Annotated in this window: 52 protein-coding genes (1 of these 52 running past the window's edge); 31 read left to right on the forward strand and 21 right to left on the reverse strand. The window is 71.1% G+C overall.

Features of this window, described 5'->3' with window-relative positions; translation table 11 throughout:
- Positions 1-26: 26 nt before the first annotated feature.
- The 3 genes from ACN6LB_RS10065 to ACN6LB_RS10075 are packed head-to-tail and all read right to left on the reverse strand — an operon-like array spanning position 27 to position 3,696.
- Positions 27-839, reverse strand: a complete 813-nt coding sequence (locus ACN6LB_RS10065; protein ID WP_445025508.1) for a hypothetical protein — start codon at positions 837-839, stop codon at positions 27-29.
- Complete coding sequence (locus ACN6LB_RS10070; protein ID WP_445025509.1) at positions 839-2,113, reverse strand: VWA domain-containing protein; 1,275 nt, start codon at positions 2,111-2,113, stop codon at positions 839-841. Before ACN6LB_RS10070 ends, ACN6LB_RS10065 begins: the two co-directional genes overlap by 1 nt.
- A gap of 32 nt (positions 2,114-2,145) precedes the next feature.
- Positions 2,146-3,696: an IucA/IucC family protein gene (locus ACN6LB_RS10075; protein ID WP_445025510.1), complete on the reverse strand. Its 1,551-nt coding sequence runs from the start codon at positions 3,694-3,696 to the stop codon at positions 2,146-2,148.
- 107 nt (positions 3,697-3,803) lie between these two features.
- Between ACN6LB_RS10075 and ACN6LB_RS10080 the strand changes: the two genes are divergently transcribed.
- Both ACN6LB_RS10080 and ACN6LB_RS10085 read left to right on the forward strand, forming a co-directional pair.
- On the forward strand, positions 3,804-5,297 hold the full coding sequence (locus ACN6LB_RS10080) for an IucA/IucC family protein (protein ID WP_445025511.1): 1,494 nt from the start codon (positions 3,804-3,806) through the stop codon (positions 5,295-5,297).
- 41 nt (positions 5,298-5,338) lie between these two features.
- Complete coding sequence (locus ACN6LB_RS10085; protein WP_445025512.1) at positions 5,339-6,253, forward strand: HipA family kinase; 915 nt, start codon at positions 5,339-5,341, stop codon at positions 6,251-6,253.
- A 55-nt stretch (positions 6,254-6,308) separates the two neighbouring features.
- Here ACN6LB_RS10085 and aceB read toward each other — a convergent pair whose 3' ends face one another.
- Together aceB and ACN6LB_RS10095 are read right to left on the reverse strand one after the other, a co-directional pair.
- Positions 6,309-7,943, reverse strand: a complete 1,635-nt coding sequence (gene aceB, locus ACN6LB_RS10090; protein WP_445025513.1) for a malate synthase A — start codon at positions 7,941-7,943, stop codon at positions 6,309-6,311.
- Between the two features lie 198 nt (positions 7,944-8,141).
- Positions 8,142-8,741 (reverse strand): nucleotidyltransferase family protein, encoded by a 600-nt coding sequence (locus ACN6LB_RS10095; protein ID WP_445025514.1) that lies wholly within the window; start codon positions 8,739-8,741, stop codon positions 8,142-8,144.
- A gap of 219 nt (positions 8,742-8,960) precedes the next feature.
- On the opposite strand from ACN6LB_RS10095, the gene ACN6LB_RS10100 reads away from it, so the two are divergent.
- Positions 8,961-9,248, forward strand: a complete 288-nt coding sequence (locus tag ACN6LB_RS10100) for a DUF5955 family protein (protein WP_356139956.1) — start codon at positions 8,961-8,963, stop codon at positions 9,246-9,248.
- A gap of 41 nt (positions 9,249-9,289) precedes the next feature.
- Here ACN6LB_RS10100 and ACN6LB_RS10105 read toward each other — a convergent pair whose 3' ends face one another.
- Entirely contained in the window at positions 9,290-9,652 is a 363-nt protein-coding gene (locus ACN6LB_RS10105; protein WP_445025515.1) for a winged helix-turn-helix transcriptional regulator, read from the reverse strand.
- Positions 9,653-9,749: 97 nt separating this feature from the next.
- On the opposite strand from ACN6LB_RS10105, the gene ACN6LB_RS10110 reads away from it, so the two are divergent.
- Positions 9,750-10,631 (forward strand): NAD(P)-dependent oxidoreductase, encoded by an 882-nt coding sequence (locus ACN6LB_RS10110; protein WP_445025516.1) that lies wholly within the window; start codon positions 9,750-9,752, stop codon positions 10,629-10,631.
- A 49-nt stretch (positions 10,632-10,680) separates the two neighbouring features.
- On the opposite strand, the gene ACN6LB_RS10115 is transcribed toward ACN6LB_RS10110, so the two are convergent.
- Positions 10,681-11,484: an IclR family transcriptional regulator gene (locus ACN6LB_RS10115; RefSeq protein ID WP_445025517.1), complete on the reverse strand. Its 804-nt coding sequence runs from the start codon at positions 11,482-11,484 to the stop codon at positions 10,681-10,683.
- A 292-nt stretch (positions 11,485-11,776) separates the two neighbouring features.
- On the opposite strand from ACN6LB_RS10115, the gene allB reads away from it, so the two are divergent.
- Both allB and alc read left to right on the forward strand, forming a co-directional pair.
- Positions 11,777-13,111, forward strand: coding sequence for an allantoinase AllB (gene allB, locus ACN6LB_RS10120; RefSeq protein ID WP_445025623.1), 1,335 nt, complete (start codon positions 11,777-11,779; stop codon positions 13,109-13,111).
- A gap of 5 nt (positions 13,112-13,116) precedes the next feature.
- Positions 13,117-14,250, forward strand: coding sequence for an allantoicase (gene alc / locus ACN6LB_RS10125; protein WP_445025518.1), 1,134 nt, complete (start codon positions 13,117-13,119; stop codon positions 14,248-14,250).
- Between the two features lie 73 nt (positions 14,251-14,323).
- On the opposite strand, the gene ACN6LB_RS10130 is transcribed toward alc, so the two are convergent.
- The gene (locus ACN6LB_RS10130) at positions 14,324-15,073 is read right to left on the reverse strand and encodes an SDR family oxidoreductase (protein ID WP_356140109.1); all 750 of its coding nucleotides are present in this window, start codon (positions 15,071-15,073) and stop codon (positions 14,324-14,326) included.
- Between the two features lie 154 nt (positions 15,074-15,227).
- On the opposite strand from ACN6LB_RS10130, the gene ACN6LB_RS10135 reads away from it, so the two are divergent.
- On the forward strand, positions 15,228-16,049 hold the full coding sequence (locus tag ACN6LB_RS10135) for an AIM24 family protein (RefSeq protein ID WP_445025519.1): 822 nt from the start codon (positions 15,228-15,230) through the stop codon (positions 16,047-16,049).
- A gap of 112 nt (positions 16,050-16,161) precedes the next feature.
- A complete protein-coding gene (locus ACN6LB_RS10140; protein WP_445025520.1) occupies positions 16,162-16,770 on the forward strand; it encodes a dihydrofolate reductase family protein in 609 nt (202 codons plus the stop codon).
- A 28-nt stretch (positions 16,771-16,798) separates the two neighbouring features.
- Here ACN6LB_RS10140 and ACN6LB_RS10145 read toward each other — a convergent pair whose 3' ends face one another.
- The 5 genes from ACN6LB_RS10145 to ACN6LB_RS10165 all read right to left on the reverse strand — a co-directional run bounded on the left by ACN6LB_RS10145 (position 16,799) and on the right by ACN6LB_RS10165 (position 19,930).
- Entirely contained in the window at positions 16,799-17,221 is a 423-nt protein-coding gene (locus ACN6LB_RS10145) for a hypothetical protein (protein WP_356140107.1), read from the reverse strand.
- Between the two features lie 33 nt (positions 17,222-17,254).
- Entirely contained in the window at positions 17,255-18,451 is a 1,197-nt protein-coding gene (locus ACN6LB_RS10150) for a globin domain-containing protein (protein ID WP_445025521.1), read from the reverse strand.
- 140 nt (positions 18,452-18,591) lie between these two features.
- Positions 18,592-19,035: a nitric oxide-sensing transcriptional repressor NsrR gene (nsrR, locus tag ACN6LB_RS10155; protein WP_445025522.1), complete on the reverse strand. Its 444-nt coding sequence runs from the start codon at positions 19,033-19,035 to the stop codon at positions 18,592-18,594.
- 177 nt (positions 19,036-19,212) lie between these two features.
- Positions 19,213-19,599, reverse strand: coding sequence for a ribonuclease domain-containing protein (locus ACN6LB_RS10160; protein ID WP_356140104.1), 387 nt, complete (start codon positions 19,597-19,599; stop codon positions 19,213-19,215).
- 124 nt (positions 19,600-19,723) lie between these two features.
- Positions 19,724-19,930 carry a hypothetical protein gene (locus tag ACN6LB_RS10165; protein WP_356140103.1) on the reverse strand — a complete coding sequence of 69 codons (207 nt, stop codon included), beginning with the start codon at positions 19,928-19,930 and terminating at the stop codon, positions 19,724-19,726.
- Positions 19,931-20,162: 232 nt separating this feature from the next.
- On the opposite strand from ACN6LB_RS10165, the gene ACN6LB_RS10170 reads away from it, so the two are divergent.
- From ACN6LB_RS10170 to ACN6LB_RS10185, 4 genes are all read left to right on the forward strand, one after another.
- Entirely contained in the window at positions 20,163-21,425 is a 1,263-nt protein-coding gene (locus tag ACN6LB_RS10170) for a sensor histidine kinase (RefSeq protein ID WP_445025523.1), read from the forward strand.
- An 82-nt stretch (positions 21,426-21,507) separates the two neighbouring features.
- Complete coding sequence (locus ACN6LB_RS10175) at positions 21,508-22,188, forward strand: response regulator (RefSeq protein ID WP_445025524.1); 681 nt, start codon at positions 21,508-21,510, stop codon at positions 22,186-22,188.
- Positions 22,189-22,229: 41 nt separating this feature from the next.
- Positions 22,230-23,414, forward strand: coding sequence for a cytochrome P450 family protein (locus tag ACN6LB_RS10180; RefSeq protein ID WP_445025525.1), 1,185 nt, complete (start codon positions 22,230-22,232; stop codon positions 23,412-23,414).
- 68 nt (positions 23,415-23,482) lie between these two features.
- Positions 23,483-23,986: a hypothetical protein gene (locus ACN6LB_RS10185; RefSeq protein ID WP_445025526.1), complete on the forward strand. Its 504-nt coding sequence runs from the start codon at positions 23,483-23,485 to the stop codon at positions 23,984-23,986.
- Between the two features lie 15 nt (positions 23,987-24,001).
- On the opposite strand, the gene ACN6LB_RS10190 is transcribed toward ACN6LB_RS10185, so the two are convergent.
- Positions 24,002-25,015 carry a Gfo/Idh/MocA family protein gene (locus ACN6LB_RS10190; RefSeq protein ID WP_356140098.1) on the reverse strand — a complete coding sequence of 338 codons (1,014 nt, stop codon included), beginning with the start codon at positions 25,013-25,015 and terminating at the stop codon, positions 24,002-24,004.
- Between the two features lie 129 nt (positions 25,016-25,144).
- On the opposite strand from ACN6LB_RS10190, the gene ACN6LB_RS10195 reads away from it, so the two are divergent.
- The 10 genes from ACN6LB_RS10195 to ACN6LB_RS10240 all read left to right on the forward strand — a co-directional run bounded on the left by ACN6LB_RS10195 (position 25,145) and on the right by ACN6LB_RS10240 (position 38,384).
- The gene (locus tag ACN6LB_RS10195; protein ID WP_445025624.1) at positions 25,145-25,882 is read left to right on the forward strand and encodes a GntR family transcriptional regulator; all 738 of its coding nucleotides are present in this window, start codon (positions 25,145-25,147) and stop codon (positions 25,880-25,882) included.
- A gap of 171 nt (positions 25,883-26,053) precedes the next feature.
- Positions 26,054-27,043 carry a sugar ABC transporter substrate-binding protein gene (locus ACN6LB_RS10200; RefSeq protein ID WP_445025527.1) on the forward strand — a complete coding sequence of 330 codons (990 nt, stop codon included), beginning with the start codon at positions 26,054-26,056 and terminating at the stop codon, positions 27,041-27,043.
- A 233-nt stretch (positions 27,044-27,276) separates the two neighbouring features.
- Complete coding sequence (locus ACN6LB_RS10205; protein ID WP_445025528.1) at positions 27,277-28,281, forward strand: sugar ABC transporter substrate-binding protein; 1,005 nt, start codon at positions 27,277-27,279, stop codon at positions 28,279-28,281.
- Positions 28,278-29,333 carry an ABC transporter permease gene (locus ACN6LB_RS10210; RefSeq protein ID WP_356140095.1) on the forward strand — a complete coding sequence of 352 codons (1,056 nt, stop codon included), beginning with the start codon at positions 28,278-28,280 and terminating at the stop codon, positions 29,331-29,333. The genes ACN6LB_RS10205 and ACN6LB_RS10210 overlap by 4 nt, the downstream gene beginning before the upstream one ends.
- Positions 29,330-30,196 carry an ATP-binding cassette domain-containing protein gene (locus ACN6LB_RS10215; RefSeq protein ID WP_356140094.1) on the forward strand — a complete coding sequence of 289 codons (867 nt, stop codon included), beginning with the start codon at positions 29,330-29,332 and terminating at the stop codon, positions 30,194-30,196. Before ACN6LB_RS10210 ends, ACN6LB_RS10215 begins: the two co-directional genes overlap by 4 nt.
- A gap of 59 nt (positions 30,197-30,255) precedes the next feature.
- Positions 30,256-31,401 (forward strand): ROK family glucokinase, encoded by a 1,146-nt coding sequence (locus ACN6LB_RS10220; protein ID WP_356140093.1) that lies wholly within the window; start codon positions 30,256-30,258, stop codon positions 31,399-31,401.
- Positions 31,398-31,982 (forward strand): sugar kinase, encoded by a 585-nt coding sequence (locus ACN6LB_RS10225; protein WP_356140092.1) that lies wholly within the window; start codon positions 31,398-31,400, stop codon positions 31,980-31,982. The genes ACN6LB_RS10220 and ACN6LB_RS10225 overlap by 4 nt, the downstream gene beginning before the upstream one ends.
- Positions 31,983-32,088: 106 nt before the next feature.
- A complete protein-coding gene (locus ACN6LB_RS10230) occupies positions 32,089-35,001 on the forward strand; it encodes an SNF2-related protein (protein WP_445025529.1) in 2,913 nt (970 codons plus the stop codon).
- Positions 34,998-37,247 (forward strand): SWIM zinc finger family protein, encoded by a 2,250-nt coding sequence (locus ACN6LB_RS10235; RefSeq protein ID WP_445025530.1) that lies wholly within the window; start codon positions 34,998-35,000, stop codon positions 37,245-37,247. The genes ACN6LB_RS10230 and ACN6LB_RS10235 overlap by 4 nt, the downstream gene beginning before the upstream one ends.
- Before the next feature lie 69 nt (positions 37,248-37,316).
- Positions 37,317-38,384 (forward strand): DNA polymerase III subunit beta family protein, encoded by a 1,068-nt coding sequence (locus tag ACN6LB_RS10240; RefSeq protein ID WP_445025531.1) that lies wholly within the window; start codon positions 37,317-37,319, stop codon positions 38,382-38,384.
- A gap of 44 nt (positions 38,385-38,428) precedes the next feature.
- Here ACN6LB_RS10240 and ACN6LB_RS10245 read toward each other — a convergent pair whose 3' ends face one another.
- The 4 genes from ACN6LB_RS10245 to ACN6LB_RS10260 form a co-directional block, all read right to left on the reverse strand.
- Positions 38,429-39,445, reverse strand: coding sequence for a LacI family DNA-binding transcriptional regulator (locus ACN6LB_RS10245; protein ID WP_356140088.1), 1,017 nt, complete (start codon positions 39,443-39,445; stop codon positions 38,429-38,431).
- A 76-nt stretch (positions 39,446-39,521) separates the two neighbouring features.
- Positions 39,522-40,361, reverse strand: coding sequence for an ATP-binding cassette domain-containing protein (locus tag ACN6LB_RS10250; protein ID WP_445025532.1), 840 nt, complete (start codon positions 40,359-40,361; stop codon positions 39,522-39,524).
- A complete protein-coding gene (locus ACN6LB_RS10255) occupies positions 40,358-41,353 on the reverse strand; it encodes an ABC transporter permease (protein WP_445025533.1) in 996 nt (331 codons plus the stop codon). Before ACN6LB_RS10255 ends, ACN6LB_RS10250 begins: the two co-directional genes overlap by 4 nt.
- 165 nt (positions 41,354-41,518) lie before the next feature.
- Positions 41,519-42,535, reverse strand: a complete 1,017-nt coding sequence (locus ACN6LB_RS10260) for a sugar ABC transporter substrate-binding protein (RefSeq protein ID WP_445025534.1) — start codon at positions 42,533-42,535, stop codon at positions 41,519-41,521.
- Between the two features lie 247 nt (positions 42,536-42,782).
- On the opposite strand from ACN6LB_RS10260, the gene ACN6LB_RS10265 reads away from it, so the two are divergent.
- The 6 genes from ACN6LB_RS10265 to ACN6LB_RS10290 all read left to right on the forward strand — a co-directional run bounded on the left by ACN6LB_RS10265 (position 42,783) and on the right by ACN6LB_RS10290 (position 49,874).
- Positions 42,783-43,745, forward strand: coding sequence for a carbohydrate kinase family protein (locus ACN6LB_RS10265; RefSeq protein WP_356140084.1), 963 nt, complete (start codon positions 42,783-42,785; stop codon positions 43,743-43,745).
- 218 nt (positions 43,746-43,963) lie between these two features.
- Positions 43,964-46,522: a GH32 C-terminal domain-containing protein gene (locus ACN6LB_RS10270; protein WP_445025535.1), complete on the forward strand. Its 2,559-nt coding sequence runs from the start codon at positions 43,964-43,966 to the stop codon at positions 46,520-46,522.
- A 15-nt stretch (positions 46,523-46,537) separates the two neighbouring features.
- The gene (locus tag ACN6LB_RS10275) at positions 46,538-46,831 is read left to right on the forward strand and encodes a putative quinol monooxygenase (protein ID WP_356140110.1); all 294 of its coding nucleotides are present in this window, start codon (positions 46,538-46,540) and stop codon (positions 46,829-46,831) included.
- 174 nt (positions 46,832-47,005) lie between these two features.
- The gene (gene pcaDC / locus ACN6LB_RS10280; RefSeq protein ID WP_445025536.1) at positions 47,006-48,304 is read left to right on the forward strand and encodes a bifunctional 3-oxoadipate enol-lactonase/4-carboxymuconolactone decarboxylase PcaDC; all 1,299 of its coding nucleotides are present in this window, start codon (positions 47,006-47,008) and stop codon (positions 48,302-48,304) included.
- Positions 48,305-48,388: 84 nt separating this feature from the next.
- The gene (locus tag ACN6LB_RS10285; protein WP_356140081.1) at positions 48,389-49,024 is read left to right on the forward strand and encodes an MBL fold metallo-hydrolase; all 636 of its coding nucleotides are present in this window, start codon (positions 48,389-48,391) and stop codon (positions 49,022-49,024) included.
- 70 nt (positions 49,025-49,094) lie between these two features.
- Positions 49,095-49,874: an exodeoxyribonuclease III gene (locus ACN6LB_RS10290; protein ID WP_445025537.1), complete on the forward strand. Its 780-nt coding sequence runs from the start codon at positions 49,095-49,097 to the stop codon at positions 49,872-49,874.
- A 21-nt stretch (positions 49,875-49,895) separates the two neighbouring features.
- On the opposite strand, the gene ACN6LB_RS10295 is transcribed toward ACN6LB_RS10290, so the two are convergent.
- The gene (locus ACN6LB_RS10295) at positions 49,896-51,659 is read right to left on the reverse strand and encodes an SGNH/GDSL hydrolase family protein (protein WP_445025538.1); all 1,764 of its coding nucleotides are present in this window, start codon (positions 51,657-51,659) and stop codon (positions 49,896-49,898) included.
- 189 nt (positions 51,660-51,848) lie between these two features.
- On the opposite strand from ACN6LB_RS10295, the gene ACN6LB_RS10300 reads away from it, so the two are divergent.
- The 3 genes from ACN6LB_RS10300 (at position 51,849) to ACN6LB_RS10310 (ending at position 54,167) form a co-directional block, all read left to right on the forward strand.
- Positions 51,849-52,289 carry a DUF6278 family protein gene (locus tag ACN6LB_RS10300; RefSeq protein WP_445025539.1) on the forward strand — a complete coding sequence of 147 codons (441 nt, stop codon included), beginning with the start codon at positions 51,849-51,851 and terminating at the stop codon, positions 52,287-52,289.
- Between the two features lie 149 nt (positions 52,290-52,438).
- On the forward strand, positions 52,439-53,182 hold the full coding sequence (locus ACN6LB_RS10305) for an amino acid ABC transporter ATP-binding protein (protein WP_356140077.1): 744 nt from the start codon (positions 52,439-52,441) through the stop codon (positions 53,180-53,182).
- Positions 53,183-53,267: 85 nt separating this feature from the next.
- Positions 53,268-54,167: an amino acid ABC transporter permease gene (locus ACN6LB_RS10310; RefSeq protein ID WP_445025540.1), complete on the forward strand. Its 900-nt coding sequence runs from the start codon at positions 53,268-53,270 to the stop codon at positions 54,165-54,167.
- Between the two features lie 35 nt (positions 54,168-54,202).
- Here ACN6LB_RS10310 and ACN6LB_RS10315 read toward each other — a convergent pair whose 3' ends face one another.
- Together ACN6LB_RS10315 and ACN6LB_RS10320 are read right to left on the reverse strand one after the other, a co-directional pair.
- Positions 54,203-55,771, reverse strand: a complete 1,569-nt coding sequence (locus ACN6LB_RS10315) for an alpha/beta fold hydrolase (RefSeq protein ID WP_445025541.1) — start codon at positions 55,769-55,771, stop codon at positions 54,203-54,205.
- A 232-nt stretch (positions 55,772-56,003) separates the two neighbouring features.
- Positions 56,004-56,366, reverse strand: partial view of a hypothetical protein gene (locus ACN6LB_RS10320; RefSeq protein ID WP_356140074.1) — the end only. Its footprint extends 399 nt past the window's final position; the window shows 363 of its 762 coding nt (coding positions 400-762); the start codon falls outside the window, past its right edge — the gene reads right to left on this strand; the stop codon is at positions 56,004-56,006.

A 56,366-nucleotide genomic window follows, 5' to 3' on the forward strand; every position in this document is an offset into this window, starting at 1 on the left:
GCGGGCCTCCGCCTTTCATGGGTGCGTCACATACCCGACGGCGCCCGTGCGGGCCGTCCCGAGCCGCGCGTGAGCGCGTAGCCGCCGATGCCCGCGAGCGCGGCCAGGATGCCGCCGATCCCCGTCCACACCCATCGGTCGGACCACCAGCCGGAGGCCCAGCCGCCGTCGGGTTCGATCGAGGACAGCGCGGCCTGCGCGCGGCCGGAGTCCTCGTCCGAGTCCGACTTCTCGGAGGTCGTCGCGATCCCCGGGACCAGCGGCTTCGCGAGCGAGCCGTCGACCGCGGCCGCGCCGCCGATGTCCTTGGAGTCGACCTGGACCGACGCGTCGACCGGCTGCCCGAGGTCGGACGACTGCAGTCCGGTGACGGTCAGCCGGATGTAGTACGTGCCCGGCAGCGGGTCGTTCGCCCAGGTCTCCGACCAGGCGCGGACCGTGCGCATGGTGCAGGCCAGGTCCACGGAGGCGGTGCTCTGCGCCGCCGTCCGGGTCTGCGCCCCGTACTGGCACGCCTGTCGGCGCCGCAGTCCGTCGTACACATCGATCTGCCAGGTCTCGCCGGCGTGCGTGTCGGGCAGCTTGACCGTCGCCTTCACGGTGGGCCGCTGCCCGGCGTCCGCGGGGAACGACCAGTACAGGTAGTCGCCCGTGGACGCACCGGCGGTGGCCTGCTGACCCTGGTCGATCTCGGTCGCCGTACGGAAGGAGGTGCCCGCCTCGGTGGGGGCGCCGCTGTCGTCCGAAGGGCTCGGGGAGGGCGAGGAGGCGGCCGCGGCGGGGGCCACGGCGAGCCCGAGCGTCAGAAGCGCCGCGCTCAACACACGGGTGATACGCATCAGTTGGTCCTCCAGACCGCGACACGCCAGCGTGAGATCCAGCCCCACAGCAGACCGGCGACGAAGCCGGTGAGCACCAGGGCGCCCAGCAGCCACCAGCCGCGCCCGAGGCCGAAGGAGGCCACGTCGCCCGCCTGGTCGGGGGCGTCCACCACGTCCACCGTCAGCTCCAACGGCATGCCGGGCGTGGTCTTCACGCCCGCCGTCGCCGAGAAGGAGTTGGTGACCTGCAGGCACACGACCTCGGCCGCGGGCTTGTCGCTGTCGTCGTCGTCCCGCTCGGGCTTCGGATACCGCAGACCCGTCGACACCACGTCCGTACGGCCGTTGCCCGTCGCCTCACCGCGCACGATCTCGCGGCCGTGCACGGTGACCGCCCGCAGCAGCACCCCGTAGTCGGGGTTCACGGCACGGTCCGCCGCGACGCTCACCGACGTGCGCAGCTCCTGACCGGGCAGCACCTCGACGCGGTACCAGCGCTGCTGGCCGAACTCCTCGCGGTCGGTGAAAAGCCCCGACTTGAGGGTGGGCGCCTTCGCGCACGCCGCGGCGCCGTCCACGGCGACCGGTGTCACCACCGGATCGGCCGCTCGTTCCACCAACTGCCCGACGCGGTCGGTGAGTTCTTCCTTGTGCTGAACGGAGGTGTACGTCCCGCCGGTAGCATCCGCGATGCAGCTGAGCTGGTCGCGGGTCTTCGCGTCGGGGACGAGCCCCAGGGTGTCGATCGTGAGGCCGATCCCCTTGGCGGCGATGTCGCGGGCGACCTCGCACGGGTCGAGCGGCTGACAGGTGTCCTCGCCGTCGCTGATGAGGACGATGCGGCGCGAACCCTCGCCGCCGTTCAGGTCGTCGGCCGCCTTCAGTAGCGCGGGTCCGATCGGCGTCCAGCCGGTGGGTGCGAGCGTCGCGACCGCCGTCTTCGCCTCGGTCCGGTCGAGCGGTCCGACCGGGTAGAGCTGCTCGGTGTCCTTGCAGCCCGTCTTGCGGTCGTTGCCGCGGTAGTTGGCGCCCAGGGTGCGTATGCCGAGCTGGACCTCCTCGGGCGTCGCGTCCAGCACCTCGTTGAACGCCTGCTTCGCCGCGGCCATCCGCGAGCCGCCGTCGATGTCCCGGGCCCGCATCGAACCGCTGACGTCCAGCACGAGTTCGACCTTGGGAGCGGCCTGCTCCGCCGTTTCGTCGGCGACCGCTCCGGCCGGGAAGGCGATGCCGGCCGTCAGGGCGGCGAGCAGGGCGCAGACCCCTGCCGCCAGCCGTTGTCTTGTGATCATCGCCGGATCCTATGGAGCAAAGGGGTCCGGCTTCAAAACGAGGGTGAGATGAGGGGGTTCGGGAGCCGTGCCCACTGGTCGCCGGGCGTCTGCGGGGTCAGTCGCATGAGGGTCAGCGCCTTGGCCGGGAGCGGTTCGTCGAGGAGCGCCGCGAGGTCCGCGGTGCGCGGAAGATCCCGTACGGCGGTGGTGAGGGCCTCGCGCAGGGCGGGCGCCGAGCCCGCTGTCGCCGCCAGCGCACCGGCGACAAGGGAGCCGAAGAGCTTGCGGCGCAGGGTGACTTCGTCGTCTGTGACGATGCGTCCGGACAGGTTCGGGACCGCGATGCCGTGCCGGGCAAGCCGGGCCGGGCTGACGCGGATGTCGGCGAGGTCGCGGTAGACGAGCCGTAGTGGCGCGTCCGTGGCGGAGAGCACGACGAGCAGGTTCTGTCCGTGCGCCTCCAGGGCCACGCCCAGATCCAGCAGCCGCAGACCGACCGTGAGGGTCAGCCGGGTGAACTCGGCCATCCAGGAAGGGGATTGCGAAAGGCCCGTCGCGGGCAGGGCCGCCACGGGGACGACGCGCTCGCCGGCCTCCGCCGACACGTACACCTCCGGCGGTTCGCGCAACACGGCGGCGAGGTCGGGGGTGTGCGCGGTGACCGCTCCCAGGGTGCGTGTCACGTGCAGCAGACCGCCCGTGCGTCCGGCCACGCTCTCCACGAACGCCGAGACGGCCTCCGAGATCGCGACCGAGTGCACCGAGATGTCCCGCACGGACGAGGTCAGCCGCGCACTCAGTGCCGTCTTCACATGCGGCCCGTCGGGGAGCGCGAGCGTGCGCAGCGACATCAACGGGTGGGCGGGAAGCCCCTTTTGAGCTGCCGGACCGAGCGCGTCGAGTCCGGCCAGTACGTCGCTCGCGCCGAGTACGTGATCCGCCTGCCAGGGGTGCACCGGGATCAGCACCCGGTCCCCGTCGCGCAGCCACTTCGGCCAGTCGCCCGCGACCAGGCATGCGTCGGACGGCACGGCGGCGAGGCCCAGCTCCACGAGGGGCCGGTGCTCCGGGCCGTACGCGAGCTGCTCCGCCACCGAGAAGCCGGGCCGGGAACGGCAGTTGGGGTGGTACGGGTGCCCGTCGACCACCCGCTGCTCCCACTCCCGGCTCGTCCCCGGTTCGGGTCCCGGCCCGGGCTGACCGGCGCGGGAGAGCGCCAACGAGGCGACGCTGTGATCGAGCTCGGCGGCGAAGGCCGGCCCGTGCGGGACGGTGAGCGCCGTCATCAGCCGGGCCGGGCGGTCGTACGACCTGCCGTCGAGCCGTACCTCGGTGACATACGCGGCGGTCGCGTACGGGTCCGCGGGCGGACCGGACAACCGGCGCCCGTCGGCCAACTGCAGCGTCAGACCGCCGGGCCCCGGTTCGCGGCGCGCGATCCAGGGCATCGGCTCATGGGCCAGCGCACGCCACAGGCGCGACAGCACGGCTGCCCTGGCACCGGGAAGTCCGGCCGCGTACGACGCCGACAGGTCGGGCCGTACGACGCTCAGCTCGGCGGCGATCACGCCCTCGGCGTCGGGCGTGAGGGGACGGTGCACGGTCGGGCTCCTTGGCTACGGGGACCGCGTCGCGGCGGCCCACGACGACAGACATACTGATCACCAGTGCACCGTATGGAACGAACCGTATGGACCGTTGGGAACGAATGGATCGCGTGGACGACCTGGAGACCGCCGCCGACGCCTACGCGGCAGCCCCCCTCCTCAACTGCCTGCTGCGGGAGGCCGCGCAGCCCACGGAGGAACCGGGCGTGCACCGACTGCGGGCCGGCGGCCGGCTGATCAGGGTGCACGGAACGCGGCGCCCGGCCCGGCCCGAACTGCACGCGGACGGTGCCTGGCACCGCCTCGGCCACGCCGAGTTGGTCAAACTCACCGCCGAGGAACTGCGCCGGCTCACCGGTCTGTCCAACTCCGAACTGCCCGCCGAGATGATCGACAGCCGGGAGGCGGTGGCAGCACTGCTCGGCGCACGCGCCCGGGCGACCCCGCCCGACGACCTCTACCGGTTGTCCGAGCAGTCACTGATCACCGGCCACCCCTACCATCCCGCGCCCAAGGCCCGCGGAGGCGGCCCGGTCGCGGGCTGGCTGTCGTACGCACCCGAGGCGTACGCCCGCTTCCCGCTGGAACTGCTCGGCGTGCGCGAGGACTCGGTCGTGGGGGAGGGCGACACGGGCGCGCTCGACGCCCTGGGCACCGCCCCGCCCGGCTACCGGCTGCTCCCCGCCCACCCCTGGCAGCTCGACCTCGTCGCCGGACGCCCGGAGATCCGCGCCGCCCTCGCCGACGGCCGGCTCGTGCGCCTCGGCCGCACCGGGCGTTCTGTCTGGCCGACCGCCGCGGTCCGTACGCTGTACGTTCCCGGCGACGACCTGTTCGTGAAGTTCAGCCTCGATGTGCGCATCACCAATGACATCCGTCGGCTGTGGCGCCACGACCTGCTGAAGCTGCGCCGCACGGACGAGGCGGTCGTCCGGGCCTTCGCCGCCCTGCCCGGCCGGGCAGGCTGGCTGAGCGACCGCGGCTACCGCACCGCGGACTTCGCCTTCGAGGAACTCGCCGTCCTCGTCCGCGACGGACTGGCCGACCACGTCCTGCCGGGCGCGACCCCGCTGCTGTCCGCCGCCCTCGTGGAGGGCTTCGACGGCAGCCCGCTCGACCGGCTCACCGATCCGGCGGCCTGGTGGGCGGCGTACCTGCGCCAGGTGGTGCCCCCCGCCCTGCACGCGTTCGCCCGCCACGGCGTCGTCCTGGAGGCGCACCTGCAGAACACCCTGGTCGCCGTCGACGCCGACGGCCTGCCCGTCCAGGCGCTGTTCCGGGACGCGGAGGGCGTGAAGCTGCTGCCGGAGGTCACGCGCGCGGCCGGCTGGGAACGGCTCGTGTACTGCCTGGTCGTCAACCACCTCGCCGAACTGGCCGCCCTGCTCGCCGAACGCCACCCCGAGCAGGACCTGTGGGCCGCCGTACGCCGCGAGCTGATCCGCTACGACACCGAGCACGGCCTTCCCGAGATCGCGGGCCTGCTGGCCTCGCCCACGCTGCCCGGCAAGACGAACCTGCTGCTGCGCTGGACGGGCGCGGACGGCGCGGACGCCCGCTATCTGCCCCTGCCGAACCCGCTGGCCGGTCATTAATGCCAGGCACCCCGGTGAGCGGCTGATTTAAAGTGGCCGGTGTGCTCCGCGACGTGACTGCTGTGCGATACGTGACCCCGCTGACGGCGGGCGGCTCCGTGCCCGGAGTCGTCGAGGCCGACGACCTGGGGACCTACGTCGTGAAGTTCACCGGCTCCGCCCAGGGCCGCAAGGCGCTGGTCGCCGAGGTGATCGTCGGCGAGCTGGCCCGCGCCCTCGGCCTGCGCTTCCCCGAACTGGTGCTCGTGCACTTCGACCCGGCGGTCGCCGCCGACGAACCGCATCAGGAGGTCCAGGACCTGCTGCACGCCAGTGCCGGGCTCAACCTCGGCATGGACTATCTTCCGGGCGCCAAGGACTTCACCCCGGAGGTCGCCGAGCGGTGCACGGTCGACCCGCTGGAGGCGGGCAAGGTGATCTGGCTCGACGCCCTCACCGTCAACGTGGACCGCACGGTGCACAGCTCGAACCTGATGATCTGGCCCACCTTCGGCATCGCGCCGCCGCGGCTGTGGCTCATCGACCACGGCGCGGCCCTGGTCTTCCACCACCGCTGGGACGCCTCGGACCCCGAGAAGGCCTACGACTTCCGCCACCACGCCCTCGGGGGCTACGCGCCCGACGTGCGGACCGCCGACGCGCAGCTGGCGCCCCGGGTGACGCTCGATCTGCTGCGCGAGGTCACGGCGGCCGTACCTGACGCCTGGCTGGCCGAGGAGGGGGGCTTCTCGACGCCGGACGCGGTCCGCGAGGCGTACGTCCAGTACCTCCACGCGCGCGTGGAGAGCTCCGCAGCCTGGCTGCCCACCGACTTCCCCACCCGGGAGGAACTGGCCGCCGAGGAGGCCCAGCGCGCGGCGAGGACCCGGCGGGGCCGCCCGAACTGGCTCAAGCGGGTCCCCGACCTGCACGGCAAACCCGCGGCGGAACAGGACTGGTCGGTGCATCTGGGATGACCGGGTAGCCCCGGGAATGTCCCGGAGCCACCCGGACAGGCCGGTGCCGTGAGCCTCAGCCGGCCAGCTGCTCGTACGCAGGCAGCGTGAGGAAGTCCGCGTAGTCCTCGTCCAGCGAGACCTGCAGGAGCAGGTCGTGCGCCTGCTGCCAGTTGCCGGCCGCGAAGGCCTCCTCGCCGATCTCGGCGCGGATGTTCGCGAGTTCCCGGGCGGCGACCTCGCGCGCCAGCTCGGGCGTGGCCTTCACCGTGTTCCCGGCGTGCTCGAACTCGACGCCCGCGTTGATCCACTGCCAGATCTGCGAGCGGGAGATCTCGGCGGTGGCCGCGTCCTCCATCAGGTTGAAGATGGCGACCGCGCCGAGACCGCGCAGCCACGCCTCGATGTAACGGATGCCGACCTGGACGGCGTTGACCAGACCGTCGTACGTGGGGTGCGCCTTCAGCGAGTCGATCGCGATCAGGTCACCCGGCTTGACGTCGACGTCCTCGCGCAGCCGGTCCTTCTGGTTCGGCTTTTCGCCGAGCACGGCGTCGAAGGAGGCCATGGCGATCGGAACGAGGTCGGGGTGGGCCACCCAGGACCCGTCGAAGCCGTCGCCCGCCTCGCGGTCCTTGTCGGCCTTGACCTTCTCGAAGGCGACCTTGTTGACCTCTTCGTCCCGGCGCGAGGGGATGAACGCGGCCATGCCGCCGATCGCGTGGGCGCCGCGCTTGTGGCAGGTGCGGACGAGGAGTTCGGTGTACGCGCGCATGAACGGGGCCGTCATCGTCACCGCGTTGCGGTCCGGCAGGACGAACCTGGCGCCGCCGTCACGGAAGTTCTTGACGATGGAGAAGAGGTAGTCCCAGCGGCCCGCGTTCAACCCGGCGGCGTGGTCACGGAGTTCGTAGAGGATCTCCTCCATCTCGTACGCCGCGGTGATCGTCTCGATCAGGACGGTCGCGCGGACGGTGCCCTGCGGGATGCCGACGTAGTCCTGCGCGAACACGAAGACGTCGTTCCACAGGCGCGCCTCAAGGTGCGACTCCGTCTTCGGCAGGTAGAAATACGGGCCTTTGCCGAGGTCGATCAGGCGCTGCGCGTTGTGGAAGAAGTAGAGGCCGAAGTCGACGAGTGCGCCGGGGACCTGGGTGCCGTCGGGGGCGACGAGATGGCGCTCGCTCAGGTGCCAGCCGCGGGGCCGCATCACGACGGTGGCGAGCTGGTCGTTGTCCTTGAGGGCGTACGTCTTGCCGGTGCGCTCGTCCGTGAAGTCGATGTTCCGGCTGTAGGCGTCGATCAGGTTCACCTGGCCGAGGACCACGTTCTCCCAGGTGGGCGCGGAGGCGTCCTCGAAGTCCGCGAGCCAGACCTTCGCGCCCGAGTTCAGGGCGTTGATGGTCATCTTGCGGTCGGTGGGGCCGGTGATCTCGACGCGGCGGTCGTTCAGCGCGGCCGGAGCGGGCGCGACCTTCCAGGAGTCGTCCGCGCGGACGGCGGCGGTCTCCGGAAGGAAGTCGAGCGAGGAGGTGCGGGCGATCTCGGCGCGGCGCTCCGCCCGGCGGGCGAGGAGCTCGTCACGCCGGGGCGTGAACAGCCGGTGCAGCTCGGCCACGAAGGCGAGGGCCGCGTCGGTGAGGACCTCTTCCTGCCGGGGCAGGGGCTCGGCGTCGACGATGGCCAGCGGGGACGGCGCTGGTGCGGACATGAGCTGTCACTTCCTTCAGCGAGCGTGGCACCGGGTGCCAATCGACCCGGGTACGGCGGTGAGCGCCCGCGGAGCAGTAGGACGCTTCTGAGCAGTGGATAGTAGTTTCCTCATGGTGGAAGTTCAATGATTTGTTGATGTCGAGATTCTCAGGGTCGACAGAAGGTGGCGCTCAGTGCCACCTCCTTCACTCAAGGTTCATTCGAGATGGACGAGATCGCCCTCCGTGTCGATGTCGTACGGCTGCGCCACATCACCGCACTCGACGAGCCTGACCGTGTCCGCGTGGGCCTTCAGGTAGGCGCGCGCTCCCCGGTCGCCCGTGGCGGTCGCCGCGATCCCGGCCCAGTGGTCGGCGCCGAAGAGCACCGGATGGCCGCGCTCCCCGTCGTAGGCGGCCGCGACGAGCGACGCCGGGGACTCGTACGCGGCCAGGACGCGGGCCACCGCCTCGGCGCCGATGCCCGGCTGGTCGACGAGTGACACCAGCGCGGCCCGCGCACCCGTGCCCGCGAGCGAGGCGAGCCCCGCCCGCAGCGAGGAGCCCATGCCCTCCTCCCACCCCGGGTTGTCCACGAGAACGCAGCCGGGCAGCTCGGCCCGCTCCCGTACGGCCTCGGCCCGGGCGCCGAGCACCACATGAATCCGGCTACAGCCGCCCTCGCGCATCACCAGAGCCGCGTGCTCGACCAGGGGGCGCCCCCGATGGTCCAGCAGCGCCTTGGGCCGCCCTCCGAGGCGCCGGCCGCCGCCGGCCGCCAGCAGCACTCCGGCCACCTGGTCTCCGTTGTCCGTCATGGTTCCTGCATACCTGAACGGGCCGCTGTGTGCCCCCGCGGTGTCCGGGGACTGAATTTCGGTCCTCGGAGTGGCGCCCGGCGCATCGGGTGGCGTTTACTGGCCCGCGTCCCCCGGCGCCTGACCAACGCCACGGGGAGTTGGGCGGATCGACGAAGGACTTGCGCACAAAGACGTGCGAGGGGGAGAGCTGTGTTGCGGAGCTTGGGGCAGAGGCCAGTGACCGGCAGCGACGAGGATCCGAGGGTGGCGGAACTGAAGTCCGCCGTGTCCCGGCTGCGCCGTGAACTCGCCGCGCACCCCGCCGAGTTCCCGGACCGCGGCATCGCCGAGGACGAACTCGCCGCTCTCGCCGCGATGACCGTCAGCGGCATCCCCGAGATCCCGCGCCTGCGCCGCTCCCTGCTGCTGATCGCGGGCGCGATCGGCTCGGTCAGCGCCCTCGCCAAAGGCCTCTCGGCCGTACGCAGCGCGGTGGAACTGTTCGGCGAACCGCCGCGGCGCTGAGGCGAGTCGAAGCGCCGCGGGCCCGCCTGAGCGGACGCCGCTCAGACCGCTCTTTCCGCCCGCCCTTGAGCGGTCGGCCGCTCGCGTCCCCAGGCGGCCAGCGGCTGGAGCGCGTCGTTGAGGCGTGCGCCGTTTTCGGTCAGCGAGTACTCGACGCGAGGCGGCACCTCGTCGTAGGAGACACGGCGTACGACACCGTCCGCTTCCATCTCGCGCAGATGCGAGGCCAGCACCTTCTCGGTGATGCCCGGAAGCAGCCGACGCAACTCGCCGAAACGGCACGGGGAGTGCTCGTGGAGCGCCCAGAGGATGAGCACCTTCCACTTGCCCCCGATCACCTCCATCGCGGTGTCGATGCCGCAGATGTGTCCGTCCGCCGTGCCCGGCCGGTTCGACGTCGTCATGCCCCACCCCTTCCGACGTGCTCGCTCACCCCGGGGTAACCACCCACTCCCAAGTGCGTACTTGATCACCTCCGGGCCTGCGGCCAGCCTAATCGGCATGGCACAGAACACTGTTGAGAAGACCTCCGTCACGCTGCTGGGCCTCGGCGCGATGGGTACCGCACTGGCCCGGACCTGGCTGGCCGCCGGCCACCCGCTCACCGTATGGAACCGCACTGCGACCCGGGCGGCGGCGCTCGCCGCCGCGGGTGCTGACGTCGCGGACAGCGCCGCCCGAGCAGTCGCGGCCAGCCCCCTGGTCGTCGTCTGTCTGCTGGACGACGCCTCGGTCGGCGAGGCCCTGTCCGCCACCGACCTCGCCGGCAGGGACCTGGTCAACCTGACGACCAGCACCCCTGCCCAGGCCCGCGCCCGCGCCGAGTGGGCCCGCGCGCGGGGTGCCCGCTACCTGGACGGCGGGATCATGGCCGTTCCGCCGATGATCGGTGTCCCGGAGGCCGGCGGCTACGTCTTCTACAGCGGCTCACGCGAGCTGTTCGAGCGGCACCAGGAGACCTTGGGCGTCCCGGCCGGCACCGTCTACGTCGGCGAGGACGCGGGCTTCGCGGCGCTGCACGACGTGGCCCTGCTCAGCGCCATGTACGGGATGTTCGCCGGGGCGGCGCACGCCTTCGCCCTGATCCGCAAGGAGGACATCGACCCGGCGTCGCTCGCCCCGCTGCTCGCCGACTGGCTCACCGCGATGGCCCCGTCGGTCCACCACACCGCGGACCAGCTGCGCAGCGGCGACTACACCAAGGGGGTGGTCTCCGGTCTCGCCATGCAGGTGGCCGGTACGCCGACCTTCCTGAGCACCGCCGAGCAGCAGGGCGTCAGCCCGGAACTGCTCAGCCCCTACTTCGAGCTGATGCGCCGCCGCCTGGCGGAGGGCGGCGGCGAGGAGGACCTGACGGGCGTGATCGACCTGCTGGTGCGCTGACCGGCAGCCTGTCGCCGGGAGGTGACCGGGATGCACCGTCCCCTAGAAACTAGGCGGCAGGGCCCGGGTTCGCCAGTGCCTGCGACAGCTCCACCGCGACCTGCTGCAGCACGGGCACGATCCTGTCCGTGGCCGCCTCGGTGACGCGGCCCGCGGGGCCGGAGATCGAGATGGCGGCCGCGGTGGGGGAGTCGGGAACGGGCACCGCCAGACAGCGGACGCCGATCTCCTGCTCGTTGTCGTCGACCGCGTAGCCGAGGCGGCGTACCTCTTCGAGGGCGGTCAGGAAGCCGTCCGCCGTGGTGATCGTCTTGTCCGTGGCGGCGGGCATACCGGTCCGGGCGAGCAGCGCGCGCACCTCGGCCGCCGGGGTGTGCGCGAGCAGCGCCTTGCCCACGCCCGTGGAGTGCGGCAGCACCCGTCGGCCGACCTCGGTGAACATGCGCATCGAGTGCTTGGACGGCACCTGCGCCACGTACACGATCTCGTCGCCGTCGAGCAGCGCCATGTTCGCCGTCTCGCCGGTCTCCTCCACGAGGCGCGCGAGATAAGGCCGGGCCCAGGTGCCGAGCAGCCGGGAGGCGGACTCGCCGAGGCGGATGAGGCGGGGTCCGAGCGCGTACCGCCGGTTGGGCTGCTGGCGGACGTAGCCGCTGGACACCAGCGTCCGCATCAGGCGGTGGATGGTGGGCAGCGGCAGTCCGCTGCTCGCGGACAGCTCGCTCAACCCGACCTCGCCCCCCGCGTCCGCCATGCGCTCCAGCAGGTCGAAGGCGCGCTCAAGGGACTGGACGCCACCACTGGGAGCGGGGGATTTGGCGGCGTCGGTGGTGTTGGCGCTGGACGACGGCACGGCGGCGGTCCTTTCACTGGGCAGTGATGCAGCCTACCCGGCGGTCGGTTGACTGCTCGGTTGTGCGTAGCTAAGTTCTGCGTGACGGAATTCTAATTCCACTTTGTGGAAACGTCCAGGGTGGGCGGGTCCGGGGCACAGTGGACAGGTGAGCCCTTGACGGCATGAAGGTGGGAGTGAAGACTCCTTCAACAGAACGTTGAATTCCGTTACGCGGAGGTAAATCCGCTACGCGGGAGCAAGCGGCGGCATGGAGAGAGGGGTCCGGGTGTCCCAAGACGGAGACGGCGGAATGGTCGAACTGGTGCTGCGCTCGACGCGCGTCATTACCCCCGAGGGGACGCGGGCCGCCTCGGTCGCGGTCGCCGCGGGCAGGATCACGGCCGTACTCGCGTACGACGCCGAGGTGCCGGCCGGAGCCCGGCTGGAGGACTTCGGGGACGACGTCCTGCTGCCCGGGCTCGTCGACACCCACGTCCACGTCAACGACCCCGGGCGCACGGAGTGGGAGGGCTTCTGGACCGCGACACGCGCCGCGGCCGCCGGCGGCATCACCACGCTGATCGACATGCCGCTCAACTCCCTCCCGCCGACCACGACGGTCGACAACCTTCGTACGAAGCAGGACGTCGCCGCCGCCAAGGCGCACATCGACGTCGGCTTCTGGGGTGGCGCGCTGCCCGACAACGTCAAGCACCTGCGCCCCCTGCACGACGCGGGTGTCTTCGGCTTCAAGGCGTTCCTGTCGCCGTCGGGCGTGGAGGAGTTCCCCGAGCTGGACCAGGAGCAGCTCGCCCAGTCCCTGGCCGAGATCGCAGGCTTCGGCGGTCTCCTCATCGTGCACGCCGAGGACCCGCACCACCTGGCCGCGGCCCCGCAGAAGGGCGGCCAGAAGTATGCCGACTTCCTCGCCTCGCGTCCGCGCGACGCCGAGGACACCGCGATCGGCAACCTCATCGCCCAGGCCAGGCGGCTGCATGCGCGCGTGCATGTGCTGCACCTGTCGTCGAGCGACGCGCTGCCGCTGATCGCCGCGGCGAAGGCCGAGGGTGTCCGCATCACCGTGGAGACCTGTCCGCACTACCTCACGCTCACCGCGGAGGAAGTCCCGGACGGCGCCAGCGAGTTCAAGTGCTGCCCGCCCATCCGCGAGGCCGCCAACCAGGACCTGCTGTGGCAGGCGCTCGCCGACGGCACGGTCGACTGTGTCGTCACCGACCACTCACCCTCCACGGCCGACCTGAAGACCGACGACTTCGCGACCGCGTGGGGCGGCATCTCCGGCCTTCAGCTGAGCCTCGCCGCCGTCTGGACCGAGGCCCGGAGGCGCGGGTACGGCCTGGAGGACGTCGTCCGCTGGATGTCCACGCGCACGGCGCAGCTGGTCGGCCTCGACGACCGCAAGGGTGCCATCGAGGCGGGCCGCGACGCCGACTTCGCCGTGCTCGCACCCGACGAGACCTTCACCGTGGACCCGGCCGCGCTGCAGCACCGCAACCGGGTCACCGCGTACGCGGGCAAGACGCTCAGCGGCGTGGTCAAGTCCACCTGGCTGCGCGGCGAACGCATCGTGGCCGACGGCGAGTTCACGCAACCCGCGGGCCGACTCCTCGAAAGGAAGAACTGATCACCGTGACGGCGCAGCAGCAGTCCTCTTTGCCTCACTTCACCGGAGACGCGAACCCGTACGGCGGCGGTGACCCGTACGCGGACTACCGCACGGCCGACTTCCCCTTCACCCAGTACGCCAACCTCGCCGACCGGCAGCTGGGCGCCGGAGTCGTCGCGGCCAACGACGAGTTCTTCGCCGAGCGGGAGAACCTCCTCGTGCCCGGGCGCGCCGAGTTCGACCCGGAGCACTTCGGCCACAAGGGCAAGATCATGGACGGCTGGGAGACACGGCGCCGCCGCGGGGTCTCGGCCGAGCATCCGTGGCCCACGGCTGAGGACCACGACTGGGCGCTCGTACGGCTCGGCGCACCCGGCGTCGTGCGCGGCCTCGTCGTCGACACGGCCCACTTCCGCGGGAACTACCCGCAGGCGGTGTCGGTCGAGGGGACGTCCGTCGAGGGCGCGCCCACTCCCGAGGAACTCCTCGCGGACGACGTGAAGTGGACGACGCTTCTGCCGCGCACCCCGGTCGGCGGCCACGCCGCGAACGGCTTCGCCGTCTCCGTCGAGCAGCGTTTCACCCACCTGCGCGTCAACCAGCACCCGGACGGTGGCATCGCCCGGCTGCGCGTGTACGGCGAGGTCGTACCGGACCCGAAGTGGCTGACCACGCTGGGCACGTTCGACGTCGTAGCCCTGGAGAACGGCGGCCAGGCCGAGGACGCCTCGAACCTCTTCTACTCGCCCGCCACCAACACCATCCAGCCGGGTCGTTCACGCAAGATGGACGACGGCTGGGAGACCCGTCGCCGCCGCGACAACGGCAACGACTGGATCCGCTACCGGCTGCCCGCCCAGTCGGAGATCCGGGCGCTGGAGATCGACACGGCCTACCTCAAGGGCAACTCGGCGGGCTGGGCATCGGTGTCCGTCAGGAACGGCGAGGAGGGCGAGTGGACGGAGGTCCTCCCGCGCACCCGCCTGCAGCCCGACACCAACCACCGCTTCGTCCTCACCGGACCGGCTGTGGGCACCCACGCGCGCGTGGACATCTTCCCGGACGGCGGAATCTCCCGCCTGAGGCTGTTCGGCTCCCTGACGGAGGAGGGCGCGCAACGACTGCGGGCACGCCACCAGGAGCTGGGCGGGTCCTAGCCGGTCCGGCCGGCGGTATCCGGGGGCGGGTGGGAGGGCGGAGATCCGCTCTCCCACCCGCCCCCGTCGCCCGCTACGCCGCATGCCCTCCGTCCACAGAGAACTCCGCCCCGGTGACGTACGCCGCGTCGCCGCCCGCCAGGTAGGCGACCATCGACGCCACCTCCTGCGCCGAGCCGAAACGCCCGAGGGCGGTCATCGAGGCCTGGCCGGACGCGTACGGCCCGTCCGCCGGGTTCATGTCGGTGTCGACCGGCCCCGGATGGACGATGTTCACGGTGACCCCGCGGTCGCCCAGCTCGCGGGCCAGCGCCTTCGTCAGCCCGATGAGGGCCGACTTGCTGGTCGCGTACAGCGTGCCGCCCGGGCCGGGCACCCGCTGCGTCATGCACGTGCCGATCGTGACGATCCGGCCACCGCGTTCCAGATGCCCGGCCGCCGCCTGCGAGGCGAGGAAGACCCCGCGCACGTTCACCGCCAGCACCCGGTCCACCTCGGTGAGAGGCAGCGAGTCCAGGGGGCCGAGCACCCCCACGCCCACGTTGTTGACGAGCACGTCGAGGCGACCGAGCGCCTCCACCGCGCGGTCGACCGCCCCGGCGGCCTCGCCCGCGTCCGCGGAATCCGCCCGCAGGGCGAGCCCGCGCCGGCCGAGCGCGGAGATCTCCCGTACGACCTCGTCCGCGGCCTCCTTGTCCCGCACATAGGTGAGGGCCACATCGGCGCCCTCCCGGGCGAGCCGGAGCGCCGTGGCCGCCCCGATCCCCCGGCTGCCGCCGGTCACGAGGGCCACCTTGCCCTCCATGGATGCCTTGCCGTTCATGGATTCCCGCGCAAACGATGATGAAGTCATGGGTCCATCCCAGCCGTCGCGGACCCCTGGCGCTGGCGGCAAACGGACGACGAGTTCGGGTGGCAAACGGACGACGGGACCGGCTGGCCGGAACCTTTCAGCCCATTTCTCCCGTTCTTGTCTTGTGACTCTTCAGCAAGAAATCGTCGGCAACGCCATGCAGATGGCGGTCGTCAGCCTGCAGCCGGGGCAGACCGTCTACTGCGAGGCGGGGAAGTTCCTCTTCAAGACCACGAACGTGACCATGGAGACCCGGCTCTCCGGCCCCGCGGGCAGCGGCGGCCAGCAGCCAGGCGCCGGCGGCCCCGGTGGCGGCATGGGCGGCATGCTGCGCCAGGCCATGGGCACGGCCATGCAGGTCGGCCAGCGAGCCCTCGCGGGCGAGTCCCTGGCGTTCCAGTACTTCACCTCGACGGGCGGGGAGGGCACCGTCGGCTTCGCCGGTGTGCTCCCCGGCGAGATGCGCGCCCTGGAACTCGACGGCACGCGCGCGTGGTTCGCCGAGAAGGACGCCTTCGTGGCCGCCGAGTCGAGCGTGGACTTCGGGATCGCCTTCCAGGGCGGCCGTACCGGGCGCAGCGGCGGCGAGGGTTTCGTCCTGGAGAAGTTCACCGGCCGCGGGACCGTGATCATCGCCGGTGCGGGCAACTTCATCGACCTCAACCCCGCCGAGTTCGGCGGCCGCATCGAGGTCGACACGGGCTGCGTCGTCGCCTTCGAGGAGGGCATCCAGTACGGGGTCCAGCGCGTCGGCGGCCTCAACAGGCAGGGGCTCATGAACGCGGTCTTCGGCGGCGAGGGACTCTCCCTGGCCACCCTGGAGGGCAACGGCCGGGTGATCCTCCAGTCCCTCACCATCGAGAGCCTCGCCAACGCCCTGAGGAAGGCCCAGGGCGGCGACAAGCAGGGCCCGACGGGAGGACTGTTCTCGACCCACGCCGGGTGAGCGATGAGTTGCGGGTCCCGGTGGGGTCTGCCTTGGTGACAACAGGCCCCACTCACGACCGACGGTTCGCGATCACGGCCGGCCGACTCATCCGCGAAAGAAGGCACGCGCCATGGGCAAGCTCGTTCTCACCACCTTCGTCACCCTCGACGGCGTCTACCAGGCCCCCGGCGGTCCCGACGAGGATCCCCGCAGCGGCTTCGAGCACGGCGGCTGGAGCTTTCCGTACGACGACGACGACTTCGGCAGGTTCATGATCGAGGTCTTCGACCGCGTCGGAGCCTTCCTGCTCGGCAGGCGCACGTACGAGATCTTCGCGAGCTACTGGCCGAAGATCACCGACCCCGGCAACCCGATCGCCGCCAAGCTGAACGCCCTGCCGAAGTACGTCGCCTCCTCGACCCTGACCCAGGCCGACTGGGCGGGCACCACGGTGATCGGCACAGACCTCGCCAAGGAGGTCGCGGCTCTCAAGGAGCGCACCGAGGGCGAGCTCCAGATCCACGGCAGCGGGGCACTCGCGCAGTCGCTCCTCGCGCTCGACCTCGTCGACACCGTGCACCTGCTGACGTTCCCGGTCGTGCTCGGCACCGGCCTCCGGCTCTTCGCCGAGGGCACGGTCCCGACCGCCTTCCGGCACACGGACGCCCGCCTCACCTCCACGGGCGTCGCCATCCACACGTACGACGTGGCGGGCCGCCCCACGTACGGCAGTTACTAGGTGGCCGGCCGGCTTTCGGCGGGGCCGATCAGGCGGTGAGCAGGCCCAGGGCGAGCAAAGTGAGGACCTTGAGTGTCTCGGCGGCCACGTAGAAATGGTGGGCGCGGGAGCGCGGCAGGCTCTCACCGGCGAGCACGCGGGTGGAACGGCGGTTGAGGGCGGGCCGGATCACCAGGAGCTGTACGGCGAGCAGCAGCACGGCAGTTGCCGTCAGCACGCCTACGGACGGGGGAGGGCCGCCGGTCGCCACCGCTGCGAGGAGAACACCGGCGAGGACGGTCTCGACGCGGTTGAGCGCACGGAAGACGACGCGGCCGATGCCGAGGCCGATGGGCAGGGTCACTCCCGGAGCCCGGAACTTCAACGGGGCCTCCAGGAAGGAGATGGCGAGGACCATCCCGAGCCATACGAAGGTGACCGCAGCGGCGACGGCCTCGGACGTGGAGTTCACGCGCGCATCCTTCTTTCCGGTTTCCGGGTCGGGTTATTCGTTGCCGAGCCAGAGGTCGGGGCCGAAGACTTCGTAGTGGACGGCGTGCGCGGGCACCCCGCGACGGAGCAGGTCGCCGCGTACCGCGCGCATGAAGGGCAGCGAGCCGCACAGGTACGCGGTCACTCCGTCGGGCAGATCGAGTGCGGCCGCGTCGGCCAGGCCGGACAACGCCTCCGGCGCGCTGTCGCCGGGCTCCTCGTACCACAGGTGCAGGCGGGCGTTCGGGAGCGAGGAGACGAGCCGGCGCTGCTCGTCGCGGTGGGCGTGGTCGGCCGGGGTGCGGTCGGCGTGCATCACGGTCAGCGGGCGGGTCGGGTCCGCGACCGCCAGGTGGTGCAGCATGGACAGCATCGGGGTGACGCCGATCCCCGCGGACGCCAGCAGCAAGGGCCCGTCGCCCTCCGGCAGGACGAGGTCGCCGAACGGTGCGGAGACGCTGAGCAGGTCGCCGGTCCGTGCCTGCTCGTGCAGCCGGGACGACACCTCGCCCTCCGGGCCCGCGCCGGCCCGCACGCGCTTGACGGTGATGCGCCAATGCGGGCTGCCGGGGTCACCGGAGAGGCTGTACTGGCGTATCTGGCGGGCGCCGTCGGGGAGTTCGGTGCGGACGCTGACGTACTGGCCCGGGCGGAAGGCCCCCGCCGGGGCGCCGTCGGCGGGGCGCAGGACCAAGGAGACCGCGTCGGAGGTCACCTCGTGCCGCTCGACGATCTCCATCTCCCGCCAGGCCCCGCCCTCGGCTGTGCCGGAGTCCTGGTAGAGCCGCGCCTCCAGGGCGATCAGGGCGTTGGCCATCAGCCAGTACACCTCGTCCCAGGCGGCGGCCACCTCGGGGGTGACCGCGCTGCCGAGGACGTCGCCGATCGCCGCGAAGAGGTGCTGGTGGACGAGCTTGTACTGGTCGGAGGTGATGCCGAGCGAGGCGTGCTTGTGGGCGATCCGGGCGAGCATCGCGTCGGGCCGGGACTCGGGGCGTTCGACCAGCATGCCCGCGAACGCGGCGATGGAGCCGGCCAACGCCTTCTGCTGTTCCCCGTTGGCCTGGTTGCCGCGGTTGAACAGGTCACGCAGGAGCTCGGGTCGGTCCTGGAAGAGCCTGGTGTAGAACCCCTCGGTTATCTCGCCGATCGCGGCGCCGACGAGGGGCAGGGTGGCACGGACGACCGGGGTGGACTGCTCGGACAGCACAGCGTCTCCTGAACTGGTAAGTGATATGCGTATTTAAGGATGTGGGTCGCGGGCCCCGTCGAGTGCGAGTGCGGAAATGCGGTGCTCTTCCGTCTGCTGGAGGCGGTGCTCTCCGCTCCCTCGGGACGGTGCCCTGTCGCCTACTCGGGGCGGCGGCCGACCAGTCCGACGAGGACCGGCCCGGTGGGGGACGTCACCAGGTCGGCCACCGTCAACGGGTCGAGCGAGGCGTAGAAGGCTTCCTGGGCGTCGCGCAGCGCCCGGCGCAACCGGCACGCCCCGCGCAGCGGACAGGGGGGATCGCCGTCGCAGGCGACGACCTCGCCGTCGCCCTCCAGCTCCCGCACCAGCCAGCCGACCGAAGCGTGCCGGCCCAGCTGGGTCAGGCCCAACCCGCCGCCACGCCCTCGTCGGGCCTCCAGGACACCGAGGTGCTGCAGCCGGGTGATCGCCTTCGCCATGTGGGTGGCGGGCACGCCCATGGCCTGGGCCACCTCTCGGGTGGTCAGGGGCTCGTCCTGCTCGGAAACCGCCAGACGCATCACGGCACGCAGCGCCAGGTCGGTGAACTTCGTCAACCGCACGCAAGGACAGTATCAAATGCACATGTTGGATGCGTATTTAAGGCTTCAGTGAGCGTGGGGAGTGCGTCACAGGGGACGTGGCCGTGGAGGGGGCCCCGTCGGTTGCTCCATGGAGCTGGAGGCCCGGCTGAACGCGGGCCGGGCCTCCAGTCGGTCGAGATGGCGGACCGTCAGACCTCAGCAGCCGAAGTCGACGAGGTCGAACGTGGCGTAGTGGTCGGAGGTGTAGTAGTCCTCCTGGGTCTCCTCGCCGGTGACGATGCGGCGCGCGCCGCGCGTGGAGGAGCCCGGAGTGATCACGGTGTACTCGTGATAGTAGCCAGTGGACTGGCTGGGCAGGACGCCTTCCCGGTTCTGGAAGACGACACCGTCCTGCGAGTACGGGAAGGGGCCGTTCGACGCGATCAGGTCGAGCGTGTGGTGCGCCTGGGAGGGCAGGGCGCTGTAGCAGATGCTGCCGACAGCGGCGGACGCCGGGGTGGCGGTGACGGCGCCGCCGACGAGGAGGGCGGACAGGACGGCGGCTGCGGCGCCGATGCGAGTGATCCGTGGGGGGAATCTCATGGCCTCATGATGACGCGCGTAGACAGTGGCATGTCAATGACAACCTGAGAGGTTTTCCCGTCAAGTCCGATGAGTTTTCGGGAAGTTAACCTGGCGTCGGGCGGGCTCCACGAAGCCTGCACGTTCAGTCCGGTTTCCGGCTCTCGGCGGCTGCGAACAGCGCGAACGACAGCACGAGCAGGGCGATGCTCGCGTAGATCTCGTAGCCGTCCAGGAAGTCGAACCGCTGCACGACACCCCAGCCGTGCAGCCTGCCGCTCAGCGCGTTTACCAGTCCGATGGCGCCCTGCACCAGGGCGAGACAGCCGAGAGACTCCAGAGCCTGCTTCATGGGAAGACTCTCGCCCCGCGGGCCCCCCGCGCTCGTCGGCCGTGAGGCGAGGCATGTTCGACCGAAGTCGCCGCGTTCGGCGGAGGGCCGTGACGAAAGTCTGAAGTGGCTCGACTTTCGTCGGCGATACCCCGCGTGGGGAGGTCGCGTCGGCCGTGCATGCGTAGATTTGTCGATTGTGAGTGGTGACAAGCAGGGGGACGAGTCTTCGCCGCGGGCACGGAGCGGGACCGTGCTGCCCGCCCCGCAGTACGCCGTGCTGCCCGGGCGGCGCTGGCTGCTGCCGTCGGCCCTGGCCGCGGGTTTCGACCCCGACCGGGCGGAGCGCTCCACGCGGTGGGGCCGACCGCGGCGCACCGTGCGCGACTGGGTCGTCGACTTCGGGTGCTTCCTGCTCGCCGTCGTGATCGGCGTGCTGAGCGCGAACACGGTGTCCCACGACCCGAACACCCCGCACACGCTCGCCGTCCTCGACCAGTTGCTCGGCGCGCTCGCCTGCGCCGCCGTCTGGCTGCGCCGCCGCTGGCCGCTCGGGCTCGCCGTCGCCATGATCCCCGTGGGGCTGATCTCGAACACCGCGAGCGGCGCGGGCCTGGTCGCCCTGTTCACGCTGGCCGTGCACCGGCCCTTCAAGTACGCGGGCGGGCTCGGCGCCGTCCAGCTCGCCCTGATCCCGCTGTTCTTCTGGCTGCGCCCCGACCCCGATCTGCCGTACGCCGTCTCGATCGCCGTCACCGCGTTGCTGGCCGTGTCGGTGGTCGGCTGGGGGATGTTCGTCAGGTCCAAGCGCCAGCTCATGCTGAGCCTGCGGGACCGGGCGTGGCGGGCCGAGACGGAGGCGGTGCTGCGGGCCGAGCAGGCACAGCGGCTCGCCCGTGAGGCCATCGCGCGCGAGATGCACGACGTACTCGCCCATCGGCTGACCCTGCTGAGCGTGCATGCCGGGGCGCTGGAGTTCCGGCCGGACGCGCCGCAGGCGGAGGTCGCGCGGGCCGCCGGGGTGATCAGGGAGAGCGCGCACGAGGCGTTGCAGGACCTGCGGGAGATCATCGGCGTGCTGCGCGCGGGTGACGCCGACGACGCGGGGCGGCCGCAGCCGACGCTGGTGGCCCTGGACGGTCTGGTCTCCGAGTCGCGCGCGGCCGGCATGAAGGTCGTCCTCGACAACCGTGTCACCGACCCGGCCGGCGTCCCCGCGTCCGTCGGCCGCACCGCGTACCGCATCGCCCAGGAGGGCCTGACCAACGCCCGCAAACACGCGCCCGGCGCGGAGGTCACGGTCTGCGTCGCGGGCGCCCCCGGCGACGGCCTCACGATCTCCGTGCGCAACCCGCCGCCGCCCGGCGACGTGCCCCACGTCCCCGGCTCGGCCCAGGGCCTCATCGGCCTGACGGAGCGCGCCACCCTGGCCGGCGGCCGGCTTGAGCACGGGGCCCAGGAGGACGGCGGGTTCGCGGTCAGAGCCTGGTTGCCGTGGGGCAACGGCACCGCGTAGGCGCCGAGTTGCGCGCCCGTAGGCTTTTCCGCGGCCCCGGTGAAACGACGAACCGAGGGCGACGCCTCACTACGGTGGGGCCATGACTGTGATCCGACTGCTCCTCGTCGACGACGATCCGCTCGTGCGAGCCGGCCTCTCCTTCATGATGGGCGGCGCCGACGACATCGAGATCGTCGGCGAGGCCGCCGACGGCGGCGAGGTCGAGGCGCTCGTCGACCGCACCCGTCCCGACGTCGTCCTGATGGACATCCGGATGCCTGCGGTCGACGGCCTCGCGGCCACGGAGAAGCTGCGCGGCCGCAAGGACGCCCCCCAGGTCGTGGTCCTGACGACGTTCCACGCCGACGAGCAGGTGCTGCGGGCCCTGCGCGCGGGCGCGGCCGGGTTCGTCCTCAAGGACACCCCGCCCGTGGAGATCCTCGAAGCGGTACGGCGCGTCGCCGCGGGCGATCCCGTGCTGTCGCCCGCCGTCACCCGCCAGTTGATGGCGCACGCCGCCGGCTCCGCACTCGACACCCGCCGCTCCGGCGCCCGCGACCGCATCGCCGCGCTCAACGACCGCGAGCGCGAGGTGGCCGTTGCCGTCGGACAGGGCAGGTCGAACGCCGACATCGCGAGCGAGCTGTTCATGAGCGTCGCGACCGTCAAGACACACGTCTCCCGCATCCTCGCCAAACTCGACCTCAACAACCGTGTGCAGATCGCCCTGCTGACCTACGACGCCGGGCTCCTGGAGGAGCTCGAAGGGGACGGGCACTAGTCCGACCGCCCGGCCGTTGGAGGGGCGAGGGGGGATGTCGTATGGCGGATGTGGTCGATCTGGGGGAGTGGGGTGCGGGGTTCACCGAGGACCCGCACCCGGTGTACGCGCAGCTGCGGGCGCTGGGGCCGGTGCACAAGGTGCGGCTGCCGCCGCCCGACCAGCACCACGAGACGTGGCTCGTCGTCGGATACGAGGAGGCGCGGGCAGCGCTCGCCGATCCGCGGCTGGCCAAGGACGGGGCGAGGATCGGGTTCACGTTCCTCGACGAGGAGCTGATCGGCAAGTACCTGCTGATCGCCGACCCGCCGCAGCACACGCGGCTGCGGGGGCTGATCGCCCGTGCGTTCACCATGCGCCGGGTGGAGGCGCTGCGCCCGCGCGTCCAGGAGATCACCGACGCGCTGCTCGACGCGATGCTGCCGCACGGACACGCAGACCTCGTGGAGTCGTTCGCGTATCCGCTGCCGCTCACGGTCATCTGCGAACTGCTCGGGGTGCCCGAGATCGACCGGGCCGCCTTCCGGGCACTGTCCACGGAGGCGGTCGCGCCCGCCGACGCGCAGAGCGAGCACGAGGCGTTCGTTCAACTCGCCGCCTACCTCACCGACTTGATCGAGGAAAAGCGGTGCGCCGGGCCGGCCGACGACCTGCTGAGCAGCCTCATCCGCACCACCGCCGAGGACGGCGACCGGCTCTCGCCCGAGGAACTGCGCGGCATGGCGTTCGTGCTGCTCATCGCCGGGCACGAGACGACGGTCAACCTCATCACGAGCGGCGTCCACGCCCTGCTCACACACCTCGGGCAACTCGCCGCGCTGCGGGCCGACATGACCCTCCTCGACGGGGCCGTCGAGGAGATGCTGCGCTACGACGGCCCCGTGGAGAACGCGACCTTCCGGTTCGCCGCAGAGCCGCTCGTCATCGGCGGTACGGCGGTCTCTGCGGGCGACCCGGTGATGATCGGCCTCACCGCGGCCGACCGCGACGGGGGCAGATATCCGGCCCCCGACCGCTTCGACATCCGGCGTGACGCCCGCGGCCACCTCGCCTTCGGGCACGGCATCCACTACTGCCTGGGCGCACCCCTGGCCCGTCTCGAAGCGCGTATCGCGCTGCCCTCCCTGCTGGACCGCTGCCCGGACCTGGCCCTCGACGGACCGCCGAGCGGCCGCCTGCCCGGCATGCTGATGCGCGGCGTGCGGAGGATGCCGGTGCGCTGGTAGCACACGCCGGTGCGTGTCCGTCGTCCCTGCGTCCCTGCCGCCGTCCGTGAACCGTCAGGAGGCCGACCGTGCTGCGTACCGCGGAGATCACCGCCGAGCTGACCGGACTGCCGCCGCGCGGCACGGACACCCACGAGCTGTACTGGCGCTCCAAGCTGGAATTCACCCTGGACTGCTTCGTCTGCGAGCGCACCGGCCGTACGACGGTCATCGAGCGCGGCGCCGAACGGGCGCTGTGCTCCGGCAGCCGCGGCGGCTTCCCCCGTCACTACGCCGCGGCCCGGCTCGCCGCGTTCGACACGACGCGGGGCGCCGAGCGTCTGGCGGTCCGTGCCCTGGTCGACTTCTGGTGGGCGCCCTTCCAGGACGCCCGTGACGGCAACCAGGCCATGGCGCCCACCAGCCACCCCTGGGTCCGGCTCCACCTGGCGTACCACTGCCGGGACACCGAGGAGTCGGGCACCGGCAGCACCCAGACCAACGCGGTGCGCCCGCACGAGGTGGTCTGCCGCCACTGCGAGCGCGTACTCGCCACGAGCACGCAGACCCCGGCCGTACGGCTTCTCGGGTGACCCGGGTGCGCGAGCTCAGTCGCGTCCGCCCGGGACCTCCGTCAGCCGCACCGGCCGCCGCTCGTGCCGCGACAGCTCGCACGCCTCGGCGATGCGCAGGGCGTGCAGCGCCTCTCGGCCGTCGCACGGGTTGGCGCGCTCACCGCGGACCACCTCGACGAAGGCGCCGAGCTCGGCCTCGTACGCGGGGCCGAAGCGTTCCAGGAAGCCGGTCCACGGCTTGGTCGCGGGCGGGGGTCCGGCCGGTTCCGTGGACGCGATCGGCGTCCGGTCGTCGAGCCCGACGGCGATCTGGTCCAGCTCGCCGGCCAGCTCCATACGGACGTCGTACCCCGCACCGTTCGTCCGGGTCGCCGTCGCCGTCGCGAGCGTGCCGTCGTCGAACGTGAGGACGGCGGCGGCCGTGTCGATGTCGTGGGCCTCGCGGAACATCGCCGGGCCGGCGTCCGACCCGGTCGCGTACACCTCGACGATCTCGTGGCCCGTCACCCAGCGCAGCATGTCGAAGTCGTGGACCAGGCAGTCCCGGTAGAGGCCGCCGGAGAGCGGAAGGTACGCGGCCGGCGGCGGCGACTGGTCGGACGTCATCGCACGCACCGTGTGCAGCCGCCCGAGCCGACCCGAGCGCACCGCTTCCCGGGCCGCCGTGTACCCCACGTCGAAGCGACGCTGGAAGCCCAGCTGCAGAACCGTTCCGGCGGTGTCGACCTCGGCGAGCGCGGTCAGCGTGCCCGGCAGATCGAGGGCGATGGGCTTCTCGCAGAACACCGGGAGCCCCGACCGTGCTGCCCGACCGATCAGTTCGCCATGCGCCGAGGTCGCGGCCGTGATGACCACCGCGTCCACGCCCCAGGTGAAGATCTCGTCCACGCCGGGCGCCGCCGTCGCCCCCAGCCGGTCCGCGAGCGCATGGGCCCTCGCGGGATCCGCATCCGTCACGATGAGAGAGCCGCCGACCTCGCGGTGACGGCTGAGAGTCGTCGCATGGAATGTGCCGATACGACCCGCTCCGATGAGTCCGATGCGCATGGGACCTATTGGGGGGCCGACCAGGCACGCTGTCAATGCGAATGTCCGGACAATCGAACTTCACAACTTCCCGTCAACATCTCCCGGAGCTACGCTCAGGCCGTGCCGAAACCAGAAGTCGATCCGACCGTGTCGCTCCAGCTCAGCGTCGACCGCAGCAGCCCGGTCCCGCTCTACTTCCAGCTGTCCCAGCAGCTGGAGGCCGCGATCGAGCACGGAACGCTGACACCGGGCAGCCTGCTGGGCAACGAGATCGAGCTCGCCGGGCGCCTCGGCCTGTCCCGGCCGACCGTCCGCCAGGCGATCCAGTCCCTGGTCGACAAGGGACTGCTGGTGCGCCGCCGAGGCGTCGGCACCCAGGTCGTGCACAGCCAGGTGAAGCGCCCGATGGAGCTCAGCAGCCTCTACGACGACCTGGAGGCGGCGGGCCAGCGCCCCGCGACCCATGTGCTGCGCAACATCCTCGAACCCGCCTCCGCCGAGGTCGCGGCGGCCCTCGGGGTCGCCGAGGGCAGCGAGGTGCACCGGGTCGAACGGCTCCGCCTCGCGCACGGCGAACCGATGGCACACCTGTGCAACCACCTGCCCACCGGCCTGCTGGACCTCGACAGCGCGCAGCTGGAGGGCACCGGCCTGTACCGGATGATGCGCGCGGCAGGTGTCACCCTGCACAGCGCCCGGCAGTCCGTCGGCGCCCGCGCGGCCACCGCCGAGGAGGGCGAACGGCTCGGCGAGCCCGAGGGCGCACCCCTGCTCACCATGCAGCGCACCACCTTCGACGACACCGGCCGCGCCGTCGAGTTCGGCTCCCACACCTACCGCGCCTCGCGCTACTCCTTCGAGTTCCAGCTCCTCGTACGACCGTGACGCCGTTCGGAGTGCTCCTCGGCACGACTCGGTCACGGCCGTGAGCCGGCAGGAGTGGAGAGTCCATCTCGATCGTAAGAATGTTCTGGCAAACCGATGGACGGGCGCTCGACCCCGAAGCTAGAACTCCCTCAGCCGCAACGGGGCGGCCGGGAGAAGAGGGGTCCGACCATGCGTACAGCCCGAACAGCAGTGGCGGTGCTGGCCACGATCGCGCTCGCCGCGGGGTGCAGCAGTTCCGGTGGCAAGGACTCGCAGGACAAGGCGAGCGACAGCGGGGGCGGCAAGGCGGTCGGCACGCCCCGCCTGAAAATCGCCATGATCACCCACGCGGGTGAGGGCGACACCTTCTGGGACATCGTGCAGAGCGGCGCGAAGCAGGCGGCGGCCAAGGACAACGTCCAGTTCCTGTACTCCAACGACAAGGAGGCCAAGGGGCAGGCCGAGCTGGTGCAGGCCGCGATCGACAAGAAGGTCGACGGCATCGTGGTCACCCTGGCCAAGCCCGAGGCCATGAAGGACGTCCTCGCCAAGGCCCGGAAGGCGGGCATCCCCGTCGTGTCGATCAACTCCGGCGCGGAGTACTCGAAGCAGTTCGGCGCCCTCGTGCACTTCGGCCAGGACGAGTCGGTGGCCGGTGAGGCCGTCGGCGAGGAGCTGAACAAGCGCGGACTGAAGAAGGCCGTCTGCGTCATCCACGAGCAGGGAAACGTCTCCCTGGAGCAGCGCTGCGCGGGTGTGAAGAAGACCTTCAAGGGCTCGCTCGAGAACCTCGGCGTCGACGGCACCAACGCCCCCTCCTCGCAGTCCTCCATCGAGGCGAAGCTCCAGGCCACCAAGGGCATCGACGCGGTCGTCACCCTCGGCGCCCCGATCGCCGCCGTCGCCGTCAAGGCGAAGGACGACGCGGGAAGCAAGGCAGAGATCGCCACCTTCGACCTGAACGCCGAGGTGGTCAGGCGGCTGAAGGCCAAGGAGGTCGACTTCGCCGTGGACCAGCAGCCCTACCTGCAGGGATACGAGGCCATTGACGAACTGTGGCTCTACAGGACCAACGGCAACGTGATCGGCGGCGGCAAGACGGTCTTCACCGGCCCGGCGCTCGTCACCGAGAAGGACGTACCGCAGCTGGAGAAGTACACCGCGCGCGGTACCCGCTGATGGGGTGCATGATCCCGGTGCACGCCGTGTCCGCCCGGGGGACAACCCCCGGACCCCCGGCCCAAGGGCGTCCGGGGCGCCCGGGACCTGCACGGACACGGCGATCAAGGGTCGGCGATACTTGGGCGTTCGGGGCCGGAGATCATCCGGCCCCAGGGGCCTACGGAACGGCCCTCCGGGCCGGTCCGCAGGGCCCGGCGCACCAAGCGGCACAGCAAGAAGGGCACGGCCTCGTGGCACGGACTCGGACCTGGGTAAGCATCGCGCTCGCAGGGGCGCTGGGGGTGTCCCTCGCGGGATGCAGCAGCACCGGCGGCAAGAAGGCCGAGGACGCCCGCAAGGCCGCGTCGGCCCAGGGGAGGGCCGCGGTCAACACGCCCAGGTGGACCTTCGCGATGATCACCCACTCGGGTGATGGCGACACCTTCTGGGACATCGTGCAGAGCGGCGCCAAGCAGGCCGCCGTCAAGGACAACATCAACTTCCTGTACTCGCACGACGACGAGGCCCAGCAGCAGGCACAGCTCATCGACGCCGCGATCGACAAGAAGGTCGACGGCATCGTCGTCACCCTCGCCAAGCCCGACGCGATGAAGGCCGCCGTGGCGCGCGCCGAGAAGGCCGGCATCCCCGTGATCACGGTGAACTCCGGATCCGAGGAGTCCAAGGCGTTCGGTGCGCTCGCGCACATCGGCCAGGACGAGACGATCGCCGGCGAGGCCGTCGGCGAGGAGCTGAACAAGCGCGGGAAGAAGAAGGCCCTGTGCATCCTGCACGAGCAGGGCAACGTCGGCCACGAGCAGCGCTGCGCGGGTGTGAAGAAGACCTTCGACGGCGATGTGCAGAACCTCTACGTCGAGGGCACCAGCATGCCCTCCGTGCAGTCCTCGATCGGGGCGAAGCTGCAGGCCGACAAGTCCATCGACAGCGTCGTCACGCTCGGCGCCCCCTACGCCGACACCGCGGTGAAGGCCAGGACGGACGCGGGCAGCAAGGCCGAGATCGACACCTTCGACCTGAACGCCAAGGTGGCCACCGAACTCCAGGACGGCACGCTCGGCTTCGCCGTCGACCAGCAGCCCTACCTCCAGGGGTACGAGGCCGTGGACCTGCTGTGGCTCTACAAGTACAACGCCAACGTCCTCGGCGGCGGCAAGCCGGTCCTCACCGGCCCGCAGATCATCACCAAGGACATGGCCGCCGAGCTTGAGGACTACACCAAGCGGGGGACCCGATGAGCACCACGGCACCGGCGCCCGCGCCGGGCACCAAGACCGACGAACGCCTCCTGAAGACCTCGCCGCTGCGCAGGCTCCTGGGCCGGCCCGAACTCGGTTCGGTGGTCGGCGCGATCGCCGTCTTCCTCTTCTTCGCGATCTTCGCCGACAGTTTCGTACGGGCCGCGAGCCTCAGCACGGTCCTCTACGCCTCCTCGACGATCGGCATCATGGCCGTCCCGGTCGCGCTGCTGATGATCGGCGGCGAGTTCGACCTCTCCGCAGGCGTCCTGGTGACCAGCTCCGCGCTGATCTCCTCGATGTTCAGCTACCAGATGACCGCGAACGTCTGGGTCGGCGTCGGCGTCTCGCTGCTCGTCACGCTCGCCATCGGCGTGTTCAACGGCGTCATGCTGACCCGCACCGACCCGCCGAGCTTCATCATCACGCTCGGCACCTTCCTGATGCTGACCGGCATGAACCTCGGCTTCACCAAGCTGATCAGCGACACGGTCTCCACGAAGTCGATCTCCGACATGGAGGGCTTCTCCTCCGCGAAGTCCGTCTTCGCCTCCACGTTCACCATCGGCGGCGTCGACTTCAAGGTGACCATCCTGTGGTGGCTCGGCCTGATCCTGGTCGCCACCTGGATCCTGCTGCGCACCCGGTTCGGCAACTGGATCTACGCCGTGGGCGGCGGCGAGGACGCGGCCCGCGCGGTCGGCGTCCCCGTCAACAAGACCAAGATCGGCCTCTACATGGGCGTCGCCTTCGGCGCCTGGATCTCCGGCCAGCACCTGCTGTTCTCCTTCGACGTCGTGCAGTCCGGCGAGGGCGTCGGCAACGAGCTGATCTACATCATCGCCGCGGTCATCGGCGGCTGCCTGATCACCGGCGGCTACGGCTCCGCGGTCGGTGCGGCGGTCGGCGCGCTCATCTTCGGCATGGTCAGCAAGGGCATCGTGTTCGCCGAGTGGAACCCGGACTGGTTCAAGTTCTTCCTGGGAGTGATGCTGCTCCTGGCCACCCTGCTCAACCACTGGGTCCGCAAGCGCGCGGAGGCGACGAAATGACGACGGACATCACCAAGACGGCCGCCACGGACCCGGACGGCAGGGCGCTCGTCGAGCTCGACGACGTCAGTAAGTACTACGGCAACATCCGCGCCCTCGAAGGCGTCTCGCTGCAGGTGCACGCGGGGGAGATCTCCTGCGTGCTCGGCGACAACGGCGCGGGCAAGTCCACCCTCATCAAGATCATCGCGGGTCTGCACCAGCACGACGCGGGCACGCTGCGCATCGAGGGCGAGGAGACCCGTCTCGGCTCGCCGCGCGAGGCCCTGGACCGGGGCATCGCCACGGTCTACCAGGACCTCGCCGTCGTCCCGCTGATGCCGGTGTGGCGCAACTTCTTCCTCGGCTCCGAGCTCTCCAAGGGCAGCGGCCCCTTCAAGCGCATGGACGTCGAGCTCATGCGGAGGACGACCCACGCCGAGCTGCTGCGCATGGGCATCGACCTGCGCGACGTCGACCAGCCCATCGGCACCCTCTCCGGCGGTGAGCGCCAGTGCGTGGCGATCGCCCGCGCCGTCTACTTCGGCGCCAAGGTCCTCGTCCTCGACGAGCCCACCGCCGCCCTCGGTGTGAAGCAGTCCGGTGTGGTCCTCAAATATGTGGCGGCGGCACGGGACGCCGGACTGGGTGTTGTGTTGATCACCCACAATCCGCATCACGCGTATCTGGTGGGCGACCGTTTCGTGCTCCTGAAGCGCGGCACCATGTTCAGCAGCAACGCCCGTGACGAGATCACCCTCGACGAGCTGACCCGCCAAATGGCAGGCGGCAGCGAACTCGACGACCTCCGCCACGAACTGGAGCGCGCCCCGGTGCCGACCCACCTGGGAGGCCGGCCGACGGACACCGCCAAGGGCGACTAGCGGGGGCTCAGGGGGCTCCACGATGCGGGGCCGCGGGGGCGTGAGGCAGAATCGGCGCGATGAGCACCTACCGCGACTTCACCCACCGCGGCTCCGCGCGGGCCACCGTCCTGCGGACCGTGGGGACCCGTGAGCGCCGTTCCCACCTGACGGCGCCCCGCGTTCCGACCGTCGGCATCGACATCGGCGGTACGAAGGTGATGGCGGGCGTCGTCGACGCCGACGGGAACATCCTGGAGAAAGTCCGCACGGAGACGCCGGACAAGTCCAAGAGCCCCAAGGTCGTCGAGGACACCATCGTCGAGCTGGTGCTGGACCTCTCCGACCGGCACGACGTGCACGCCGTCGGTATCGGCGCGGCCGGCTGGGTCGACGCGGACCGCAACCGCGTGCTCTTCGCCCCCCACCTGTCCTGGCGCAACGAGCCCCTGCGCGACCGCATCGCGGGACGCCTCGCCGTGCCCGTCCTGGTCGACAACGACGCCAACACGGCCGCCTGGGCCGAGTGGCGCTTCGGCGCGGGCCGCGGCGAGGACCATCTGGTGATGATCACGCTCGGCACCGGTATCGGCGGCGCCATCCTCGAGGACGGCCAGGTCAAGCGCGGCAAGTTCGGCGTGGCGGGCGAGTTCGGCCATATGCAGGTCGTGCCCGGCGGCCACCGCTGCCCCTGCGGCAACCGCGGCTGCTGGGAGCAGTACAGCTCCGGCAACGCGCTGGTCCGCGAGGCCCGCGAACTTGCCGCCGCGGACTCCCCGGTGGCGTACGGGATCATCGAGCACGTCAAGGGCAACATCGCCGACATCACCGGCCCGATGATCACCGAGCTGGCCCGCGAGGGCGACGCCATGTGCATCGAGCTGCTCCAGGACATCGGCCAGTGGCTCGGCGTCGGCATCGCCAACCTGGCCGCGGCCCTCGACCCCTCCTGCTTCGTCATCGGGGGCGGCGTCTCCGCGGCCGACGACCTGCTCATCGGCCCCGCCCGCGACGCCTTCCGCAGGCACCTGACCGGCCGCGGCTACCGCCCCGAGGCCCGCATCGCGCGCGCCCAGCTCGGCCCCGAGGCCGGCATGGTCGGTGCCGCGGACCTCTCCCGCCTCGTCGCCCGACGCTTCCGCCGCGCCAACCGCCGCCGGGTCGAGCGCTACGAGCGGTACGAGCGCTACGTGGAGTCGCGCCGTACCTCGCAGGAGACACTGTGACGGCCTCCCTGCCACGCCAGGCCTCGCCCCCGGACGAGCCGCGCCGGCGCCCTCCGGAGGACCGGCGCCACCGCAACCGCCGCCGCGCCCTGACCCTGCTGATCATCGTGCTCCTGATCGGCGTCCCGGCCGGCTACCTGGTCATCTCCGCCAACCAGAGCCGCAACAGCGGCAAGGACAAGGAGGCGAAGTACTCGGCGACCGGCCTCACCACGGGCTGGCCGTCGAAGGTGCAGCGCCGCCTCTACCAGCTGCCCATCCCGCACCCGGCGGACTGGGTCGCCTACTACGAGACGAACAACTGGAAGACCAGCCGTCTCTACGTCCAGTTCCAGACCTCCGACGCGAACCTGGACGTCTTCCTCGCCGACCTGGGCACCAGCCGGGCCGACCTGAAGGAGGACCACATCACCATCAGCGCCCGCGACCAGAAGGTCACCGGCTGGGAGTTCAGCGGCCGCGGCCCCTGGTACGGCCTCGTCCACAAGCAGAAGAACCCGGCGCCCACCCAGGACGTCCTGGTGAACCTGTCGGACCCCACCCGTCCCTTCGTGTTCGTCGTCTCCCGCACGACCCCCTGACGGGGCCGCCGAGGCCACCGGGCCCGTCGCCGAGGCCGATTGTCAGAGGCCGCCCGTAGAGTCGAAGACACCTGATGCGACAAAGGGGCGGGAGGTGACCGGGCGTATGGCGGATGCGGTGGATTCCGTGCACGGTGGCGTCGGCGACGCGCCGTCCGGCCACGGACCCGTGGCAGTGGCCGAGCGAGACGGGGCGAGGGTGGGTGCGCGAGAGGCCGAGCGCCTGGACCCGGCCGCCGTGTCCGTACGGCTCGCCGCGGTCTTCTTGCCCGCACCGCTGCCGCGCGCCGGCCGAGTCGCCTTCTGGTCCCCGGACGGCGACCCGCTGCCGTCCGCCGCACCGGCCGAACTCACCGTCGTACGGCCCCACGGCCCAGGCGTCCGCAGGGGCACCGTGCCCGCCGTGACCCTGCCGGTTGCCGAGGCGCTGCCGCTGCTCGCCGGGGCGCGCCGCGACCCCGCCGCCCATCCCGCCACCGCCTGCTGGGGTGCGGCCGCACTGCACGCCCTGCGACTCGTCGCGCGCGGACGGCTGCTGCCGGGCCTGACGGCCGACGGCCACGACGCGTGGCGCGCCGGCCCCCTGGACCCGGACGACATCGCGCACCTGAGGGCGGTCGCCGCGGCCCTCCCGTACGAGGGACACGCCGTCCCGCTCCCCGGCAAGGGCCCGCTCCGGCTGCCCGAACCCGAGGCGCTGATGCGGTCCTTCCTCGACGCGGTCGCCGACACCCTGCCCCGCACCCCCGCCGCCCGGTACACCTCGGGAAAGCCCTTCGCCGCGGTCGAACCGCAACGGCTGTCGGGCGCCCACGACTGGGCCGCGGAGGTCGCGGCGGGCATGGACGCGGGCGTACGGATCTCGCTGCGCCTGGACCTCTCCGCCTACCAGCTCTTCGACGACAGCGAGGGCGCACGCCGCGCGGGCGCCGCCGTGGTCCAGGTGCACAGCCTCGCCGACCCCACCCTCGTCGTCGACGCCTCGGCTCTCTGGTCGGGCAGCGCCGACGCGACGTTCGGCCCCCGCGCGCGGGTCGACGCCGCCCTCGCCGTCCGCCGCGCGGCCCGCGTCTGGTCTCCCCTGGACCGCCTCTCCGAGCAGGACGTGCCCGACGTGCTCGCCCTCTCCGAGGACGAGCTGACCGACCTGCTCGGAGTCGCGGCGACCCGGCTCGGCGCAGCCGGGGTCGCCGTGCACTGGCCCCGGGACCTCGCCCAGGACCTGAGCGCGACAGCGGTGGTGCGGCCCGCCCCCGGGTCGGCGACGGACGGCACGGGCTTCTTCGAGAGCGAGGACCTGCTCCAGTTCCGCTGGCAGCTGGCCCTCGGCGGCGACCCGCTCACGGACGCCGAGATGGATCTGCTCGCCGAGGCACACCGCCCGGTCGTCCGACTGCGCGACCAGTGGGTCCTCGTCGACCCGGCACTCGTCCGCAAGGCCCGCAAGCGCGAACTGGGCCTGCTCGACCCGGTCGACGCGCTGTCCGCCGCGCTCAGCGGCACCGCGGAGATCGACGGCGAGACGGTCGAGGCGGTCCCCGTCGGTGCACTGGCCGCGCTGCGCGACCGGCTCACGGCGGGCGTGACACCCGTCGAGCCGCCACCCGGCCTGCGGGCCACACTGCGCGACTACCAGCTGCGAGGGCTGTCCTGGCTGGACCTCATGACCTCCCTCGGTCTCGGCGGCTGCCTCGCCGACGACATGGGGCTCGGCAAGACCGTCACCGTCATCGCCCTGCATCTGCGCCGAGCCCGCCGCGAGCCCACCCTCGTCGTCTGCCCCGCCTCGCTGCTCGGCAACTGGCAGCGGGAGATCACCCGGTTCGCCCCCGGAGTTCCTGTCCGCCGCTACCACGGAACGGGGCGCACCCTGGAGGACCTGGACGGCGGTTTCGTCCTCACCACCTACGGGACGATGCGCTCGGCCGCGCCGCGGCTCGCCCAGCACACCTGGGGCATGGTCGTCGCGGACGAGGCACAGCACGTCAAGAACCCCTACTCGGCGACGGCGAAGGCGCTGCGCACGATTCCGGCCCCCGCGCGCGTGGCGCTCACCGGAACCCCCGTGGAGAACAACCTCTCCGAACTCTGGGCCCTGCTGGACTGGACGACCCCCGGTCTCCTCGGCCCCCTCAAGTCCTTCCGCGCCCGGCACGCGCGCGCGGTGGAGAACGGCGAGGACGAGGAGGCGGTGGCGCGCCTGGCCCGGCTGATCCGCCCCTTCCTGCTCCGCCGAAAGAAGTCCGACCCCGGCATCGTCCCCGAGCTCCCGCCGAAGACCGAGACCGACCACCCCGTCCCGCTGACCCGCGAACAGGCCTCCCTCTACGAGGCGGTGGTCCGCGAGTCGATGCTCGCCATCGAGACGGCCGAGGGAATCGCACGCCGCGGCCTGGTGCTGAAACTGCTCACCTCCCTCAAGCAGATCTGCAACCACCCGGCGCTCTATCTGAAGGAGAACGCGCAGGCCGCGGTGCCGGGCCTCGCCACCCGCTCCGGGAAACTGGCCCTGCTCGACGAACTGCTCGACACCTTGCTGGCGGAGGACGGCTCGGCCCTGATCTTCACGCAGTACGTCGGGATGGCCCGCCTGATCACCGAGCACCTCGCCGCACGCGCCGTCCCGGTGGAGCTGCTGCACGGCGGCACACCGGTCGCCGAACGTGAACACATGGTCGACCGTTTCCAGAGCGGGGCGACACCCATCCTGGTCCTCTCCCTGAAGGCGGCCGGCACCGGGCTGAACCTCACCCGGGCCGGCCATGTCATCCACTTCGACCGCTGGTGGAACCCCGCCGTCGAGGAACAGGCCACCGACCGCGCCTACCGCATCGGCCAGACCCAGCCCGTCCAGGTCCACCGCCTCATCACCGAGGGCACGGTGGAGGACCGTATCGCCGAGATGCTCGAAGCGAAGCGGGCCCTGGCCGACGCGATCCTGGGCTCCGGCGAGGCCGCCTTGACCGAACTCACCGACCGCGCACTGTCCGACCTGGTCTCCCTGCGGAGGGACACATGAACGGGCCCGGGGACGAGAAGCCCCCGGCGCAGGAGGCACGCCCCGCCGACGTGGCACGCCGGGCGCTGCGCGCGGCACGGGAACGCGAGGCCCGGGGCTCGGAGACGGAGTCCCACCCGGCGGAGGGCCAGGAAGACGCGGCACCCGCGGAGGTCCCCGCACCCGAACCCCGCCCAGGCGACGGGGCCCGCGAGGCGCTGCGGCGCGGATCGGAGCCCCCTGCCGCCGTGGACGAGGCCCTCGGTGACGTCCGCCCCGACGAGCGGGCGCCTTCGGGTGCCGTACGCCCGGGCGACATCGCCCGCGAGGCACTGCGCGCCGCCCGCGAACAGGCCGCGCGGTCGCGAACGCAGGCCGGGGGCAGGGAAGTCGATACGCAGCCCGGGGCAGGGCGTCGGCCCGAGGCAGGGAAACCGACCGGCTCACGGGGCCGGGGCAGGACCCCGCGCCGCGGAACGGACACCCGGGCCCAGGACCTACGGGACCTCCTCGCGGGCGCCTTCCAACTGCCCGACGCCGAGGCTGCGCCCGCCGGTGACGCGGTAAGGAGCGACCCCGCAGCGCGGGTCCCTGACGGAACGCCGGACAACCCGGTGGCGCCGCCCGGCGATGCAGAGCGGACCGATGACGTCACCCGCCCCGACAGCGAACCTCCGGACCGCGAGCCACAGGACCACGAACAGCACGACAACGAACCACAGGACAACGACCGCACCCGGCACGGCAGTTCACTGACCGGCGCGACGACCCCCGCCGTCGGCGAGGCGCCCGGGCACTCTGCACTCGAGAAGACGCCGGAGGAGGCACCGGAAGACCACCCCGTACCCGGCGCCCGTCGTGCGCGTCACCGCGATGACGTGCGCCATCGGGACGACCCGCTGACTCGACGCCCGACCCGGCAGTCCACCTCCGGCGGGGCGCAGCCGGTGGCCGAGGTCCCGGGCGCGACCCCGATTCACAGCCTCCCCCGTTCCATGGCAGCCCCCGGCCGCGACGGTGACCTGCGCCGTACCTTCGCCGCCTTCCCGCCCCGCTCGGCGGGCGGGGGCGGCGCGGACGCCTTCGCGGAGACGTGGTGGGGGAACGCGTGGGTGACGGCCTTGGAGGAGGGCGCGCTGGACGCGGCGCGGCTGGCACGGGGGAGGGCGTATGCCGGAAAGGGGTCGGTGGACGCGATCACCGTGACGCCGGGGCTGCTGCTCGCGTATGTGCACGGCAGCAGACCGCGCCCCTATCGCGTGCAGATCCGGCTGCGGACGCTGTCGGACGCCGACTGGGACCGGTTCCTGGACGCCGCCGCCGAACGGCCCGGGCACATCGCCGCGCTGCTGGACAAGGAGATGCCCCAGTCGCTCGCGGAGTGCGGTGTCGCCCTGCTCCCGGGCCCCGGCGACCTCGAACCGCACTGCAGCTGCCCGGACTCCGGCCACCCCTGCAAACACGCGGCCGCCCTCTGCTACCGGACGGCACGTCTGCTGGACGAGGACCCCTTCGTGCTGTTCCTGCTGCGCGGCCGCGGCGAACGGGAGCTGCTGGACGCCCTGTCCCGGCGCAACGCGGCCCGCGCGGCCCGTGCCGCGCAGGAGCAGGAACCAGCACCCCTGCCCGGCGTCCGCGCCGGTGACGCCCTCAAGCCACGCGCGCTCCCGCCCCTCCCGGCCCCGCTGCCGCCGCCCGCGCACCCGCAGCAGCCGCCCGCCTACCCGGGTGCGCCCGGCGGTCTGGACCCGTTTGCGCTCGACCAGTTGGCTACCGACGCGGCGGCCCGCGCCCACACGCTGCTCACCGCGGGGCGCGACCCGGTCGCGGAGCTGACGCTCTGGCAGGACGCGGTGCGCCTTGCCGCGGCCCGCCCCGGTTCCGGCCTCACCGCCGCGACCCGCGCTCTCTACTCCGCGCTGGCCTCCGCTGCCGGACGCACCCCGTCCGACCTGGCCCGTGCGGTCGCGGCCTGGCGGCAGGGCGGCCTCGAAGGCCTCACCGTCCTCGAAGAGCCCTGGGACCCTCCCGCGGGCCGCTTCGACCGCGCTCGCCCCCTCCTCCTCGCCGCCGATCTCCCCGCCTTCCGCCCCCGGCGCAACCAGCTCACCCACCCCCGCGGCCACGCCCAGCTCCGCCTGGGTCACAACGGCCTCTGGTACGCCTACGAGTCCGAGCCGGGCCACGACGACTGGTGGCCCCGCGGCACCCCCGACCTCGACCCCGTCGGCGCCCTGACCGGCCTCGGCGCACCGGGCGAGCTCTGATCCACTCCTCAGGAAGTGGTTGACCCTCGACCTTGTTCAGGGCCCAGAGTGCCGGGTGTGGAGAACGACATGCGTAGCATTGGTGAGATGGCCCGCGACAGCGGTCTGGGTGTGAGCGCCCTGCGGTTCTACGACCGTGCCGGTGTGCTGGTCCCGGCCTGGGTGGATCCGGTGAGCGCTTATCGCTGGTACGAACCCGAGCAGCTCGAAGAGGCTCGGCTGCTGGCGCGCCTGCGCCGGGCCGGGATGCCGCTGACGGACGTCCGGCTGACGCTGGCCGGCTGGTCCGGCGCGGACACCGATCTGGTCCGGAACCTGCTCAAGGCGCACCTGCGCCGTCTCGAACAGGGGCTGTCCGATGCCCGCAGTGAGTTCTCCGCGCTCCGAGCGCTACTCGATCACCGGGAGAATGTCATGACCTCGCTCAGCATCGCCACCGTCCGGCTGTCCGTCGCCGCGCCCGAGCTGGCAGCCGCACTGGATACGGTCCGTTTCGCGGTGAGCACCGACCCGGAGCTGCCGATGCTCGGCGGTGTCCTGTTCGACATGGAGGGCGAGAGCCTCCATGCCGTGGCCACCGACCGGTACCGAATGGCTGTCGCGCGGGCCGCTGTCGCCGGGCACGACGGGAGCCGAGTGCAGGTCATCGTGCCCGCGCCGCTCGCTGACGCGATGCGGGCGCTGTTGGGCGGCGAGGGACCTGTGCGGCTCACTGTCGACGGTGACCGTGTGGCACTGGAGGCCGGGGACGGGCAGGCAGCCGGTCCGTGTCTCGGCCACGACTTCCCCGACTACCGTCGCCTCCTCCCCGCGGCCGGCGGACGCCGCGCCGTTGTCGAGGTGGCGGACTTCCGCAAGGCCCTGGAGACCGGTCCGGTCCGCACCGGTGAGGCCGGAGAACGTGACCTCAGCCTGCTCAGGGCTGAGGACGGCGGCACGGTGACCCTCTGCGCCGACGGCGACGACGACCCGAACCGTGTCGCGGTCGACCGTGAGTTTCTGCTGGACGCGCTGGCCGCCGGGGCCCGGGACCGGCTGATCCTGGAGTTCGGCAGCCCCACGGCACCGATCGCGATCCGCCGGCCCGACGACGAGGACACCTTCTCGGTCCTGATGCCGGTGCGCCTGGAGGACTGACGGTACGTTCACCGGCCGCTGCCCCGTTGCCCCGTTGGCCGCGCCTACGGGGCGGGGCGCTCGCCCGAGCCCCGCACGATCCGCCTGGTGGGGACGGTGATCGTGCGGGCGCGGGAGCGGTCGCCGTCGAGGCGTGTCAGGGCGGTGGCCGCTGCCGTTCGGCCGATTTCCTCGGGATCCTGGGCGACGACCGTCAGGGCTGGTTCGAGGGCCTCGGCGAGCGGTACGTCGTCGAAGGCGACGAAGGCGACGTCCTTGCGTTTGCTGCGGGCGAGTTCGGCGACTATCCCCAGCGCCACCATGTTGTTGCCGGCGAACAGCGCCGTGGGGGGATCCGGCAGGGCGAGCAGCTTGGAGGTGGCGGCCGCGGCACCGTGCTGGTCATGGGCGTTGGTGACCAGGGAGCGGTCGTAGGAGAGACCGGCGTCCTGGAGGGCCGTACGGTATCCGGCCAGGCGTTCTCGGCGGGTGTACAGCTTGACGGGCAGGTCGCCGATGAAGCCGATGCGGCGGTGGCCGTGGGCGATCAGATGGGCGACGCCGTCATGGGCGCCCGCGCGGTTGGAGCTGACGATGCTGTCCGTCGACAGTCCCACTCCCGGACGGTCGATGAAGACCACGGGAAGCCCCCGGGCCCGATGGCTCTTCAGATGGGAGTGGTCGGCGCCGACGGACGGCACGACCATCAGGATGCTGACGCGCCGGGCGAGGAACTTGTCGGTCAGGGTGCGTTCGCGGTCGGGATCGTCCGCGGAGGAGCCCATGAGCAGGGTCAGTCCGCGCTCGCGGACGGTGTCCTCGATGGCGCCGGCGACAGCTCCGAAGAAGGGGTTGCCGAGGTCGGGGACGACCAGCCCGATGGTGGTGTCCGGGCCGCCCACACGGATGTTGCGTGCCATGAGGTTCGGCTGGAAACCGAGCCTGGCCACCGCGGCGAGAACCTGTTCCCTCGTCCGCGCCGAGACGGGTCCGTCCTCGTTGAGCACCCGGGAGACCGTCTTGGCACTGACACCCACTTCTCGCGCGACGTCGGACAGAGTGGGGCGGCGGTTCGCTGCCATGGTGGAAAGCGTCTCCTGTGCTCGTCGGTTCCGGCCGCGGCCTCGGCCGGAACCTGGGAGTCCTCACTGCGTGCGGTCAGCCGGCCTGTACTCCCGCGGCCTTCGCGGCCTCGGAATCCGCTACGACAGTATCTCCGGCCTCGTCGACGGTGAGCGCGCCGGTCATGATGGCGACGACCTCCGCCATGGAGTAGTCGGACGGCTTGATCACAGCAGCGCGCCGCCCCAGCCGGTGGACGTGGATCCGGTCGGCGATCTCGAAGACGTGCGGCATGTTGTGACTGATCAGCACCACCGGCATCCCCTTGTCGCGGACGCGCCGGATCAGGTCCAGGACCTGGCCGGACTCCTTCACGCCGAGGGCGGCGGTGGGTTCGTCCATGACGACGACACTGCGCGCCCACGCGACGGCGCGGGCGACCGCGACGGCCTGCCGTTGTCCGCCGGAGAGGGTCTCGACCGCCTGGGTGAGCGAGCGCAGGCCGATCTTCAGGTCGGCCATGTGCTCGGCGGCCTCCCGTCGCATCCGCTTCTTGTCGAGCATGCGGAAGGTGCTGCCGAGGACGCCCGGGCGGCGCAGTTCGCGGCCGAGGAAGACGTTGGAGGCGATGTCCATGGAGGCCGCGACGGCGAGGTCCTGGTAGACCGTCTCGATGCCGTGGGCGCGCGCGCTCTGCGGGCCGGAGAACTGGATGGGTTCGCCGTTGAGCCGGATCTCGCCCGCGTCGGGGACCACCGCGCCGGTCAGGGCCTTGATGAGACTGGTCTTGCCGGCTCCGTTGTCGCCGATGACGGCGAGGACCTCGCCGGGCAGCAGGTCGAAGTCGGCGCCGTCGATGGCGGTGACGTGGCCGTAGCGCTTGACCAGACCGCGGGCCTGCAGCACGGGGGTGGGGGAGGAGGAGGTGGCGGTCATCGGGACTTCTTCCGGGAGATCTGGTCGACGGTCACCGCGAGGATCACCAGGACGCCGGTGATCAGGGTCTGGTAGATGGAGGCGACGCCCGTCAGCTGCAGGCCGTTGCGGAACACGCCGACGATGAGGACGCCGATGAAGGTGCCCAGGACCGAGCCGCGTCCGCCGAAGAGGCTGGTGCCGCCCAGGACCACGGCGGTGATGCTGTCGAGGTTGTCGGTCTGGCCGGCCTGGGGATCGCCCACTCCGGTGCGGGAGATGAGCAGCAGGGCGGCGACGCCGTACAGCAGACCGGCCACGGTGTAGATGCCGATGGTCAGCCGGGAGGTGCGGATGCCGTTGAGGCGGGCCGCTTCCTGGCTGTTGCCCAGGGCGTAGACGTGCTGGCCCCAGCCGGTGTTGCTCAACGCGTAGGCGAGGAGGAGGAACAGGACGATGGTGACCAGGGAGCCGTAGGTGATGTCCGTGTGGCCGAGCGGGAAGGTCTCTCCGAGGGCCGTCAGCGGGCCGGGCAGGTTGGTGACGGTCTGTTCGGCCGAGTAGATGTGGGTCAGCGCGAACGCCACGTTGAGCATGCCGAGGGTGACGATGAACGGCGGCAGCGGGATCTTCTGCACCAGCAGCCCGTTGAGCAGTCCGAATCCACCGCAGACGACTATGCCCAGGGCGATGGCGAGGAGCGGTGGCAGGGAACCCTCGGCGGCCATCTTGGCGATCACGATGCTGCCGAAGGCCATCACGGCACCGCACGACAGGTCGATGCCTGCGGTGAGGATGATCAGGGTCTGGCCGATGGCGAGGGTGCCGACGACCATGACCTGCTGCACGATCAGGGAGAAGTTGCCGCCGGTGAGGAACTGGTCGGTCGAGAGCGAGAAGAAGGCGCAGGCCAGGAGGAGCGCGACCAGCGGGCCGGTGGTCGGCGCCGTGAGAAGTCTGCGGGCCGTGGTCGGCGCTTTGAGCTCGGCGTACGGCGTGGTCGTGGCTGTCATGCGAAGTCCTTGTCGGAAGACAGAAGCCCTTGTCCGTCCTCGCCGACAGGGCAAGGAGGCCAAAGAGGACAAGAGGGTGAGGGGGGCGGCCGTCCCGGGTCGGGGAGGTGCGGGCCGGCCGCCCCGCTGAGGGGGAAGGCGACGTCGTACGGTCCTGGGGGCGGCTCAGCCCCAGCAGTTCTCCAGGCCGTAGGCGGTGTCCTTGGACGTGACCCCGTCCTGCGCCTTGTCGGTGATCAGGGTGACGCCCGTGTCGGTGTAACCGGACGCCTTCTTGCCGTCCTTGGCGTACGTCACGACGGCCTTGACGCCCTCGGCGGCCATCTTCAGCGGGTACTGCTGCGAGGTCGCGGCGATCTTGCCGTCCTTGACGGCCTGGGTGCCGGTGCAGCCGCCGTCGACGGAGACGATCAGGACGTCCTTCTCCCGGCCCTTGGCCTTCAGCGCGGTGTACGCGCCCAGGGCAGCCGGTTCGTTGATGGTGTAGACGACGTTGATGCCGGGCGCCTTCTGCAGACAGTTCTCCATCGCCGTCTGGCCCTTGGCCTGGTCGCCGCCGGTGTCCTGGGCGCACGCCACGTCCTTCTCGGTGGCGCCGAAGCCCTTCAGGAAACCGTTGTGCCGCTGGACGCCGACGGAGACGCCGGGCGCCAGGTCGAGGGCGGCTATCTTCGCCGTCTTGCCCTTCATGGCGGCCTTGGCGTACTCGCCGATCAGCTCGCCGGCCTTGAGGTTGTCGGTCGCGAAGAGGGCGTCGACCGCGCTCTGCGGTTCGGTCGGCGTGTCCAGGGCGATGACCAGGACCCCCTTGGCCTTGGCCTTCGCGATCGCGGGCACGATGGCCTTGGAGTCGCTCGGGGTGATCAGGATGCCCTTCACCCCGGCGGCGACCATGTTCTCGATGGCGGTGACCTGTCCGGTGTTGTCCCCGTCGAACTTGCCCGCCGCGGTCATCAGCTGAGCGCCGTTCTCCTTGGCGGCCTTCTCCGCGCCCTCCTTCATCTTCACGAAGAACGGGTTGGTGTCGGTCTTGGTGATCAGCCCGACCTTGACGGTGCCCGAGCCGGAACTCGTGGAACTCGAACCGGAGCCGGACCCGCAGGCCGTCAGGGTGAGGGCCGCGACGCCCGTGACCGCGGCGACTCTGAGCAGGGAGGAGGACAGACGAGTGGTGCGAGACATGATCGACTCCTGTGAGATAGCGAACGGCACGGGGTTTCGGGTCAGAGCAGCCGCCCGGGTGTCATCGTTGACTTATGTCATCGTTGACACTGCATGGCCAGGATGATGGACTCCGCATCCCGGCAACGTCAATGCCTTCCACCCGTCACAAATCGGCAACGCCCGCGGTCGTCACCCTGCGCGGCCGGTCGGTGGGAGCATCACGACGCGGTTTGCCGGCCCGACCTTTCCGAGAGAAGAGCAGCCCATGAGCCCGCGCCAGATCACGGTCCTGGGAGAGTGCGTCGCGGACGCCTTCACCGAATCGGCAGACGTTGCGAACGAACTCAGGCTGAGGGTGCTGCCGGGTGGCGGACCTGCGAACACGGCGGTCGCCCTGGCCCGCCTCGGTATGCCGACCCGCTTCCTCGCCCGCCTCTCCGGCGATGTCTTCGGCCGGCTGTTCCGGGCCCATCTGGAGGCGTCCGGAGTGGACTTGTCCCACGCCGTCGAGGCTGCCGAGCCGAGCACCCTGGCCGTGGCGGAGTTGGACGCCCAGGGGCAGGCCGCGTACTCCTTCCACGCGCAGAACACGGCCGACTGGCAGTGGACGACCGAGGAACTGGCGGGGCTGGACCTGTCCGGGACGGCCTGTGTGCACACCGGATCCCTGGCCCTGGTCCGCGAGCCCGGGGCGGCGGTGGTGGAGGAGTTCCTGGCAACTGCCTCCGCACGCGCCACGGTCAGCATCGACCCCAACGTCCGCCCGCTGCTGGTGCGCCCCGAGGTCTACCGCGCGCGGCTGCGGCACTGGTGCGCCCTCGCGGATGTGCTGCGGCTGAGCGAGGACGACCTGGCCCTGCTCCTGCCCGAAACCTCCCCCGAGCAGGCATGCGACATCTGGCACGCCGCAGGGGCGCGCCTCGTGGTGATCACGCGCGGCGCCGACGGCGCCCTGGCCTCGCTCGACGGCGAACGGGTCGAGGTGCCCGCGGTGGCGACGCAGGTCGTGGACACGGTCGGGGCAGGGGATTCCTTCACGGCCGGGCTGCTGCACCGGCTCGGCGCCCGTGGACTCCTCGGCGGCCGGCTGACGGACCTTCGTCTCGACGACGTGGCGGAAGCCTGCCAATTCGCCGCGCAGGTCGCGGCCCTGACCTGCGCGGTCGCCGGTCCCAATCCGCCCTGGCAGAGCCGGCTGGCGCAGTTTGCCACGGCCGAGCGGTCCTGACGGGCAGGGGCCGAGCCAAGGGGCAATCGCACCGCAACCGTTGACGCGTGGGCCGGGTTGTGGCCATCATCGGGCCACTCGATGTCATCGATGACACAAGTCAACGATGACACCCTTGGTCGGCGACGTGGACGACGGCGCCGACAGGGCGTCACTTTTCGGTCCGTCCTCGCCCGGCAGCAGGCTCCGCCGCGTGGACGACCGCGGCAGGAGACACCATGAGCTCTGCACGTGCATCCCGGCATGCCCGCACCTGGACGATCGCGGCGGTCGTGGCCGTCTGCGTGCTGTCCGCCGCCCGCCCGGCCCCGCAGGCCGTCGCCGCGGACTCCCCGCCGTACACCGAGACCTACCGGCCCCAGTTCCACTTCACCCCGCAGAAGAACTGGATGAACGACCCCAACGGGCTTGTGTACTACAAAGGCGAGTACCACCTCTTCTACCAGTACAACCCCAACGGCAACTCCTGGGGCGACTTGTCCTGGGGGCACGCGGTGAGCAAGGACCTCGTGCACTGGGAGCAGCTGCCGCTCGCCCTGTCCCACGACGACAAGGAGATGGTGTTCTCCGGCAGCGCGGTGGTCGACGTGAACAACACCACCGGGTTCGGGACGAAGAAGAACCCGGCCATGGTGGCCGTCTACACCAGCTACCGCAAGGACACGGGCGTACAGGCGCAGTCGCTCGCCTACAGCACCGACCTCGGCCGCACCTGGACCAAGTACCAGGGCAATCCCGTCATCGACATCGGCTCCAAGGACTTCCGCGATCCCAAGGTCCAGTGGTACGCGCCGACGAAGAGCTGGCTGATGACGGTGTCGCTGTCCGCGGAGCACAAGGTGCGGTTCTACTCGTCCAAGAACCTCAAGGACTGGAGTCCGCTCAGTGAGTTCGGTCCGGCCGGTGCGACGGGCGGCGTGTGGGAGTGCCCCGACCTGTTCCCCCTCGCCGTCGACGGGGACAAGAAGAACATCAAGTGGGTTCTTGTCGTCAACATCAACCCCGGGGGCATCACCGGCGGTTCGGGTGCCCAGTACTTCGTCGGCGACTTCGACGGCAAGAAGTTCACCGCCGAGGACAAGGGAACGTACACCCCGCCCGCCGGCACCGTGATGCAGGACTTCGAGGGCAGCGGCTTCGACGCATGGACGACCACCGGGACCGCGTTCGGCGACCGGCCTGCGGCCGGCGCGGTGGACGGACAGGGAACCGTATCCGGCTTCGACGGCTCGGGCCTCGCCAACAGCTTCCACGGCGGTGACGGCACCACCGGCATCCTCACCTCGCCCGAGTTCACCGTCGACAGCCGCTACCTGAACTTCAAGGTCGGCGGCGGACAGCACCCCCACGAGGCCGGGACGGTCATGGAGCAGGGAGATCCGCCCGCGGGGACGGTCCTCGCCGACTTCGAGGGCGGCTACGGCGCCTGGACGACGACGGGGGACGCCTTCGGCACCGCACCGGCCCACGGCACCCTGCCCGACCAGCAGGAAGTCTCCGGATTCCTGGGCAACGGTCTGGCCAACTCGTACCTGAACGGCGACTCCGGCACCGGCACCCTCACCTCGCCCGAATTCACCATCGACAAGGACTACGTCGACTTCCTCGTCGGCGGCGGCAACCACCCCGCCGGCTCCGCCGACCCCGCAGCCGTCGAACTCCTCGTGGACGGCCAGGTGGTGCGCAGCGCCACGGGAAAGGACGCGGAAGCGCTCAACTGGTCCTCCTGGGACGTCAAGGACCTCAGCGGCAAGAAGGCGCGGATCAGGATCGTCGACGACAACACCGGCGGCTGGGGCCACCTCAACGTCGACCACATCGTGCTGTCCGACTCCAAGGCCCAGCCCCTTTCCCGGGAGACATCCGTCAACCTGCTCGTCGACGGCAAGGTCGTGAGCAGCGCGACCGGCTCCAACAGCGAGACCCTGGACTGGGCTTCCTTCGACCTGCGTTCCTACGCCGGCAAGAAGGCACGGGTCCAGATCGTCGACATGAACACCGCAGGCTGGGGCCACATCATGGCCGACCGGTTCACTGCCGCCGACGCCCCCGCCAGGTCCGTGGTGCAGCGTGCCGACTGGGCCGACTACGGCAAGGACTACTACGCGGCCGTGTCCTGGGAGAACGTGCCGGGTGACAAGCGCTACATGATCGGCTGGATGAACGACTGGGAGTACGGCGGCTCCATCCCCACCTCGCCCTGGCGCAGCGCCCAGAGCATCCCCCGGCAGATGGCCCTTCGCACCGTCGACGGCCGCCTCCGGCTGACGAGCCGGCCCGTCGACAGCCTGGCCTCCCTCCGTGACGAGGACCCGGCGACGGCGTCCGGCGTCAACGTCAAGAGCACCTCGAAGCCCCTGATCGGCCCCGCGGCCGAGGGCAAGGCGCTCGACATCGAGGCGACCTTCTCCGTCAAGGACGCCGAACGCTTCGGCCTGAAGGTACGCACCGGCGCCGACGGCACGGAGACCGTCATCGGCTACGACACCACGACGCAGGAGCTGTACGTCGACCGCACCCGCTCCGGTGCCGTGGACTTCAGCAGCGCCTTCCCCGGCGTCCAGCGCGCCCCGCTCAAGGCCGCAAACGGCAAGGTGAAGCTGCGCGTCCTCGTCGACTGGTCGTCCGTCGAGGTCTTCGGCGGCAGTGGTGAGGCCGTGATCACCGACCAGATCTTCCCCGACCCCGCCGACCAGGGAGTGCGGCTCTTCGCCGAGAACGGCTCGGCGAGGCTGGACAAGGCCGTTGTCCACCACCTCGACTCCGCCCACGACTGACAAGGATCCATGACCGTGAAGAAGACTCTGCTCGCCGAGTTCACCGCCCGCGAAGGCGCGGAGGGCGAGGTCGCCCGCCTGATCCTCGAGTACGCCGGGAAGGTGCGCGAGGAAGAGGGCAACCTCGCCTTCGACGTCTACACCAAGGCGGCCGCCCCGCGCGCCTTCTGGATCTTCGAGGTGTACCGGGACGAGGACGCCTTCCAGGCCCACCTGAAGGCGCCGTACGGCGGCCCGTTCAACACCGTCCTCGCTCCGCTGATCGAGGAGGACGCCTCCGTGCTGACCTTCCTCGATCCCGTGGCCTGATGCCGGCCGGGCCCGCCCTTGTGTGCGGGCCCGGCCCTGTGCACGGCGTGCGCGGGCGCTGTTCGGTCCGCGGCGCGTGGAGGATCTTCGCGAAGCCCTCACAACGTGGGACGGTTTGCACGGGGACCTGACCCCGAGCGCGTGGAATCAGTGAGATGTGAGAGCGTGCAGGACGTGAGTGAGACACCGACGAACACGCTGCAATACCGCTTTGACGGGCGAGAGGACGCCCCAGTCCTGATCTTGGGTCCCTCACTGGGTACGACCTGGCACATGTGGGATCGCCAGGTCCCGGAGTTGTCGAAGCACTGGCGGATCTTCCGGTTCGACCTGCCGGGACACGGCGGAGCCCCCGCGTACCCCTCCGGTTCGGTCAGCGAACTCGCGCAGCGGCTGCTGGCCACGCTCGACGGGCTCGGCGTGCAGCGGTTCGGCTTCGCGGGCTGCGCGTTCAGCGGCGCCCTCGGGATGGAACTGGCGCTGCGCCGCCCGGAGCGCGTCGCCTCGCTCGCACTGATCGCCGCGTCGCCCCGGTTCGGGACGGCGGACGAGTTCCGCCGACGCGGGGTGATCGTCCGGACGAACGGGCTGGACCCGATGGCGCGTACGTCACCGGAGCGCTGGTTCACCACCGGGTTCGCGGCGGCCCAGCCCGCGATCACCGAGTGGGCCGTGCAGATGGTGCGCACCACCGACCCCGGTTGCTACATCGCGGCCTGCGAGGCGCTCGCCGCGTTCGACATACGGGCAGAACTTGGCCGCATCGGAGTCCCCACGCTCGTCCTGGCCGGCTCCGACGACCAGGTCACCGGGCCCGCCGAGGCGCGCACCCTGGTCGCCGGGATCCCCGACGCCCGGCTCGCGGTCGTACCCGGCGCCTCGCACCTGGTGCCCGTGGAGCAGCCCGCCGCGGTCACCGACCTGCTCGTCCGGCACTTCTCCACCGCTTGGCAGCCCGCCTTCGACTCGTCCACCGGCCAGATGGCGATCCCGGCGGCCCCGGTCAAGCCGGTCCTCGCGCCGCCCCCGTCGGCGGCCCCCCTCGCCGAGATCGCCCCGGCCGCCCCGCAGCCCGTGGCGCTGGGCAACAGACCCGACCCCTACGACGCGGGGCTCAAGGTCCGCCGCGAGGTGCTCGGCGACGCGCACGTCGACCGGGCGCTGGCATCGGCGGACGCGTTCTCCGGGGACTTCCAGGAGTTCATCACCCGCTACGCGTGGGGCGAGATCTGGGACCGCCCCGGGCTCGACAGACGCTCGCGCAGCTGTGTCACGCTGACCGCGCTGGTCGCGGGCGGCCACCTCGACGAACTCGCCTTCCACACCCGCGCCGCTCTCCGCAACGGCCTCACCCCCGTCGAGATCAAGGAAGTGCTCCTCCAGGCGGCGGTCTACTGCGGCGTACCGGCCGCGAACAGCGCCTTCAAGGTGGCACAGCAGGTCATCCGCGAGGAGACCACGCCCCAGGAGTGATCACAGGAGTGATCTTGAGCCTGGCAGCAGGAGCACCAGGCTCAGCCCGCCCGTCGCCGCACCGGCGGGGGCAGGATGGAACCCATGAAGCTCACGAAGAAGTCGCACGCCTGCATCCGCCTCGAAAAGGACGGGCGGACGCTCGTCATCGATCCGGGCACGTTCAGCGAGGAGGACTCCGCGCTCGACGCGGACGCGATCCTGGTCACGCACGAGCACCTGGACCACTTCAACGAGGACCGGCTGCGGGCGGGCCTGGAAGCCAACCCGGCGGCCGAGATCTGGACCCTGAGGTCCGTCGCGGAGAAGATCTCCGCCGCCTTCCCCGGCCGGGTGCACACCGTCGGCCACGGTGACACGTTCACCGCCGCGGGCTTCGACGTCCAGGTGCACGGCGAACTGCACGCGGTGATCCACCCGGACATCCCGCGGATCACCAACGTCGGCTTCCTCGTCGACGGCGGCCGCGTCTTCCACCCGGGCGACGCGCTCACCGTGCCCGACCACCCCGTCGAGACGCTGATGCTCCCCGTCATGGCCCCCTGGAGCAAGATCTCCGAGGTCATCGAGTACGTCCGCGAGGTCAAGCCGCAGCGCGCGTACGACATCCACGACGCGCTCCTCACCGATCTCGCCCGGCCGATCTACGACAACCAGATCGGCGCCCTGGGCGGCGCCGAGCACCTGCGGCTCGCTCCGGGGGCGTCCGCCGAGGTCTGAGCACGGCCGTGCCTGCGTGCGACGGGCGGGGGCGGGAGCGTTGTCGTACCCGCCCGGTAGGTTGTGAGGCATGCGCATTGCGACCTGGAACGTGAACTCGATCACCGCCCGTCTCCCGAGGCTGCTGGCCTGGCTGGAGAGCAGCGGCACGGACGTGCTGTGCATCCAGGAGACCAAGACCACGGCCGAGGGCTTCCCGACCGACGAGCTGCGCGAGCTGGGCTACGAGTCGGCGGTGCACGCGACGGGCCGGTGGAACGGAGTGGCGGTGGTCTCCCGCGTGGGCCTGGAGGACGTGGTCAGGGGGCTGCCCGGCGACCCCGGCTACGACGGAGTGCAGGAGCCCCGAGCGGTCTCCGCGACCTGCGGCCCGATCCGCGTCTGGTCGGTGTATGTGCCCAACGGCCGCGAGGTGGACCACCCGCACTACGCGTACAAGCTCCAGTGGTTCGAGGCGCTCAAGGCGGCCGTCGCCGGGGACGCGGCGGGTGGCCGGCCCTTCGCGGTGATGGGCGACTACAACGTGGCGCCGACGGACGACGACGTCTACGACGTTGCCGCCTTCGAGGGCCTCACACACGTCACGCCCGCCGAGCGCGCCGCCCTCACCTCCCTGCGCGAGGCGGGCCTCTCGGACGTGGTCCCGCGCCCCCTGAAGTACGAGCACCCGTACACGTACTGGGACTACCGCCAGCTCTGCTTCCCGAAGAACCGCGGGATGCGCATCGACCTCGTCTACGGCAACGAGGCGTTCTCCAAGGCGGTCAAGGACGCGTACGTGGATCGTGAGGAGCGCAAGGGCAAGGGTGCCTCCGATCACGCGCCGGTGGTCGTGGACCTCGAGGTGTGACCCGCACCGGCCTCCCGGACCTCATGACGCCGACAGCAGCCTGAGGTCCACCGAGTCCGCCAGCGCCGCGAGGCCCGCGTCTCCCGGATGCAGGTGATCTCCGCTGTCGTAGGCGGGCAGGAGCCGGGCCGGACGGTCGGGGTCCCGGAGGACCGCGTCGAAGTCCAGTACGCCGTCGAAGTCCGTGCCGGCGCGGATCCAGGCGTTCACCGCGGTCCGTCGGGTGTCAGCCGCCGTGGTGCACAGCGACTCGCCCTCGCAGGGGGCGATCGTGGCGGCCAGGACGCGCAGCCCGCGGGCGTGGGCGCGGGCGGCGATCTCCCGCAGTCCGGCCACGACCTGGTCCGCGGACGCGCCCCAGCGGACGTCGTTGACACCCTGGAAGACCACGGCCGTGCGCGCCGAGGTCTGGGCGAGGACATCGCGGTCCAGGCGGTGCAGCGCACTGACTCCGCCTGTGTCGGTGGAGACCCCGTCGCCCGGATAGCGGTCGCCGACCACACGGTTCGCCGAGATGCCCTGGTTGAGGACGCCATAGTGCGGGACCACATGTTGGTTCAGCACACGTGTGGCCAGCACATTGGGCCAGCGGTGGTTCGCCTCCTGCGTGGACTTCTCGCCGTCGGTGATCGAATCACCGAGCACCACCACGGACCCGGGCCCGCCGCTCACGTCGACGCCGGTCAGCAGCGGCCAGCTCGTGATCGTCGAGGTGTACGCCTCCGGGGAGCCGTCGCCCGCGTGGTCGCCCGGCTCGCTGACGTACGACCGCTGCACCGCGAGCCGGTGCACCGGCGCCGCCGCCACCGTCCCGGGGAGGTGGAAGCTCACCAGCAGGTTGGCGTCCGCGGGCACCTCAAGACCCACCGGATCGCTGAACACCTGGGCGCCCGCGGGGATTTCGGCTCCCGTCGCACCCCGGAAGGCGAGCGGTGCCGGCGGAGTCGCCGGGCGCGCACCGGCCGCCTGCACGGCCACTGTCGCGCTGCCGATCCGTACCGGCGCCGCCGCGAAGGTGTTGTCGAGCCGGATCCGCACCCGCGGCCCGCCCACCGAGGTGTGCACCACGAGTCGCAGCGTCCGGTCCGTCCAGGGACCGACGGCCGTGTAACCGGAGGTCGAGGCCGCCCAACTGCCCGTCCAGCCCCGCGTCGAGGCCCGCACGGACAGCGCGAACACATGCAGTGCGTCCGCCTTCGGCAGGTCCACCGACGTGACCTCGCGCCCGCGCGCGAGCGGCACCGTCACGACGTACAGCCGTACCTTCACGTCGAGTTGACCGTCGGGCGTGTTCAGGTGCGGCAGTGCCACGGCCTTGGTGGCGAGCGGACCGGTGCGCCAGTCCGGGGCGGTCAACCGGTACGGGGCGCGGCCGCCGTCGGCGTACCGCACCGTGCCCGTGCCGCCCACGTCGGCGCCGCCCGTGCCCGAGACCAGGAAGGCGAGGGCGTCGCCGTGGCCGTGCACGCGGACCGACTGGCCGGCCGCGCGCACGTTGTCCGGCTCGCCCGCCGCGCGCCGCGGCCAGGTCAGCCGCGCGCCCTGGACGGTCGGCGAACGGTCCGGGGTCCACCCCGCGGCGGTCAGGTCCTGCGCCGACAGGGAGCCGCCGAAGCCGTCGAAGTCGGCTTCGCCGGGCCGCGTGTCGTCACTCACCGCGGTGTTGTCGAAGAGGCGCTCCAGAGGGAGCGGCCCGGGGGCGGCCGTCGCGGCCGCCGCTCCGAGAGGAAGGGCCGAGAGGAGGAGCGCGAGCACGACCACCCGACCCCACAGGCTTCGGCGCACGAATGACCCCTCTCCCGTGCCGGCGAGGTGACGGTTGCGCCATGAAGTTAAGGATGCGCAGGGGACCCGTCAACGAGGCGGGCGTGAAGATGGCGCGAACTCCCCGGCCGGCTCCCGGCGAACTCCCCTGCGCCGGAGGGCTCCGCGCGCCTGTGGTGCGAGGGGCGGCGTGAATGACACGCTGGGCGTATGAACATCCCTTTCCTGGGCAACTGGCGCAAGAAGCGCGGCCTCGCCTTCGGCGTCGCGGTGTTCTCCGACGGTGACCACGATCACGAGGGCATCGCCGAACTCCTCTCCGAGTGCGAACTGCTGCGCTCCCAGGCACAGCAGGCGGGGGTCGAACTGGACGACTCCGCGGCCTCGTTGGAGGCGCTCGACCAGTTGCTGCCACGCTGGCGCGACGACGAGGAGACCCTGCCCTGGCTCGGCAACGACGCGGGGCTCTACCTCGGCACCGTGATCGTGCGCACGGTCCCCGGCGCCGTCTGGGAGATCTGGCCCAACGGCCAGCCCGTGGTGCGGCTGGCCTCCGGCCGCGAGATCGACGTGGTCGCCTCCGGGCACACCTGGGCCTCCAGCGGCGCCCCCGAACTGTCGCAGCTGTACGCCGAGGTGTCGGAGGCATAGAGCGGGCCGTCGCTCGCGCGGAGTGACGGTAAACGGAAAACTCGATAAATACGCCTAGTGCCCGAAAAGTGCGTGTCGAGTATTAAGTCCCTTCTTGTCTGGATAGTTTGCGGCAACTGCGACACAGCTGAGAGTGGGTAGGGCCGGGCATGGCTGTCGATCCGTTGATCGAGCTGCATGACGTGAACAAGTACTTCGGGGAGCTGCATGTCCTCCAGGACATCAACCTCACCGTCGGCAAGGGGGAGGTGGTCGTGGTCATCGGCCCGTCGGGGTCGGGCAAATCGACACTGTGCAGGGCGATCAACCGTCTTGAGACGATCCACTCGGGCACGATCAAGCTCGACGGCGTCCCGCTGCCGGACGAGGGCACGGCGCTCGCGCAGTTGCGCGCCGAGGTCGGGATGGTCTTCCAGTCCTTCAACCTCTTCGCCCACAAAACGGTCCTGCAGAACATCTCGCTGGCCCAGATCAAGGTCCGCAAACGCAAGAAGGAGCAGGCCGACAAGCGCTCCCGCGAGCTCCTCGACCGGGTGGGTCTCGTCTCCCAGGCCGACAAGTACCCCGCCCAGCTCTCCGGTGGTCAGCAGCAGCGCGTCGCCATCGCCCGCGCCCTCGCCATGGACCCCAAGGCGCTCCTGTTCGACGAGCCGACCTCGGCCCTCGACCCGGAGATGATCAACGAGGTGCTCGAGGTCATGCAGCAACTCGCGCGCGACGGCATGACCATGGTCGTCGTCACCCACGAGATGGGCTTCGCCCGCTCCGCCGCCAACCGCGTGGTCTTCATGGCCGACGGCCGCATCGTCGAGGACCGCGTCCCCGACGAGTTCTTCACCAACCCGCGCAGCGACCGCGCCAAGGACTTCCTCTCCAAGATCCTCAAGCACTGAGCGGGGGAGTGCATCGCATGATCCGCAGGACACGTGTGTGCTGTGCCCCCGCGCAAGGAGAAGACCAGCGCCGGGGAGCCGCCCGATGACCGCCAACACCCTTGACGCCGCCGCCCTTTACGACCTCACGAGACCCCGTCCCCGGCCGCGCCGCAGCGCCTACGGCATTCTCTGCGCCGTCCTGATCCTCGGTCTGCTCGCCTGGATCCTCTCTCTCCTGTTCGACACCGGCCAGTTCATCCCTACGAAGTGGAGGCCCTTCGAGTACCCGGGCACCCGGGAACTTCTGCTGCGCGGCCTCGGCATCACGCTCAAGGCCTTCGGGAGCGCCGCCGTGCTCTCGCCCGCGCTCGGCTTCGTCCTCGCGACGGGGCGGCTGTCGCACCACCGGTGGGTGCGCCGGCCGGCCACGGTGGTCGTCGAGTTCTTCCGTGCCCTGCCCGTGCTGGTGATGATCTTCTTCGTCCTCGTGGTGCTCAGGGCCCAGCCGCTGCTCGCACTGGTCGCCGGACTGACGCTCCACCACGGCTCGGTGCTCGCCGAGGTGTTCCGCTCGGGCGTCCACTGCGTCGACCGCGGGCAGCGGGAGGCCGCGCTCGCGCTCGGTATGCGCAGGACCCGGGTCATGTCGTACGTCCTCGTCCCGCAGGCCCTGCGGGCCGTACTGCCCGCCGTCGCAGGTCAGTTGGTGGTGATTCTCAGGGACACCTCGCTCGGCTTTCTGATCACCCAGGAGGAGTTCCTCCATGCCGGGAGGCTCATCGCGTCGAACCTCGACTACGATTTGCCGTTCATCCCCGTGGTGATGGTGATCTCGCCGATCTGCATCGGGATGTGCATGCTGCTTTCCCGGTCCGCCCGATGGGTGGCCCGGCGTGAGCGGCGCAGTCCCGAGACCGAGGCCGTGGACGTGGCACCGGCCGAACCAGGGACGCTGCTGCCAGGAGGAACCCTCACGCCCTCGCGGTGCGGGGGAGTGCAGTAGCCATAGGGCCAGGCCCGCCCGGCAGCAGCCGGAGATCACTGCTCGCGCAGCGGAATCGACACGTACGACGGGTCGTTCGCCGGCGAGGAGAAGGTCAGCTGCGCGCCGGACGGGTTGTGCTCGATGTAGAGCGGGTCGACCGTGTCGACGACCAGGGCGAGACGATGCCCTGCCGGAACGTCGTAGGCCGTGGAGAACAGCTCCAGGTCGACGCCGAACGGCTTGCCGGGTGTACGCCCGTGGAAGGTGTACGGCGCGTTGCTGACCAGCTTGCCGAGGCCGAGCGGGCCCACGTCGTACAGATAGGCGACGAGGGTGCCGCTCTCCTTGGTCGGGGTGAGCGTGGTGTGCAGCTTGGTATTGCCGCGCACGTACTGGGCGCTCGTGTACTTCTCCGACTGCCACACGGCCGCCCAGTAGCGCGGCAGCAGCGGGATCGACGCCACCGGGGGCAGCTGGGCGATCTGGTCGAGGATGCTGGAGAGGAAGATGATCCCGCCGTCCGCGCCCGAGTCGACGTTCGTGTGGATGGTCGTGGTGCCCGCGAGGGCGATCTTCCGCTGTGTCGCGCCGACCGACTTCCAGTCCGGGTAGCCCTCGTAGCCGCCCGTGGAGCGGGACTTGAGCTCGACGGGCTGTTCGCGGTCGATGCCGTTGTCGTCGCCCTTGAGGTAGTGGTCGAACCAGCGCTCGGTGTCGGTCCACACGTCGTTGGGCAGCCCGAACAGTCCGGTCAGCTCGGCGGTGGCGTGGTCGCCCGGGCGGAACTCCAGTCTCTTCGGGCCGGTCAGCTTCTCGTAGAAGTCGGCGTACTGGTTGGGCGGGAAGATCGTGTCGCCCCAGCCGTTGGCCATCATGATGGCGGCGCCGTTGGCATTGATCTGGTCCAGATACGTCGTGGCGGAACGTTTCGCCCCCCAGTTGAGCATGTCCTGCTCCTTGGCCAGGTTGGAGGCGAAGAAGTCCTTGAAGACCTGCTGGAGTTCGGCGCTGGGGCGCCCGGTGATCGTGCCCGCGCCGTTCAGCAGGGCGGCCGCCTGGGAGTGCTGGGTGCGGCCCGAGTAGATCGAGTCGATCAGGTCCGCCCAGCCGCTCAGCGAGGCGACCGCCTTGATCCGCTTGTCGTGCCCGGCGGCGAGCAGGCTGATCCCGGCGCCGTAGGAGACGCCAGCCATGCCGATGTGCTGTGCGTCGGCGGGGGTGTTGGCGAGCGCCCAGTCGATGACCTTGGACGCGTCGGCTATGTCGGGTGGGCCCGCCACTTCTATCTCTCCGCCCGACTGCCAGAAGCCGCGCACGTTGTACGTGACCACGACGTAGCCGGAGTCCGCGAGCTTCTGGGCCTGCGCGAGGTACTCGATCTGCGGCAGCGCCCAGCTCGTGGGCATGACGAGCAGCGGGTAGCGGTGGGTGCCGTCGGCGCCGGCCGGCTTGACGACATTGGCCTTCAGGATCGTGCCGCCGTCACCGGTGATGTCGACGAAGTCGACCCCGGCCGACGCCGCCTGGGCGGTGGGGGCGAGCCCGAGGGCGGTGCCGGCGATCAGTGTCGCCGAGACGGCGCCCACGGCGGTCGTACGCAGGGCGTAGCGCGAGAGTCCCACGGGTCACTCCTCACTCGTGTCAGTGCAAAGTGACCCGACGGTAACCTCGGCCTCTTACTGGAGGTAACCCGTCGGTAAGTTACGCGCGGGTAACGATTGTTGAAGTGTGCATTTAGTGAGCGGGATGGCTCCTTTCGTGTGCGTCGGCCCTGCTGAAGTGCTCATTCCGCGCGCAAACGGAGGGGGTCCCTCGGGAGGTCTCCCGCGATGTCCCTCACGCTGCGGAGCGGGGTCAGGAGGACGCCCGGTGCGAGTTGCGCGGCGGCGCGGGCGCGGGGAGCGGCGTCTGGGCGACCCGTGTCACGTCCGCGACGAGTTCGACGACATCCGGGCCGTACGCCTGGGAGTTCACGACCTTCAGCAGGAGGACGAAGGTGTTGTTGCCGTGCTTGCGGTTCAGTCGCTCGTGGTTGCGGGCGAGGTAGCGGGTCGCCGCCTGGTTGGTGATTGCGCGCTGGCCGCAGAAGAGGAAGACGGGCCGCGACTGCTGCGGCTCGCTGGTCGTCAGCCGCGCCAGGATCACGTGTTCGGTGGTGCCCGCCTCCATGCGGTAGCGCTCGCTGCCGATCTGGAAGGCGGCCCGGTCCGGGCCGGG

It is taken from the genome of Streptomyces sp. SAS_270 (assembly GCF_052543295.1).

What these genes read in the sequence shown, in the direction of transcription:
- aceB (WP_445025513.1), bottom strand. Translation starts at nt 7,943, where the DNA reads ATGTCCGCACCAGCGCCGTCCCCGCTGGCCATCGTCGACGCCGAGCCC.
- ACN6LB_RS10220 (WP_356140093.1), top strand. Translation starts at nt 30,256, where the DNA reads ATGAGCACCTACCGCGACTTCACCCACCGCGGCTCCGCGCGGGCCACC.
- ACN6LB_RS10310 (WP_445025540.1), top strand. Translation starts at nt 53,268, where the DNA reads ATGACCGCCAACACCCTTGACGCCGCCGCCCTTTACGACCTCACGAGA.
- ACN6LB_RS10095 (WP_445025514.1), bottom strand. Translation starts at nt 8,741, where the DNA reads ATGACGGACAACGGAGACCAGGTGGCCGGAGTGCTGCTGGCGGCCGGC.
- ACN6LB_RS10270 (WP_445025535.1), top strand. Translation starts at nt 43,964, where the DNA reads ATGAGCTCTGCACGTGCATCCCGGCATGCCCGCACCTGGACGATCGCG.
- ACN6LB_RS10245 (WP_356140088.1), bottom strand. Translation starts at nt 39,445, where the DNA reads ATGGCAGCGAACCGCCGCCCCACTCTGTCCGACGTCGCGCGAGAAGTG.
- ACN6LB_RS10180 (WP_445025525.1), top strand. Translation starts at nt 22,230, where the DNA reads ATGGCGGATGTGGTCGATCTGGGGGAGTGGGGTGCGGGGTTCACCGAG.
- ACN6LB_RS10215 (WP_356140094.1), top strand. Translation starts at nt 29,330, where the DNA reads ATGACGACGGACATCACCAAGACGGCCGCCACGGACCCGGACGGCAGG.
- ACN6LB_RS10160 (WP_356140104.1), bottom strand. Translation starts at nt 19,599, where the DNA reads ATGAGATTCCCCCCACGGATCACTCGCATCGGCGCCGCAGCCGCCGTC.
- ACN6LB_RS10235 (WP_445025530.1), top strand. Translation starts at nt 34,998, where the DNA reads ATGAACGGGCCCGGGGACGAGAAGCCCCCGGCGCAGGAGGCACGCCCC.
- ACN6LB_RS10305 (WP_356140077.1), top strand. Translation starts at nt 52,439, where the DNA reads ATGGCTGTCGATCCGTTGATCGAGCTGCATGACGTGAACAAGTACTTC.
- ACN6LB_RS10065 (WP_445025508.1), bottom strand. Translation starts at nt 839, where the DNA reads ATGCGTATCACCCGTGTGTTGAGCGCGGCGCTTCTGACGCTCGGGCTC.
- allB (WP_445025623.1), top strand. Translation starts at nt 11,777, where the DNA reads ATGGTCGAACTGGTGCTGCGCTCGACGCGCGTCATTACCCCCGAGGGG.
- ACN6LB_RS10265 (WP_356140084.1), top strand. Translation starts at nt 42,783, where the DNA reads ATGAGCCCGCGCCAGATCACGGTCCTGGGAGAGTGCGTCGCGGACGCC.
- ACN6LB_RS10230 (WP_445025529.1), top strand. Translation starts at nt 32,089, where the DNA reads ATGGCGGATGCGGTGGATTCCGTGCACGGTGGCGTCGGCGACGCGCCG.
- ACN6LB_RS10175 (WP_445025524.1), top strand. Translation starts at nt 21,508, where the DNA reads ATGACTGTGATCCGACTGCTCCTCGTCGACGACGATCCGCTCGTGCGA.
- ACN6LB_RS10080 (WP_445025511.1), top strand. Translation starts at nt 3,804, where the DNA reads ATGGATCGCGTGGACGACCTGGAGACCGCCGCCGACGCCTACGCGGCA.
- ACN6LB_RS10250 (WP_445025532.1), bottom strand. Translation starts at nt 40,361, where the DNA reads ATGACCGCCACCTCCTCCTCCCCCACCCCCGTGCTGCAGGCCCGCGGT.
- ACN6LB_RS10130 (WP_356140109.1), bottom strand. Translation starts at nt 15,073, where the DNA reads ATGAACGGCAAGGCATCCATGGAGGGCAAGGTGGCCCTCGTGACCGGC.
- ACN6LB_RS10190 (WP_356140098.1), bottom strand. Translation starts at nt 25,015, where the DNA reads ATGCGCATCGGACTCATCGGAGCGGGTCGTATCGGCACATTCCATGCG.
- ACN6LB_RS10300 (WP_445025539.1), top strand. Translation starts at nt 51,849, where the DNA reads ATGAACATCCCTTTCCTGGGCAACTGGCGCAAGAAGCGCGGCCTCGCC.
- ACN6LB_RS10255 (WP_445025533.1), bottom strand. Translation starts at nt 41,353, where the DNA reads ATGACAGCCACGACCACGCCGTACGCCGAGCTCAAAGCGCCGACCACG.
- ACN6LB_RS10140 (WP_445025520.1), top strand. Translation starts at nt 16,162, where the DNA reads ATGGGCAAGCTCGTTCTCACCACCTTCGTCACCCTCGACGGCGTCTAC.
- ACN6LB_RS10240 (WP_445025531.1), top strand. Translation starts at nt 37,317, where the DNA reads ATGCGTAGCATTGGTGAGATGGCCCGCGACAGCGGTCTGGGTGTGAGC.
- ACN6LB_RS10070 (WP_445025509.1), bottom strand. Translation starts at nt 2,113, where the DNA reads ATGATCACAAGACAACGGCTGGCGGCAGGGGTCTGCGCCCTGCTCGCC.
- ACN6LB_RS10200 (WP_445025527.1), top strand. Translation starts at nt 26,054, where the DNA reads ATGCGTACAGCCCGAACAGCAGTGGCGGTGCTGGCCACGATCGCGCTC.
- ACN6LB_RS10105 (WP_445025515.1), bottom strand. Translation starts at nt 9,652, where the DNA reads ATGACGACGTCGAACCGGCCGGGCACGGCGGACGGACACATCTGCGGC.
- ACN6LB_RS10110 (WP_445025516.1), top strand. Translation starts at nt 9,750, where the DNA reads ATGGCACAGAACACTGTTGAGAAGACCTCCGTCACGCTGCTGGGCCTC.
- ACN6LB_RS10210 (WP_356140095.1), top strand. Translation starts at nt 28,278, where the DNA reads ATGAGCACCACGGCACCGGCGCCCGCGCCGGGCACCAAGACCGACGAA.
- ACN6LB_RS10165 (WP_356140103.1), bottom strand. Translation starts at nt 19,930, where the DNA reads ATGAAGCAGGCTCTGGAGTCTCTCGGCTGTCTCGCCCTGGTGCAGGGC.
- ACN6LB_RS10290 (WP_445025537.1), top strand. Translation starts at nt 49,095, where the DNA reads ATGCGCATTGCGACCTGGAACGTGAACTCGATCACCGCCCGTCTCCCG.
- ACN6LB_RS10260 (WP_445025534.1), bottom strand. Translation starts at nt 42,535, where the DNA reads ATGTCTCGCACCACTCGTCTGTCCTCCTCCCTGCTCAGAGTCGCCGCG.
- ACN6LB_RS10285 (WP_356140081.1), top strand. Translation starts at nt 48,389, where the DNA reads ATGAAGCTCACGAAGAAGTCGCACGCCTGCATCCGCCTCGAAAAGGAC.